Origin of the sequence: Kitasatospora sp. NRRL B-11411 (assembly GCF_000721345.1) — a bacterium.
Taxonomy (GTDB): Bacteria; Actinomycetota; Actinomycetes; order Streptomycetales; family Streptomycetaceae; genus Kitasatospora; species Kitasatospora cineracea.
This window is the reverse complement of record NZ_JOGH01000051.1, coordinates 1-41275: the sequence shown is the minus strand read 5'-3', so window position 1 is coordinate 41275 and position 41275 is coordinate 1. Positions and strand designations below refer to the sequence as shown.

Genomic DNA, 41275 nt, shown 5'->3' with positions numbered 1-41275 from the left:
GACCACCCCCATCCCGCCCCCGCCGCCCGCTACTTGGCGAGCTGCTCCGCCAGGTACTGCACCGCGACCCGCACCAGCCGCAGCCGCTCCCGCTCCGACGTGTAGTCCTGCACCACCTCGGAAGTCCGCACCTCGGCCCGCGACTTGGCGTCCCGCAGTGCCGCCTGCACCGCCCGCCCGGACGCCACCCCGTCGGTGTCCCGCTTCGCCGCGGCCAGCAGCAGCCGCGCCCCCACCGCCCCGGGGGCCTCCGCCGCCGCCCCGGTCAGCGCCTTCGCGTCGTACCGGCCGGAGACCGCCGCGGCGGCCCCGTACAGGTCGGGACGGGCCAGCCCGGCCGCCGCCGCGCAGGGCGCGCCGCCGTCCACGCCGAGCACGCTCCAGCCCGCGGGGCCGGCCGGCAGGGTGCGGAAGGCGGCGCCGACGGCCGAACGCAGCGCCGCGTCGTCGGCGACCGCCTGCGGGGCGGCGGCCACCAGGTCGCAGGGGTGGCCGGTGCCGCCGGGCGCCTCGGGGGCGACCACCACGAACGGCCGGGCCTTGCCCTGCTGCACCGCCGACGCCACCCCGTCGAACACGTCCGGCAGGTCGGCGTCGGCGGTCCGCCCGGGCGTCCCGGAGTGCAGCACGATCACCGGGAACCGGTCCGTCGCGTTCCTCCCGTACTCGGCGGGCAGCCACACCCGCACCGTCCGCGCCCGCCCGTCCGGCCCGGGCACCGCCCCCTGCATCAACTCCCCGCCCGCCGCCCGCCCCACCGCCGCGAACGCCACCGGCGAAGGCGAGGGCGACGCCGACGCCGACGCCGACGCCGAAACCGGTGCCGCCGAAACCGGCGCCGAGGCCGCCGCCCCGTCCGCACTGCCCGTGGACCGCCCCTCCTCCACCGCCGCCACCGCCTGCCGCACCCCGCCCCGCTCCCCCAGCAGCACCGCCACCCCGAGCGCACTCACGCACATCAGGCACAGCGCCGCCGCCCCCGCCCGCACCAGCGCCGGACGCGCCTCCGCCGCCAGCTCGTACGTCTGCGCGGCCCGCAGGTCCCGCCAGCGCACCATCGCCGAACGGGCCAGCCAACTGCCCGCCACCGCGGCCACCAGCAACAACAGGACGAGGAGCGAACGGGGCATGGGACGCACCACCTCGGGGAAGGACCGGCCGCCGGACGCGAGCGCGTGGTCAGTGCACAGGGTGCAAGACCACGTGCCCCCTGACCCCGGGGCGGTACGGGCGTCTCGGCACGTTCACTCGAACGAGCGACGGCCGGACGACACTCCGGACGGGCGCCCCGGAGGCACCCCGGACGGTCCCGGGAACGGCCGCTCAGCCCGCCCGCAGCGCCACCGTCATCGCCTCCACCGCCAGCAGCGGGTCCACGTTCCGGTCCAGCGCGCGGCGGCAGGCCAGCACCGCCTCGATCCGGCGCAGCGTGTTCTCCGCCGCGCCCGCCCCCGCGACCCGCTGCAGGGCCGGCCGCTGGTCCTCGTTCGCCAGCTCGCCGCCCGCGCCGAACTGCAGGGCCAGCACGTCCCGGTAGAAGCCCAGCAGGTCGCCCAGCGCCACGTTCAGCGTCTCGCGGCGGGTCCGGGTGGCCCGGCTCTTCTGCCGCTTCTCCAGCTCCTTCACCGCCCCGGCCATGCCGCGCGGCGCCCGGCTGCCCTCCGCCGCGCCGTACGCGGCCCGCAGGTCCTCGGTCTCCCGGGCGTCCTGGGTCTCGGCCAGCGCCTCGGCGTCCGCCTTCGCGGTGTCCACCAGCCGCTGCGCGGCCGCCAGGCAGCCGCCCAGGTCGGCCACCTCCAGCGGGATCCGCAGCACCTCGGCCCGCCGCGAACGGGCCTGCTCGTCCACCGCGAGCCGCCGCGCCCGGTCGATGTCGCCCTGCCCGGCCAGCGCCGCGATCCGGGCCGCCGCCGGCTCCACGCCGTCCCGCCGCACCAGCATGTCGGCGACCGCCTCCGCGGCGGGCGTCCGCAGCACCAGCAGCCGGCAGCGCGAGCGGATCGTCGGCAGGACGTCCTGCACGGACGGCGCGCACAGCAGCCACACCGTCCGCGGCGAGGGCTCCTCGACGCCCTTCAGCAGCGCGTTCGCGGCCGCCTCGGTCAGCCGGTGCGCGGCGTCCACCAGGATCACCGACCAGCGGCCACCGGTCGGGTAGCTCGCGGCCCGCAGCACCAGGTCGCGCATGTCGCCGACGCCGATCGACAGACCGTCCGTCCGGACCTGCTTCACGTCCGCGTGGCTGCCCGACAGCACCGTGTGGCACCCGTCGCAGAACCCGCAGCCCGGCACCCCGCCCAGCTCCAGGTCCGGGCTGGTGCACTGCAGCGCCGCCGCGAACGCCCGCGCCGCCGTCACCTGCCCGGCGCCCGGCGGGCCGGTGAACAGCCAGGCGTGCGTCATCAACGAGGCATTGCCCGCCGCGGCCCCGCCGCGGCCCGCCAGCACGCTCGCCCGGGCCGCCCGAGCCGCCGCCTGCAGCTGCTCGACCACCCGGTCCTGCCCGACCAGGTCGTCCCACACACTCACGCCGCGCTCCTCCTCGCCGATCCCGCCCCGCCGAGCCTAACCCCGGCCCAGGACACACCCGGCGCAGGCCGCCGACGCCCACCACGGACAGGACCGTCCCCCGCCCGCCGCCCGCCACGAGGTCGAACGGCGCGCCGCCCGGACGGCTAGTCCTTGCGCCGCCGCCAGCCGCCCTTCTTGGGCTGCTGCTCCTCCTCCGGCCCGGCCTCGGGCTCCGCCGCCTCCCAGCGCGCCCACTCCTCGCGGGAGCCGAGCAGACTGTCCGTCAGGCTGGGCAGGTCGTCGAGCGGGGTCTCCTCCGCCCACTCCGGCCGGGGCCGCAGCTCCCGGGTCTGCGCCGAGTCGGGCTCGTCCCGGAACAGCCCCTCGGGCACCCGCCGGGCGGGGTCCGCCACCGGCAGCACCGCCGTCTCCTCGACGTCCCCGACCTTCGGCAGCACCGCGGTCTCGTCCACCTCCGGCTTCCCCGAACCCGAACCAGCGCTGGCGTCCGAGTCCCCTGAACCCGGCTTCCCCGCCCCAGGCTTGGGCAGCTCCCGCGTGCTCTCCGAGTCGGCGTCGACCTTCGGCAGCACCGCCGTCTCATCCGCAGCCGGAGCCGCAGCCGGAGCGGCCGGAGCCTCCGCCGCCAGCGCCGCGGCCGCCTCCGCCTCGGCGGCCCGCCGCGCGGCCTCCGCCCGCTGCAGCGCCTCCTCGGCGCGCCGCCGCTGCTCCTCCCGCTGCAGCTCGCGCTGCCGGGCGAACTCGGCCCGGGCGGCCTCCTCGGCCGCCGCCTTGCGCGCGGCCTCCGCCGCCGCCTCGGCCCGCGCCGCCTCCTCGGCCCGCCGCACGGCGTCCTCCTCGGCGCGCCGGGCGGCCTCCGCCTCGGCGGCGATCCGGGCGGCTTCGGCGGCCTTGCGGGCGGCCTCGGCCTCGGCCCGGGCGGCTTCCTCGGCGGCGAGCCGGTCCTTCTCGGCCTGCTCGGCGCGCAGCTGCTCCAGCAGTTCGAGGCGCTTGCGCTCGGCCTCCTCGGCGGCCTTGCGGGCGGCCTCGGCCTCGGCGGCGCGCCGGGCGGCCTCCTCGCGGGCCTTGCGCTCCTGCTCGGCCTTGGCGGCCTTCTCCTGGTCGGAGAGCGGCAGTTCGCGGTCGAGCCGGTGCCGGATCGCGGTGGTGACGTTGGCGGCGGGCTGGGTGCCGTCGACGACCAGGTAGCGGGCCGGGTCGGCGGCGGCGAGCGCCAGGAAGCCGGAGCGGACCCGCTGGTGGAACTCGGTGGGCTCGGACTCCAGCCGGTCCAGCGCCTCGGTGAAGCGGTCCCGGGCGGCGGTCGGGTCGACGTCCAGGACGACGGTCAGGTCGGGCACCAGCCCGCCGGTGGCCCAGCGGGAGATCCGGGCGACCTCGGTGGCGGCCAGGTCGCGGCCGGCGCCCTGGTAGGCGATGGAGGAGTCCATGTACCGGTCGGTGAGGACGACCGCGCCGCGCTCCAGCGCCGGGCGGATGACGTTCTCGACGTGCTCGGCCCGGTCGGCGGCGTAGATCAGCGCCTCGGCGCGGTGCGACAGGCCGGTGTTGCCGACGTCCAGGACGAGGGCGCGCAGCCGCTGCCCGATCGGGGAGCCGCCGGGCTCGCGGGTGAGGACGACCTCGTGGCCCTTGGCCCGGATCCACTCGGCCAGCGCCTGCGCCTGGGTGGACTTGCCGGCCCCGTCGCCGCCCTCCAGGGCGATGAAGTAGCCCTTCCCGGCGGCCCGGTGCGGGGCGACCTCGGCCTGTCCGCGGACGGCCTGGGCCAGCTCGCGGCCGAACGGGACGACGCCGCGCTGGTCGTCGGTCTTGAGCAGCACGACGGCGGCCAGCACCAGGGTGAGCAGCCCGGCGGTGGAGACGGCGAGCGCCGCGCCGTCGTGGATGAAGGTGAAGTGGCCGCGGCCGACCTCGCCGAGGGCGACCTGCCCGTACGCGGCGGCCAGCAGCGGCATGCCGATCAGCGCGGCGCCGACCACGGCCCGCAGCACGGCGTACAGGTGCTCGGTGACCTTGCCGAGCCGGATCTCCTCGATCTCCTGGGCGAGCAGCCCGCGCCCGGTGGCGATGACCACGCCGGCGGCCAGTCCGGCCAGCACGGTGAACAGCAGCACCAGGACGAAGTCGAGGACCAGCCCGGCCAGGATCAGCGCCACCCCGGCGGTGACCAGGCCGAGCGCGAGCAGCCGGCGGCGGGACAGGCCGGGCAGGGTGGCCCGGCTGAGCCGGATGCCGACCGCGGGGGCGCCGGCCGCGGCCAGCACCAGCAGGCCGTAGCCGATCGGCCCGGCCAGGTGCTCGCCCGCGGTGAGCAGGCCGAGCGCGGCGACGCCGGCCATCGCGGCGTACGCGGCGGCGATCGAGAAGGTGAAGTACGGGGCGGAGCCGGTGCGGCCCTTCTTCAGCGAGGGGCCGGGCGTGGCATCGGTCGGGGCGCGCAGGCCCTGCAGCGGGGAGCGCGGCGCGGCGGTGGCCCCGGCCGGCAGCTCCTGGAGGTACAGCAGCGCGGCGTTGACGGCGAACAGCACGGCGGCGCCGAGCGCGGCGACGGCGAGCTGGTGCGCCCGCAGCCGGCCCAGGCCGACCGCGGCGAGCACGTTGTTGAGCAGGGTGAGGACGATCAGCCCGCCGGCGGCCAGCGGCAGCGCGGCCCAGCCGGTGCGCAGGTCGAGGGTGCGGACGGCGTCCAGCGCGGCGGCGGACGGCGGTCCGGGCTGTTCGGGGACGGCCAGCAGGCCGGGGACGGCGGCGGCCTTGCCGATCGTCCAGATCCGTTCGGCGGCGCCGGCCAGGAAGGCGGTGCCGAGCAGCAGCCAGGTCGCCGAGCCGGGCGTCCAGACGGTCCACCAGGGGGCGAGTCCGATCAGCAGGGCGCGGACCAGGTCGGCGCCGAGCAGGCTCCAGCGCCGGTCGAGCTTGCCGCCGACCAGGGCGTGCACGGGGCCGAGCAGCGCGGCGCCGAACAGGCCGGTGGCCAGCAGCCGGGCCGCGAACACCGCGGCGACGGCGAGCGGGAGCGCCCGGTAGCCGTGCCCGAGCTGGCCGCCGAGGGCGGCGGCCGCCACGGTGAGCGGCACCAGCACCAGGACGGTCAGCCGGTCGGCGGCACCGCCGAGCAGCTGGGTGGTCCACAGTTTCCGGTAGGGCCGCAGCCTCAGCAGCGCACGGGCCCGTTCGCCGGGTGTCCCGGCGGGGGCGACCTCCGGGAGGCCGGGGGCGGCGGTGCGCGCGGTGGGGGGCAGCTCCTCGCTCGTCATACGGTCAGCGTAGCGAGTGCGGGGCCCCGGTCTTAACGGGCCTGCCCGGATTCGAACAGGCCCGTTACGGAGTGTCCGTCAGCTCTCCTCGGAACCGCCGTCGGCGGCACCGGCCTCCTTGGCCGCGGTGGCCCTGGCGGCGGTCTTCTTCACCGTCGCGGCCTTCTTCGCCACCGTCTTCTTCGCGGTGGCCTTCTTCGCCGTGGTGGTCTTCTTGGCGGCGGCCGTCTTGGTGGCCGCGGCCTTCTTCGCCGGGGCCTTCTTGGCCGTCTTCTTCACCGGCCCGCGGGCGCGCTTCTCGGCGAGCAGCTCGAACGCCCGCTCGGGGGTGATGGTCTCGACCTCGTCGTCCTTGCGGAGCGTCGCGTTGGTCTCCCCGTCGGTGACGTACGGGCCGAACCGGCCGTCCTTGACCACCACCGGCTTCTCGCTGACCGGGTCGTTGCCCAGCTCCTTCAGCGGCGGCGCGGCGGCGGCCCGGCCCCGGGCCTTCGGCTGGGCGTAGATCGCCAGCGCCTCGTCCAGGGTGATGGACAGCAGCTGGTCCTCGCTGGTGAGCGAGCGCGAGTCGGTGCCCCGCTTCAGGTACGGGCCGTAGCGGCCGTTCTGCGCGGTGATCTCGTTGCCCTCGGCGTCGGTGCCGACGACGCGCGGCAGCGAGAGCAGCTTGAGCGCGTCCTCCAGCGTGACGGTGTCCAGGTCCATGGACTTGAACAGCGAGGCGGTGCGCGGCTTGACGGCGTTCTTGCCGGTCTTCGGGGTGCCCTCGGGCAGCACCTCGGTGACGTACGGGCCGAACCGGCCGCCCTTGGCGACCAGCGGGTTGCCGCTGACCGGGTCGGTGCCGAGCTCGCGCTCGCCGCTGGGCTTGTTGAACAGTTCCTCGGCGAGTTCGACGGTCAGCTCGTCCGGCGGCATCTCCTCGGGCACGTCGGCCCGCTGGCCGGGCTCGCCCTCGACGGCGGAGGGCCGCTCCACGTACGGGCCGTAGCGGCCGACCCGGAGCACGATGCCGTCGCCGACCGGGAAGGAGCTGATCTCGCGGGCGTCGATCGCGCCGAGGTCGGTGACGAGCTCCTTCAGGCCGCCGAGGTGGTCGCCGTCGCCGTTCCCGGCGTCCGCGGCCCCGCCGACCGCCGCCCCGTTCGACTCGCCCTCGCCGAAGTAGAAGCGCTTGAGCCACGGCACGGACTCGGCCTGGCCGGCCGCGATCCGGTCGAGGTCGTCCTCCATCCTCGCGGTGAAGTCGTAGTCGACCAGCCGGCCGAAGTGCTTCTCCAGCAGGTTGACCACCGCGAAGGACAAGAAGGACGGCACCAGGGCGGTGCCCTTCTTGAACACGTACTTGCGGTTGATGATCGTGTCGATGATCGAGGCGTAGGTGGACGGGCGGCCGATCTCCCGGTCCTCCAGCTCCTTGACCAGCGAGGCCTCGGTGTACCGGGCCGGCGGCTTGGTGGCGTGGCCCTCGGGGGTGAGCTTCTCGGCGGCCAGCGGGTCGCCCTCGGCGACCTGCGGCAGCCGGCGCTCGCGGTCGTCCAGCTCGGCGTTCGGGTCGTCGGCGCCCTCGACGTAGGCCTTCAGGAAGCCGTGGAAGGTGATGATCTTGCCGGAGGCGGAGAACTCGGCGTCCCGCCCGTCCGCGGACCGGCCGCCGACCTTCACGGTGACCGACTGGCCGACCGCGTCCTTCATCTGGGAGGCGACGGTGCGCATCCAGATCAGCTCGTACAGCCGGAAGTCGTCACCGCTCAGCCCGGTCTCGGCGGGCGTCCGGAAGCGGTCCCCGGACGGGCGGATCGCCTCGTGCGCCTCCTGCGCGTTCTTCACCTTGGAAGCGTAGGTGCGCGGCGCGGACGGCAGGTAGTCGGCCCCGTACAGCTGGGTGACCTGCGCGCGGGCCGCGGTGACCGCGGTCTCCGACAGCGTGGTCGAGTCGGTGCGCATGTAGGTGATGAAGCCGTTCTCGTACAGCTTCTGCGCCACCTGCATGGTCCGCTTCGCGCCGAAGCCCAGCTTGCGGCTGGCCTCCTGCTGCAGCGTGGTGGTGCGGAACGGCGCGTACGGGGAGCGGCGGTAGGGCTTGGACTCGACGCTGCGGACGCTGAACGCGGTCTGCTGCAGCGCGGCGGCCAGCGCGCGGGCGGCCTGCTCGTCCAGGTGCAGGGTGGTCGCGGCGCTCTTCAGCCGTCCGTCCGGGCCGAAGTCGCGGCCGGTGGCGACCCGCTTGCCGTCGACCGAGACCAGCCGGGCCCCGAAGGACTCCGGGTTGGCCGCGTCGGCAGAGGTGCGGCCGGTGCCGAAGGTGCCGACCAGGTCCCAGTACGAGGCCGAGGTGAAGGCGATCCGCTCGCGCTCGCGCTCGACCACCAGGCGGGTGGCCACCGACTGGACGCGGCCCGCCGAGAGCTTCGGCATGACCTTCTTCCACAGCACGGGGGAGACCTCGTAGCCGTAGAGGCGGTCCAGGATGCGGCGGGTCTCCTGGGCGTCGACCAGGCGCTTGTTCAGGTGCCGCGGGTTGCGCACGGCCTCCTGGATGGCGTCCTTGGTGATCTCGTGGAAGACCATCCGGTGCACCGGCACCTTGGGCTTCAGCACTTCCTGCAGGTGCCACGCGATGGCCTCGCCCTCGCGGTCCTCATCGGTGGCGAGGAAGAGTTCGTCGGACTCCTTCAGCAGCGACTTCAACTTGCTGACCTGGGACTTCTTGTCCGGGTTCACCACGTAGATCGGTGCGAAGTCGTGGTCCACGTCGACGCCGAGGCGGCGCACCTCGCCGGTGTACTCGTCCGGGACCTCGGCGGCCGTGCCGGGCAGGTCGCGGATGTGACCGACACTGGCCTCGACGATGTAGCCGGGCCCGAGGTAGCCCTTGATCGTCTTGGCCTTGGCCGGCGACTCGACGATGACGAGTCGCTTGCCGTGCGCGGTCTCGCTGCTCGGGGACACCTTCGCTCTTCTCTCCCGGTCGTTTACCAAAGCTCCTGGGCGTCACAACGCGACGGCCCCACCAGCGGAGTGTGACCGTACCCCGGCCACTCTTGTCAAACGGACGGAACCCGCTTTTTCACCGGCAAGGCCGACCGACGCCACTCGAACGGTAACCCGATGGCAGGCCCCGGGGCATGTCTTTCCCCGCCAACCACGCCCTCCGCCCCGTCCCGACCGGCCCGTGGACGAACGGCCGGGGCCCGCTCGGGAGCCGCCCGTCCCGCCCGTCACCGGCCGTCCGGAAGAACCCGCTCCGTGACGGCGAGGAGGTGCGGCACCGCCTTGACCGGGGCGTTCGCGGACCGGCCCGGGGGCGTCAGCGCAGCGCCACGGCCAGCAGCGTCAGCCCGCCGGCCAGCGCGGACGTGCCGAGCAGCGCCCAGAACAGGTCGGCCGGCAGCGAGGGCAGTTCCTCGTGGGCGGCCAGCACCACCCGGTCCGGGCGGCGCGGGTCGTAGGCGACCTGGACGGCCGCGCCCGGAGCCAGCCGGACCGGCCGCCGCAGCGGCGTGCTGCCCCGCGGCCGGGCCAGCACCAGGTGGTGCGACTCGTCGTCCGGCACGGAGACCGGGCGCAGTTCGTGAACGGTACCGGACCCGGCGCCGGTGTCGGCCCGGCCGCCGGACAGCTCCACCGGGTACGAGAGCAGCGGGCTGCTGTCCATCGCGCCGGCCGCGTCGGGGTCGGCGACCACCTGCGCGGTGGCGGGCACGCCACGCCGGCGCAGGTGGTGGCGAAGACGCAGTTCCACGGCGCACCACAGCAGCAGCGCGCTCCCGAAGACCGTCAGGACCGCCCCGCCCACCAGCGTCGTCGGCGTCTCCACCCCGGTCCTCCCCCGCGCTTCCACAGCCTGTGGACAGCACCATGGCACCCGGTGGACAACCGGCGGCGGACGCCCGGAGTACGCCGGGCCACGCCCGGGGAACGGCGAGGTGAACGCCCCCGGGAGCCAGCCGGCGCACCAGCTCGACGCACGGGCTCAGCGCACGGGTTCAGCGCACCGACTCGACGCACCGGCTCAACGCACCGGCTCGACGAACCCCTGCTCGGTGAGCAGCCGCAGCGACTCGGGCACCCGCTCGCGCAGCGCCGCCCGGTCCTCGCCGAGCAGTTGGGCGATCGCGTCGACGATCTCCCCGGCCGCGAGGGTGCCGTCGCAGACGCCGACGAAGCCCGCGCCGACCGTGTCCACCTTGGTGGCCCGCCGCATGCCCCGGTTGTGCCGGAGCACCACGTGCTCCGGGTCCTCCGAGCCCGGGTCGCCGATCTGCTCCTGGACCACCTCGTCGGCGAGCAGGTAGCGGGCGGCCAGCAGCCCGGCGTCGTCGTGGGCGCGCAGGAAGTCCTGCCGGGCGAACCACTCCTCGATGTGCGGGCCGAGCGGCTGCTCGACCGGGTGCGGCCACTCCTCGATCCGCACCACGGGCTCGGCCGCGCCGGAGGCCCGCAGGGTGATCCAGCCGAAGCCGATGCCCTCGACGCCGGCCGCCTCGAAGCCGTCCAGCCACTCCTCGTACCGGGCGGCGTACTCCTCGCCGCGGTGGTCGCCGCCGTCGCGCAGCCACAGCTCGGCGTACTGGGCGACGTCCTGCACCTCGCGCTGCACCACCCAGGCGTCCAGGCCGGTGCCGGCCACCCAGCCGGCCAGCCGGTCGTGCCAGTCCTCGCCCCTGACGTGCTGCCAGTTCGCCAGCAGCTGGCAGTAGCCGCCGGGCGCCAGGTGGGCGGCCGCGCCGCGGACCACGCTGCGGCACAGCTCGTCGCCGGCCATCCCGCCGTCCCGGTAGGTGAACCGGCCGGCCGGGGAGATCACGAACGGCGGGTTGGAGACGATCAGGTCGAAGCGCCGGTCGCCGACCGGCTCGTACAGGCTGCCCTCGGCCGTCTCCACCTGGTCGAAGCCGGAGAGCGCGGCGGTCAGCCGGGTGAAGTGCAGGGCCCGCGGGTTGAGGTCGGTGGCGGTGACCCGCTGGGCGTGCCGGGCCGCGTGCAGGGCCTGCACGCCGGAGCCGGAGCCCAGGTCCAGCACCTCGCGCACCGGCCGGCGCACCGTCAGGTTGGCCAGCGTGGTGGACGCCCCGCCGACCCCGAGCACCAGGTCGCGCCGCTCGACCCCGGCGGCCGTCCGGCCCGAGCCGATCCCGCCCGCGCCGCCGACCGCGCAGCCCAGGTCGGACACCACCCAGGCGTCGGCGCTGGGCAGCCCGGCGACCTCGTCGGCGTACGGCCGCACGTCCACGGTGGCGCGCAGTTCGTCGCCGTCGGCGGTCAGCCAGCCGTCGGCCAGCAGGGCGTCGACCGGCAGCGCGGCGGCGGCCGCGGCCCGGGGCACGGCCCGTTGCAGCAGGAACAGCCGCACCAGCGTCTCCAGCGGCGACCCGCCCCGGGTCGCCCGCAGCGCCGGAACGGCCTCGCTGCGGGCCAGCGCCGCGTACGCGGTCGGGCCGAGCAGGTCCAGCAGTCCGTCGGCGGTGAAGGAGGCCTTCAGCAGCGCCTCGCGGAACTCCGCCGACCGGTCGGCGTCAAGTACGGGAAGTACGGGGCTGTTCGTCACCCCGCCATTCTCCCCCGTCCCGCACCCCGGCCGCCCCGCCCGCAGGCACGCGGTGTGGGGCGGCGCAGCCCGACGGGGCGTCAGCTCTTGGCGGGCGAGGGCGAACCGGAGTCGGTGGCGGCCCCGGACGGGCTGCCGGAGGCGGCCGGGTCGGCGGAGGCGCCGGGGCTCCCGGTGCCGGCTCCGCCCGTCGCGCCCGTCCCGTCGGTCGCACCGGCCGACGGGCTCGCGGAGGCCGCGCCCGTTCCGGCGGTGCCGGCCTTGCAGCCGGGCTGCTTCTTCATCGCCTCGCCCAGGCCGCCGCTCTGCAGGGCGGCCAGCGCGGAGGTGGACACCTGGGAGAGCTGCTGCACCTGGTCGCCGACGCTGCGCAGCCCGTCCGCGAACTTGGCCTGATCCGCGCTGGCCAGCCCGTCGAGCTTCTTCTGCGCGTCCAGGTAGCCCTGCGCGACCTGCTTCAGCTCGTTGACGGCGTCCTGCTGGACCTTCGCCCCGTTGTCGATCTTCGGCGCCCCGGCCTTCTGGACCGCGTCGGCCAGCTGCTGGTTGGTGGTGGCGAGCGAGGCGAGGTCGGCCGAGAGCCGCTTCTGCAGGTCGACGGGGGCCTCGCCGTCCTTGACGTTCGCGGTGTCCGCGAGGGCCGTCCTGGACTGCGCGACCGGGTCCTTCGCGGCGTCGCAGACGCTCTTCGCCCAGCCGTCGAGTTTCGCCGACGAGTCGTCGGCGGAGCAGCCGACCGCGGCCAGCGCGAACAGCACGCCGAGCGCGGGAACGGTCACCAGTCGCTTCTTCACCGGGGCCCTTTCGGTCACTGACGCCCGGCTCCGGGCATCGCCAGCGAACCTACACGCCCGCCCGGACCGCCCCGGCGGGAAGGCCACGGCCCACGGCATCCGCCCAGCTCAACGCCCCGAGGACGCCTTGTCCGCCCACCGCACCTGCCGGCCCCCGGCCCTCCGGACACGACGAAGCACCGCCTCGTCCAACCTGCCGAGACGGTGCGACTCACAGCGCTGCCGGGGTGCCGGAGCGGCTCGTCCGACCGACCCTGCGCACGTGCCCCGGCCCGATCAGACCCACCCGACCTGACCGGCCTGGTCGGTCCGGCCGGTCAGACCGAACTGCCCGTTGGCCTGCCGGCCTGCCCGTCGGCACGCCCGGCCTGGCCCGGTCGATCAGACCGGGACGGACACCGGGGAGACCGGCCAGCTCATCCGGATCACGCCGCCGTCGGAGCCGTTGCCGACCTCGACGTCCTCGACCAGGCCGGTGATCACCGCGAGGCCGAGCGCGTCCTCGTCCTCCGGGTCCCCGCCCGCGGCGGCACCGGCGGCGTGCGCCGGCCCGGCCTCGTCGGCGACCTCGATGAGGAACCGCTTCTCCTGCTCGGTGAGGGCCACCCGGACCGCGCCGCCCACGCCGTTGCGCTGGTGCAGCGCCACGGCGCGCGAGCAGGCCTCACCGACGGCGAGGCGCAACTCGTCGAGCACCGACTCGTCCACCCCCGCGCGTCTGGCCACCGCGGCGGCCACCAGCCGGGCGGTGCGCACGTGCTCGGGAAGCGCGCTGAATCGAAGTTCGACGGTTGCCATGTCTCCCCTCCGGGGTTGCTCCCCGCCGCCGGGCACACCGGCCCGCACGGCGGAGGCGGGGACACCGACCACGCCGGCCGGGCAGGACGCTGGGCCCGGCCGACCGGCGGCGGTCGATCGAAGTGATTCGGTTGGAACAGCAGACCGGCGGGAGCCGTCAGTCGGTCGCGGCGACGGCCTCGTCCACCGAGTTGTGGATCGGGAACACCTTGGTCAGACCGGTGATCCGGAAGATCTTCAGGATGCGCTCCTGGTTGCACACCAGGCGCAGCGAACCCTCGTGCGCACGCACCCGCTTCAGGCCACCCACCAGCACGCCGAGGCCGGTGGAGTCGAGGAAGTCGACGCCCTCCATGTCCACGACCAAGTGGTAGTTGCCGTCGTTGACGAGCTCGACAAGCTGCTCGCGCAACTTGGGGGCGGTGTACACATCGATCTCGCCGCCAACCTCGACGACCGTGCGATCGCCGACAGTACGGGTCGACAGGGACAGGTCCACGGAACCTCCAGCACCTTGCCTTGCTACGTCATTGCGATCTTCAGCCCGGCGGCTGCCACCGCAGGGTCGCAGGGCCGGGGCGCGGCGAACCGGCAGGTCGGAGCCTCGGCGTTGCGGCCCTCGGCCGTGCGGCCGTCACGGGCTTCATTCAACCACCTGCGACCATGGCCGCACGATGGTTAACAGCGATTCTCCGTCACGCCGGTGACACACTGGGTCTTCATGCCGCCCCGTCACCACCAGCCCGAGGCCCTGCTCACCGCCCTTTCCACCGAGCGCGGCAGGTCGGAGCGCCTCACCCATACGGAGCACCTGCCCGCCCGTGAGGCCCGGTATGCGCCTTGGCCGGAAGGAATCCGTCAGGAGGTCGTCGCGGCGGCCTCCGGACTCGGCGTGGTGCTGCCCTGGGCGCACCAGGCGGAGGCGATGGACCTGGCCGCCGCCGGGCGGACCACGGTGATCGCCACCGGCACCGCCTCGGGCAAGTCGCTGGGCTACCTGGCCCCGCTGCTGAGCGACCTGCTGACCGGCACCGAGGCCCGCAACGGGCGGGGCGCGACCGCGCTGTACCTGGCCCCGACCAAGGCGCTGGCCGCCGACCAGCGCCGGCGCGCCGCCGAACTCGTCCCCGACCGCGTCCGGGTGGCGCTGTACGACGGCGACACCCCGCCGCAGGAACGCGAGTGGGTCCGCCAGTACGCGTCCTACGTGCTGACCAATCCCGACATGCTGCACCGCGGCATCCTCCCCGCCCACCCGCGCTGGTCCTCCTTCCTGAAGTCGCTGCGGTACGTGGTGGTCGACGAGTGCCACACCTACCGCGGCGTGTTCGGCTCGCACGTCGCCCAGGTGCTGCGCCGGCTGCGGCGGCTGTGCGCCCGCTACGGCTCCGAGCCGACCTTCCTGCTGGCCTCCGCGACCACCGCCGAACCGGCCGTCACCGCCGAGCGGCTCACCGGCCTGCCCGCCACCGCCGTGACCGAGGACTCCTCGCCGCGCGGCCCGCTGGTGTTCGCGCTCTGGGAGCCGCCGCTGACCGAGAACACCGGCGAGCACGGCGCGCCCGTCCGCCGCAGCGCCACCGCCGAGGCCGGCTACCTGCTCACCGACCTGGTGCACGGCGGCACCCGGACGGTGGCCTTCGTCCGCTCCCGGCGGGCCGCCGAACTGGTCGCGCTGCAGGCCCAGGAGCAGCTCGGCCAGCCGCTCGCCGCCCGGGTCGCCGCCTACCGCGGCGGCTACCTGGCCGAGGAGCGCCGCGCCCTGGAGCGCGACCTGCACACCGGGCGGCTGCTCGGCCTCGCCTCCACCTCCGCCCTCGAACTCGGCGTGGACGTCTCCGGCCTGGACGCCGTCCTGCTGGCCGGCTACCCCGGCACCCGGGCCTCGCTGTGGCAGCAGGCCGGGCGGGCGGGCCGGGAGGGCCAGGGCGCGCTGGCGGTGCTGATCGCCCGGGACGACCCGCTGGACACCTACCTGGTCCACCACCCCGAGGCGCTGTTCGCCACCCCGGTGGAGGCCACCGTCCTCGACCCGGACAACCCGCACGTCCTGGCCCCGCACCTGTGCGCCGCCGCGGCCGAACTCCCGCTCACCGACGCCGACCTGGAGCTGTTCGGCCCGTCCACCGCGCCGCTGCTGCCGGTGCTGGAGCGGCGCGGCCTGCTGCGGCGGCGCTCGGACGGCTCCTGGTACTGGACCCGCCGCGAGCGCGCCGCCGACGGCGTCGACCTGCGCGGCAGCGGCGGCAGCCCCGTGCAGATCGTCGAGGCCGACACCGGACGGCTGCTGGGCACGGTGGACGCCGAGGCCGCGCACACCACCGTGCACACCGGGGCCGTCCACCTGCACCAGGGCCGCACCTACCTGGTCCGCGAGTTCGACCTGGAGTCCTCGGTGGCCCTGGTCTCCCCCGCGAACCCGCCGTACACCACCTCCGCCCGGGACGTCACCTCCATCTCGATCCTGTCCACCGACACCATCGAGGAGTGGGGCGAGGCCCGGCTCGGCTACGGCTCGGTGGAGGTCACCAACCAGGTCGTCGGCTACCTGCGCAAGCGGATCTCCACCGGGGAGGTCCTCGGCGAGAGCAAGCTCGACCTGCCGCCCCGCACGCTGCGCACCCGCGCCGTCTGGTGGACCGTCACCGAGGACCAACTCCTGGACGCACTCGTCCCGTTCGACCAGCTCCCCGGCGCGGCCCACGCCGCCGAGCACGCCTCCATCGGTCTCCTCCCGCTGTTCGCCACCTGCGACCGCTGGGACATCGGCGGCGTCTCGGTGCCCCTGCACCCCGACACCGGTCTGCCGACCGTCTTCGTGTACGACGGCCACTCCGGCGGCGCGGGCTTCGCCGAGCGCGGTTTCCGGCGCGCCGTGGAGTGGCTGACCGCCACTCGGGACGCCATCGCCGCCTGCGAGTGCGAGCGCGGCTGCCCGTCGTGCGTGCAGTCCCCGAAGTGCGGCAACGGCAACGAGCCGCTCGACAAGGCCGCCGCGATCCGCCTGCTCACCACCTTGCTGGCCGGCGCCCCGGCCACAGCCGCCGGGGAAGAGCCGACCGGGTCCGGCTGACCGGCCACTGCCGCGCACGCCCGCCACGACGACGGCCTCCGGGCCCGGCTCCGGCCGGGGCGGCTCCCGTCCGCCGTGCCCGCCGGTGAGCGCGACCGCGGCGGTCTCGTCTCCCCAGGCCCAGACCGGACCCGCCCGGGCGCGGGCCCGGGCCGGGGGCAGTGGCACCGGAACACCGTGGATCGGCACCTGGGCGACCACTTCCACCGCGTCCTGGCCCGGGAGCACCTGGCAGGAGACCAGCTCGGCCCGTTCCTGGGCCCTGGTCAGTTCCTCGGCCCGCCCGCAGCCGCCGTCCTCGTCGAGCAGCAGCCGGTCGGCGGCGGCCAAGGCGGCGAGATCGGCCGCCGACTCGGCGCGGTGGCGGGCGGCCACCACCGTGCCCAGCATCAGGCAGGCCGAGAACACCACCACCCCGAGCGACCCGAGGGCCACCAGCCATACCGTCGCCGAACCGCGGTCGCCCGCCGTTCCCGACGGCACACCGCTCCCCCGCACCCGCACGGCACCACCTCTCTTCCTGACCTCCGGCCGGTCCGCACAACCGTCCGCACGGCCGTCCTCGTGTTCGTTCTCATTCGCCGTCGACCAGCACGTCCTCCCGGGCGCCCACCGCCGTGGCCGTGAGCCGGACCGACAGCAGTGCGGCGAGGCGGCCCGGCCCCGGGCAGGGGGCCTCGACGGTGGCCCGGGCGGTGGTGGCGCCCAGGTCGATGACGACCTTCGCTCCACGCGGGGCCGCGGCGGTGGCCTGGGCCAGCGCATCGGCGTCGCCCCGGGCGGCGGCCCGGGCCCCGACCCGGGCCGCGTCCACGCAGCGGATCTGGGCCCCGGCCGCCACCACGCCCCAGGTGAGCATCGCCGCCAGCAGCACCAGGGCGGGCAGCCCGACCGCGGTCTCCGCCGTGACCATCCCGCTGTCCGCCGGTCTCCGGTCAGACCGCATGCAGGGCCCGGTCGAGGATCTCGGACAGCGCCCCGGAGACCGTGCCGCTGGTCACCACCTTGTAGAGCACGGCGGCGAAGGCACAGGCCGCAACGGTGCCGATCGCGTACTCCGCCGTGCTCATCCCGGCGTCCGGCGGCCCGTCCGCCACCTTTCGGTAGCGCCGGCGGAGCCAGCCGCCGAACCTGCGGACGGCGAGCAGCACGGTGGTCGGCCGAGCAGCGCCGGTGAACTTCTTCATGGTGAAATCCCTTCTCCAGGAGTGGAATCGGCCCGCTCCTGAGGTCTGAGTGGTTGGACCGGTCGAAGTCGATCGGAAAGGCTTCGGGCCGGTGACCGGTGCTGCTCACAGGCGCTGGGAGAAGGCGGCGGTCAGTCCCGTGACCACCGGCACCACCCCGATCAGCACGAACGCGGGCAGGAAGCAGAGCCCGAGCGGTGCGGTCGCCAGCACGCCCGCCCGCCGGACCCTCGCGTGCGCCGCCCGGGCGGCGGCCGCGCGGTGGGACTGGGCCAGCCCGGCCAGCGCCGCGGCCGGCGGGGTGCCGCTGAGGCTGGTGCGGGCCAGACAGCGGGCGAGTGGCGCCAATGGCGGGCATTCGGCGGCCAGTTGCTCCCAGCAGTGTTCCGGCCCGGCGCCGAGGGAGAGCTGGGCGGCGACTGCGGACAGGCGCTCCCGCATCGGCGTCGGCACGCTGTCCGCGACGGCGGCGGCCGCCGCGGCCGGGGAGCCGTTCGACCCGAGGCAGGCCGCCAACAGCTCCGCGGTCAACGGGAGCTGACGGACCAACCAGTCCTGCTCCGCCGCCCGCCGCCGCTCGTCCGGCGCCCGCACCCGGGGCAGCAGCCGCCAGGCCGCCCCGCCCGCCAGCACACCGACCGCCGGCCCCGCCCAGCCGCCGACCAGCGCCCAGGCCGACACTCCCAGCAGCACCGCCAGCGGCCGATCGCCCGTCAGCCGCCCGAGTCCGCGCCGCCAAGCCGCCGCCGTCCGAGCGCGCCGCCCGCCCCGCACCGCGGAGCCCGCCACCGCCGGAACGCACCGCACGACCCGCCGCCGGACCACCCGCCGCCCCGCCGCCGCCAACGCCTCCCCGGCCAGCCCCGCACCCACCGTCAGCCCCAACACCGCCAGCACGTCCACCTCGCCTCCTTCGCCCTCCGACACCCGCTGCACCCGCCCGAGCTCTCCCCTCGCCGCCCGGCAGCCCGAGACCGGTGCGCCATCCGCGCCCCTCACCACCGCCCCGCCCGCTCCGGCTGATCCACCGTCAGCGGCCGCAAGGGCGCTGGCCGGAGGTCGCCCCGCCTCCGGGAGATCCCGCAGCCGGTAGCGGCCCGGCGGGGGCGGGACGGGGCGTCCTCGGCGGCGCGGACGATCCGGGCGGTCCAGAGGAGCCCGGCCGTCTCCAGGGCCGCCCCGGCCAGCAGGCCGAGCAGGCCCACGGGCGTGTGCAGCAGGATGCGGACGGGGTGCGCCCCGAGTGCCGCGCCCAGGCCGAGGCCGACGGCGGGCAGGGCCGCGAGCACCGCCATCGTGGTGCGCGGGCCCGCGAGTTCGCCCGCGATCTCCTCGGTGAGGGCCCGTTCGGCCCGCAGCGCGTCCGCGACCTGTTCCAGCCCGGCCGCCAGCCCGCTGCCGCTCTCGGTGCTGACCTGCCAGCAGGCCGCCATGGCCGCCGCGCCCGCCCCGCCCGGCAGTTCGGCCACCAGACGGAGCGCCGCGGGCAGGTCGGCCCCGTAGCGGCCCGCCGCCAGCCGGGCCGCGGGTTCGGCGCCGAGGCGACGGCCCCAGTCGGGGGCGGCCCGGGCGAGGACGGCGTGCATGGCCTGCTCGGGGGTGGCGCCGCTGCGCAGTTCGGCCGCCAGGCCGGCGGACAGGTCGATCACCGCCGTGGCCCGCCGCCGCGCTTCCCGGGCCGTGGCCCGCCCCGCCCGCCAGCGCCGGAGCGGGACCACCCCGCAGGCCGCTGCGGCCACCGGGAGCACCGAGGAAGTGCTGTGCCCGACCGCCGCCCCGAGCGGGAGCAGCAGCAGTTCGGGCACCAGCCAGCGTGGTCCCCGGCGCCGCCACAGCGCCCGGGCCCGCCCGAACCGGCTCTGCGGCCCGCCGTCGCCCCGCTGCCCGTGCAGCACCCGCCGTGCCCGGCCGCCGCCGCGTGCACGGCGGCGCACCGCGCCCAGCCAGGCCGCCCCGAGCAACCCACCGGCCGATCCCGCGACCACCCCGAGCAGGGTCGCCGCCCTGGCCGCGCCGCCGGGACGGAGCAGCCCTGGCAGGGTCCCGGGGAACCCGGGCTCCCCCGTCAGCGCAGCCGACACGGTCGACATGGCCGCCACGGCCGTCGCCGCCATCACAGCCTCCTGACCGCGGAGCGCAGCAGGCGCCACGCCACCGCCCCGATCACGCACAGCACGAGCACCCAGGCGAACTCCAGCCCGCTCACCGTCATGTCGCCTCCTCCATCGGCTCGGTGGCGGCCGCCACCGGGTCCGTCCCGGCGCCCCCGGCCGTCTCCGGGTGCGGCGGCAGGTCGAGGCCGCGTTCGGCGCACAGCTCCCGCAGCCGGGCCCAGCCGGGGCCGGGGCGGGCCCGGCCGTCGCGGTCGAAGTGGACGGCGGCGACGGTGCCGGTCAGACCGTCGGACTCGCCGACCAGCAGGTGCAGTCCGGTGACCCGGCGGCGGCCGTCGGCGCGGTCCCGGCCGAGGTGGACGACCGCGTCCAGGCCGGCCCGGAGCTGGCTGTGCAGGGAGTCCCGGTCGAGGCCGGCCAGCGAGCCGAGGGCCTCCAGCCGGGCGGGCACGTCGGCGGCGGTGTTGGCGTGAACAGTGCCGCAGCCGCCTTCGTGGCCGGTGTTCAGGGCCGCCAGCAGGTCGACCACTTCGGCGCCGCGGACCTCGCCGACCACCAGCCGGTCCGGCCGCATCCGCAGCGCCTGCCGGACCAGGTCGCGCAGGGTGAGCTCGCCCAGCGACTCCTGGTTGGGCGGGCGGGACTGCAGCCGGACCACGTGCGGGTGGTCCGGGCGCAGCTCGGCGGAGTCCTCGGCGATCACGAGGCGTTCGTTGCCGGGGACGAGGCCGAGCAGGGCGGCCAGCAGGGTGGTCTTGCCGGTGCCGGTGCCGCCGGAGATCAGCAGCGAGAGCCGGGCCCGCAGGACGGCGGCAAGCAGGTCGGCCCCGGACGGGGGCAGGGCCCCGGCGGCGACCAGTTCGGCGAGGGTGAAGGGCTCGCTGCGGCTGGTGCGCAGCGAGATGTGGGTGCAGTCGGCGGCGATCGGTGGGAGGACGGCGTGCAACCGGGTGCCGTCGGGCAACCTGGCGTCCACCCAGGGGCGGGCGTCGTCGAGGCGGCGTCCGGCGGCGGTGGCCAGCCGGTGGGCCAGTCGGCGGACGGCGTCGGTGTTCGGGAAGCGCACCTGGGGGGCGCGTTCCAGGCCGCAGCCGCGGTCCACCCAGATCTGGTCGGGGCCGTTGACCAGGACGTCGGTGACGCCGTTCTCGGCCAGCAGCGGGTCGAGCGGGCCGGCGCCGACGATCTCGGCGCGCAGGTTGCGCACCGCGTTCAGCACGTCGGCCCCGCCGAGCGGGGGCCCGGCGGCGCGCAGCGCGGCGGCGACCGACCCGGCGGTGGGCGGGGCGCCCGCCTCGGCGAGCCGGATCCGGACGGCGTCCACCAGTTCGGCGGCCCCGTCCGGGACCGGCCGTGCGGCGGGGGCGGTCGGCGGCCCGTCGTCCGGCGGGGCGGCGGGCGGCTTCCGGTGCACCAGGTAGCGCACCGGCGGGGCCTGCCGCCGGTCGGGGGCGGGCGCGCCGTCCCCGACCGGGGGGACGTCCTCCGCGGGCCCTGGCGGGGTGCTGGAGAGGCGCCGGGGGCGCGGTACGGCGATCCGGCGGTGGGCGCGGGCGATCGGCTGCCGGACGGCCCGCCGATCGCCCTGGTCCCCGTCCGTGGCCAGGACGTCCGCGGCGCGGTCGTCGGCGGTGCGGAGGTCGGTGGTGCGGTCGTCGGCGGTGCGGAGGTCGACGGCGGGCAGGCGGTTGGTCATGGTCGCTCCTCAGGCCGCCACGACGGGCGGCATCGCTTCGGTCAGGAATCGCCCGCAGAAGCGGGCGAGCGGCCCGCGCTCCCGCAGGCCGGGCGGGGTGCCGCGTTCGACGTCCAGGGCGAGGCCGGGCTCGGGGGCGAGCTCCCCGGCGAGGCGCAGGCGCAGGCCGCGGGCGACGTCGGCGGCGGTGAGGCCGGACGGGCCGGGGGTGCGGACGACGGCCCGCAGGTCGGCGAGCCGCATCCGGACGGCCGCGGCAACCCGGTCGGCGGCCGTCAGGGCGCGCAGTTCGGCAGGGACCACCAGCAGCCCGGTGTCGGTCTGTTCGAGGGCCTGGGCGGCCGCCGCGTCGAGCTGTCTGGGCAGGTCGAGGACGACCAGCCCGCCGCGTCTGCGGGCGGCCGCCAGGACGCTGTGCATGGCCTCGGCGGGGATGGCCAGGGTGTCGGACCTGTCCCAGGACAGGGCGCTGAGCCGGTGCGGCTCGGGCAGGGCCTTGGCCAGTTCGGCGCCGCTGATCCGGCCGCGGGAGGCCGCCAGGTCGGGCCAGCGCAGCCCGCCGGTCTGTTCGGCGCCGAGCAGTACGTCGAGCCCGCCGCCGAGCGGGTCGCCGTCGATCAGCATGGTGCGGTGCCCGGCCCGGGCGGCGCAGACCGCGAGGGCGCAGGCCAGCGTGGAGGCGCCGGCGCCGCCGCGCCCGCCGAGCACGGCGACGGTGAGCGCGGGTGGTCCGACGCCCTCGGTGGCGTCGGCGATCCGGTCGAGCAGCCAGGACTGCGCGTCCGGCAGGAAGAGCACGTGCTCGGCACCGAGCCGGACGGCGCGGACCCAGATCTCGCCGTCGTCGAGGTCGAGGCCGAGCAGCAGGACGCCGGGCCGGCGGGCCAGGCCGGCGCACTGGTCGGCGAGGTCGTCGCCGACCAGCACCAGCGGGGCGTCCTCCCACAGTCGGGCGGGCGGTGGGGCGCCGCTGAGCAGCCGTGGTTCGGCCCCGGCGGCGGCGCACAGGCGGGCGAGCTGTTCGGCGAGCGCGGCGTCGCCGGTGAGGATCAGCGGCCCGGGCGGGGGCTCGGGCGCGGTGGCGTGCGGGTCGGTGACGGACGCGGACATGGGGGCCTCCCGTGGCGCGGGGTCGGTCTGACGGTGCGTCGGACGCGGGTGGCCCGGTCGGGCTCCGCGGGGCGGCGCGGACACCACGGTGAAGGACGGCGCGGAATGCGTCAGCCGACTTCCGATTGCCTGTGGATAACCCGCCCCTGTGGATAACCGAGGTCACTCGGACGGGGGCTAAAGCAGTTCGGAATTGACGCATCGGGTATACCGATATGACACTCGGACAACTACGCAGAGTGACAAAAACTTGGGGTGCGAAGAACTCTCGACAGCGACTCCCGAGCCGCTGGAGCACCCCCCGAAACCACCGGCACCACCGCTCCCTGCAGGCTCAACTGCCAAGGGAAATGGGCCCGGACATGCGACGACCCCCGCCGGGGGGGAGAGCGGGGGTCGTCTATCCACGGCCCGACTCGGGGGGGAGGAGCCGGACCGGGTTAGCACGGTCGCGCGAACGATCCGTGACTTCCATGGTGTACCCGACCGGCCAGAAACACAAACCCGCACGCCCGCGGGTCCACCGAATGGCCCTCCCTTTTGCCCGCCCCTCTATCCTCGGTTCCCGTGGACACCACCGAGAACGCCGACGAGAACGCCGACTTCGCCGACCGCGGTGCCGATGCCGGGCCCGGCGCGGACAGCGGGGACGCCGCCGGGGCCGGAACCGCGGCCGGCCACCGGGCGGGCCGGGGCGGCCACGACGCGCCCCGCACCGCCGCCTTCTTCGACCTCGACAAGACGATCATCGCCAAGTCCAGCGCGCTCGCGTTCAGCCGCCCCTTCTACCAGGGCGGCCTGATCAACCGCCGCTCGGTGGTCAAGAGCGCCTACACCCAGTTCATCTTCCTGGTCGGCGGCGCGGACCACGACCAGATGGAGAAGATGCGGGCCTACCTGTCCGCACTCACCCGCGGCTGGAACGTCCAGCAGGTCCGGGAGATCGTCGCGGAGACCCTGCACGGCATGATCGACCCGCTCATCTACGACGAGGCGGCCTCGCTGATCGAGCAGCACCACGCGGCCGGGCGGGACGTGGTGATCGTCAGCAGCTCGGGCTCCGAGGTGGTCGAGCCGATCGGCCAACTGCTGGGCGCGGACCACGTGATCGCCACCCGGCTGCACGTCGAGGACGGGCGCTACACCGGCGAGATCGAGTACTACGCGTACGCCGAGAACAAGGCCGCGGCGATCCGGGAGCTGGCCGAGCGGGAGGGCTACGACCTCGCCAACTGCTACGCGTACAGCGACTCGTCGACCGACCTGCCGATGCTGGAGGCGGTCGGCCACCCGGCCGCGGTGAACCCGGACCGGGCGCTGCGCAAGGAGGCGACCGCCCGCGAGTGGCCGGTGCTGGTGTTCAGCCGGCCGGTCGAACTGACGCGCAGGCTCCCGGAGTTCCACGCGCCGAGCCGTTCGGTGGTGGCCGCGGTGGCGATCGGCGCGGCGGTGCTGACGGCCGGGGTGCTCTGGTACAGCGCGCGGCGGCGGCGCCCGGCGGCGGCCTGAGCTGGGCGGTCCCGGCCGCCATCGGGTTCGCCAAATCGGACAAACCTCTACGCAAGCCGATAAAGGCGTCGTTTTCGGGTTCCTCTTTCGGCGGATCTGAGGTAGAAATGGGGTACGGCCCGCGAGACCCGGTAAGGACCCCAAGAGGTCGAACCGACAACGCAGTTAAGGCCCCACGGACCGACGTACGGACAATCGGGCACCCACATGCAGCCGACCCGCTGACGGGCCGCCGCACCAGGCGAACGGGCGCAGGACCCCGCCTGATGGGCACAGAAACGGTGCATGCACTGGTAACCCGGTCTCCGTGCCAGCGGCGATGCCCGGAAGTCTCGGGCGTCGCCGCAACTGCGTTCCGGCCCGGGCCGGTTCGAGCCAGGCCGGTTCGATCCAGCCCGCCGGTCCGGACCCGGGCCGGACGGCTTCGAACGCCGGACCGGACGGCTTCGGACGCCCGGCCCGACGGCCTCAGACCATGCCGCGCTGCATCGCCTCGCACACCGCGGTGCTCTCCCGCACGCCCAGCCCGAGCCCGGTGGCGCAGTGCACCAGCCAGCGGGACACGCCCTCGGGGGTGCCCTCCAGGTAGCCGAGCAGGGCCCGGCGGTAGGCGGCGGTGCCGAGTTCGGCGAGGCCGACCTCGGCGGGGCAGATCGCCTTCGGGTCGAGGCCCTCGGCGGTCAGCACGATCCGCTGGGCGGCCCGGGCGACCAGGCCGTTGTGGCTGCCGAACGGGCGCAGCGCGAGGAGTTCGCCGTGCACCACGGCGGCGACCACCAGGGCGGGCGCGCCGCCGGTGGGGCGTTCGGCGCGGGCGGTGAGCAGCCCGGCGAGCTGGTCGAGGCGGGCGGCCGCCTCGGCGGGCGGGGGCGGCGGCGGGAGTTCGCCGACCGGTCCGGCCGGGGCCTCGCCCTCGGTGGCGGCGACCTCCTTCGGGAACAGCGGCGCGGCCTCCTCCCCGCCCTGGCGCGGGCGGCCGGCCGCGGGGTCGCCGTCGCCGGCGGCGAGCAGGTGGAGCCGGGCCAGCACCTGGAGCGGGGAAGTGCGCCAGACGCTGAGCAGCTGGCCGGCCTCGGCGGACAGGCGCAGCGCGGCGCCGACCGTGCGGGCCTCGGGATCGGCGCCGAAGTCGGTGCGGCGGCGGACCTCCTCCAGCGGCCAGTCGGCGCCGTCCAGGGCGGCCGAGGCGCGGGCTCCGCGCAGGGCGGATTCGGAGGTCACCTCGCCCGCCCGGCGCCGCATCACGCGGTGCCCGTAGAGGCGGTCGACGTTCTTGCGCACTTCGGCGACGGCCTCGGGGACCCCGGCGAGCTGGGCCAGCGGGGCGAGCGGGTCAGTTCCTGTGGTCACCTACCCGAGAGTAATGAATCCGCGGGGCGGCCGGGAGGCAACCCCCGGGTCACCCTTTCGTGGCAATCCGCTGTTCCCTCATGTGCAGCACCCCAAACCACCGCTAGCATGACCACTAATCGGTGACGATAACGGTTTCCAACAAGCATCGGGGCTGCCAGGGCCCCACGGACACCAGAGCCAGAGAGTCGGAGACGCAGAGATGAAGATCGCCTTCGTCGGCAAGGGCGGCAGCGGCAAGACCACCCTGTCCGCACTGTTCATCCGCCACCTGGCCGCCGTCGGCCGCCCGGTGCTCGCCGTCGACGCCGACATCAACCAACACCTCGGCCCGGCGCTCGGCCTGACGGACGGCCAGGCCGCCGCACTCCCCTCGCTCGGCGCGCACCTGCCGGAGATCAAGGAGTACCTGCGCGGCGGCAACCCGCTGATCCGCTCCGCCGAAGAGATGATCAAGACCACCCCGCCCGGCCCCGGCTCCCGGCTGCTGCGGATCGTCGAGGAGAACCCGGTGTACGCGGCCTGCGCCCGCCCGGTCGCCCTGGACGAGGGCTCGGTCCGGCTGATGGCCACCGGCGCGTTCACCGAGGAGGACCTCGGGGTGGCCTGCTACCACTCCAAGGTCGGCGCGGTGGAACTGCTGCTCAACCATCTGCTGGACGGCCCGGACGAGTACCTGGTCACCGACATGACGGCCGGTTCCGACTCCTTCGCCTCCGGCCTGTTCACCCGCTTCGACCTGACCTTCCTGGTCGCCGAGCCGACCCGCAAGGGCGTCTCGGTGTACCGCCAGTACAAGGAGTACGCCCAGGACTTCGACGTCCACCTGCGGGTGGTCGGCAACAAGGTGCAGAACCCGGACGACCTGGACTTCCTGCGCCGCGAGGTCGGCGAGGACCTGTACGCCTGCTTCGGGCAGTCCGGCTGGGTGCGCCGGCTGGAGCGCGGGGACGAGCCGCCGCTGCGCGAGCTGGAGCCCGCGAACCGGGAGGTGCTGGCCCGGCTGCGGACCGCCGCCGACGCCGCCCACGGGCTGCGCGACCCGCGCCGGTACAGCGCCCAGGCGGCCCGCTTCCACCTGCGCAACGCGGAGAGTTGGGGCAACGCCAAGGTCGGCACCGACCTGGCCGGCCAGGTCGACCCGGACTACGTGCTGGGTGCCGAGCGGGCCAGCACCGCCGGGGTCTGACCCGGAGCCCGCCCGCCGCCCCCGAGGGGCCGGTCCGCCGTGACGGCGGACCGGCCCCTCGGGCGTTCCCACCAGGAAATTCCCGCCCGGCCGGGTGCCACACGATGTGGTGAACGCCGCTATTTGTACTGGCACTCGAAGCACACGCTGTGCAAAGGTCTCATTACTCTCGGTTTACCAGCTCTTGAACCCCATGCTCGGGCCCGGCCCGCAGCCCTGGTCGTCGCAGGCCGTCGCCGCCGCACGCCCGCCCCGCCACACCCGCTGTGACCCACGACAGCCGATCCGACCCAGGCACACCCGCCGGACCTGACTGCGTTCGTTCCCCCGGAAGAAGACGGGAAGACACCCATGACCCTCGACGTCTCCAGCGCCCCCATCGCCTCCGACACCACCGACCACGCCCCGCCGCCGCCCGGCGGCGCCCCCGGCCGGGTCCGCGCCCTGCTGGCGCACGACCTGCCGGCCTCCCTCGCGGTGTTCCTCATCGCGGTGCCGTTCTCGCTCGGCATCGCGCTCGCCACCGGCGCCCCGCTGACGGCCGGTCTGGTCGCCGCCGCCACGGGCGGGCTGGTGGCCGGCTTCCTCGGCGGCACCCACCTCCAGGTCAGCGGCCCGTCCGCGGCGCTGACCGTGGTCACCGCCGGGGTGATCGCCCAGTACGGCTGGCCGACCGCCTGCCTGGTCACCGTCGCCGCCGGCCTGCTGCAGCTGCTGCTCGGCTCGCTGCGGGTGGCCCGCGCCGCGCTCGCCGTCTCGCCCGCCGTGGTGCACGGCATGCTGGCGGGCGTCGGCGTCACCATCGCCATCGCCCAACTGCACGTCATCCTCGGTGGCACGCCGCACAGTTCGGCCCTGGCCGACCTGCGCTCGCTGCCCGGCGAGCTGGCCGGGCCGCACCCGCCCGCGCTGCTGGTCGGCCTGGTCGCGCTCGCCGTCCTGTACGGCTGGCCCCGGCTGGGGCGGCTGCCCGGCAGCGCCGGCCGGGTCGGCGCCCGGCTGGGCCGGCTGCCCGCCGCGCTGGTGGCGGTGGCCGCCGCCACCGCGCTGTCGCTGCTGGCCGAACTGCGGCTGGCCCGGGTCGAGCTGCCGGTCTGGGAGCACCACCGGTTCCTCTCGCTGCCCTCCCCCGCCCTGCTGTCCGACCACTGGGCGGCGCTGCTCGGCCTGGTGCTGACCGTCACCGCGGTGGCCGGCGTGGAGTCGCTGCTGTCCTCCGTCGCGGTCGACCGGATGACCCGCCGCAGCGGCGACCTGGACCGCGAGCTGCGCGCCCAGGGCGCGTCCAACCTGGTCTCGGGGCTGCTCGGCGGCCTCCCGGTGGCCGGCGGCGCCGTCCGCTCCACCGCCAACGTGCAGGCCGGCGCGGCCACCCGGATGTCCGCGGTGCTGCACGGCTGCTGGGTGCTGGTCGCCGCGCTGGCGCTGACCGCCGGGCTGCGGCGGATCCCGCTGGCCGCACTGGCCGCGCTGGTGCTGGTGGTCGGCGTGCAGATGGTGAGCTTCGCGCACATCCGCCGGGTGCACCGGCACCGCGAGTTCCCGGTGTACCTGGCCACCGTGCTCGGGGTGGTGCTGCTCGGCGTCCCGCTCGGGGTGGTGCTCGGCGGCTCGGTCGCCGTGCTGCTCGCCCTCTACCGGTTGACCCGCGCCCACGTCGACCTGCTGGCCGGGGCGGACGGCTCGTACACCGTCCGCACCCACGGCCCGCTGACGTTCGCCGCCGTGCCCAAGCTGAGCCGGGCGCTGGGGCGGATCCCGGCCGGGGCGCGGGTGACGGTCCACCACGACGGCTCCTTCCTGGACCACGCCGCCTACGAGGCGCTGCACGCCTGGCGCACCGGCCACCAGGGCTCCGGCGGGCAGGTGGCGATGCTGACCGAGCGCCGGCCGGACGACGTGCTGGACCCGGACGGCACCGTCCGCGCGGGCAGCTCCCCCGGCCCGCACCGCTGCCGGGCCTGGACGCCCTGGGTCGGCCACCACTGCATCGAGCAGAACGAGGACGACCCGCACGTCCGCCTGCTCGACGGCGTCCGCGGCTTCCAGCAGCACACCGCCCCGCTGGTCCGCCAGGAGCTCGCCCGCCTCGCCCGGGACGGCCAGACGCCCTCGCAGCTCTTCGTGGCCTGCGCGGACTCCCGGATGGTCACCAGCATGATCACCAGTTCCGGCCCCGGAGACCTCTTCACCGTCCGCAACGTCGGCAACCTGGTCCCCGCCCCGTACGAGCCGGGCGCCGCCGACGACTCGGTGGCCGCCGCCGTCCAGTACGCGGTGGAGGTGCTGGAGGTCGCCTCGATCACGGTCTGCGGGCACTCGGGCTGCGGGGCGATGAAGGCCCTGCTGGACGGCGTCACCGAGGCGTCCGGCCCGCCCACCGCGCTGGCCCGCTGGCTGCGCAACGGCCGCAGCTCGCTGGACCGGCTGCGGCGCGCGCCCGCCGGGTTCGAGGGCCGCCCGGCGGCGGACGTGGTGGAGCAGCTGTGCGTCACCAACGTGGTGCAGCAGCTCGACCAGCTGATGGCCAACCCGGCGGTGGAGCGCCGGGTCGCGGACGGTTCGCTGCGGCTGGTCGGGATGTACTTCGACTTCGCCACCGCGCAGGCCTACGTGCTGGACGCCGGGACGGGCCGGTTCGCCCCGGTGCACGCCCGGGTGGAGCCGGAGCCGGAGCAGGACCTGGCCGCGTAGCGCGGGCGGTGCGCGGGGGCGGTCGGCCGCCCCCGCGCACCGCCGCGTCACTCCAGCAGCCGGGCCAGGTCGGCGGGGGTCACGTAGCCCGGCCAGCGGTGGTCGGTGAAGAGGTGCACGCCGGCGTCCTGGTAGCACTGGTCGACGAGCTGGGAGCAGATCATGTGCCGGGTGCTGGCGACGAAGCGCCGCAGCGGGGGGCCGGCCGGGAGGTGCAGGCGGGCGGCAGCGAGGGCGAGGTAGTCGGCGAAGCTGTAGGGGGTGCCGAGGTAGGAGCGGGCGGCCGCGGTGACCGCGGCGCGCTGTTCGTCGGTGAGCGGGACGCGGCCGGTGGACCAGCGGGCGGGGACGCCCTCGTAGTCGGAGAGCCGGCCGAGCCGGGCCCCGCCGGGCTGGGCCTCGACCAGCCGGCCGTCGCCGATGTGGACGAAGGCGTGCTCGTAGTCGGCGAACCCGTCGCCGTTGAGGAACTGGCCGATCCGGATCAGCCGGCCGGTGCGGCCGTCCATCCGGACGACCGCGAAGTCGCCGGGGAGGGGTGGGGTTGCGGTCATGGCGGTACCCCCGTCACGGATGCGTACGGTGATGGGATGCGCACCGTCAGTGGAGTACCGGTCGCCGGGGGCGTCAAGGTGCTGCGCGGGATTGACCGGCGCGGGGGGCGGGAAGACGTCGTGGGGACCGGCGGAAGCGCCGGGGCGGCGTCCACCTGGGGCGGAGCCCTGAACCGATCAAAGGTCTACACCAATTTCCCGACAGCTCTTGTCAACGGAGCCGTTGGCCTGGTGAGCTGTGCGCTGGGACACACGGGACAATCCCTCCGCACGGGGTTCCCCGGTATTTGAGACTCGATGAGGAGTGCGCGTTGAGCAACGAGAGCCTGGCCAACCTGCTCAAGGAGGAGCGGCGCTTCGCCCCGCCCGCGGAGCTCGCCGCCTCCGCCAACGTCACCGCCGACGCCTACGCGCAGGCCTCCGAGGACCGGCTGGCGTTCTGGGCCGAGCAGGCCCGCCGGCTGAGCTGGGCGGTCGAGCCCACCGAGACCCTGGACTGGTCGAACCCCCCGTTCGCCAAGTGGTTCGCCGACGGCAAGCTGAACGTGGCGTACAACTGCGTGGACCGCCACGTCGAGGCCGGCAACGGCGACCGGGTCGCCATCCACTTCGAGGGCGAGCCCGGCGACAGCCGCGCCATCACCTACGCGCAGCTCAAGGACGAGGTCTCCAAGGCCGCCAACGCCCTGCAGGAGCTCGGCGTGGCCAAGGGCGACCGGGTCGCCGTCTACCTGCCGATGATCCCCGAGGCGGTCGTCGCGATGCTCGCCTGCGCCCGGATCGGCGCGGCGCACTCGGTGGTCTTCGGCGGCTTCTCGGCCGACGCGGTGGCCTCCCGGATCAAGGACGCCGACGCCAAGGTCGTCATCACCGCCGACGGCGGCTACCGCCGCGGCAAGCCGTCCGCGCTCAAGCCCGCCATCGACGAGGCGCTGACCAAGGTCGACGGCGTGCAGAGCGTCCTGGTCGTGCGCCGCACCGGCGAGGAGGTGGCCTGGACCGAGGGCCGCGACGTCTGGTGGCACGAGCTGGTCGACGGCCAGTCCGCCGAACACACCCCCGAGGCGCACGACGCCGAGCAGCCGCTGTTCATCCTGTACACCTCGGGCACCACCGGGAAGCCCAAGGGCATCCTGCACACCTCGGGCGGCTACCTCACCCAGGCCAGCTTCACCCACAACGCGGTCTTCGACCTCAAGCCGGAGACCGACGTCTACTGGTGCACCGCCGACATCGGCTGGGTCACCGGCCACTCGTACATCGTCTACGGCCCGCTCTCCAACGGCGCCACCCAGGTGATCTACGAGGGCACCCCGGACACCCCGCACCAGGGCCGGATGTTCGAGATCGTGCAGAAGTACGGCGTGACCGTCCTCTACACCGCGCCGACCCTGATCCGCACCTGGATGAAGTGGGGCGACAGCATCCCCGCCCAGTTCGACCTGTCGAGCCTGCGGGTGCTGGGCTCGGTCGGCGAGCCGATCAACCCCGAGGCGTGGGTCTGGTACCGCGAGCACATCGGCGCGGGCAAGACCCCGATCGTCGACACCTGGTGGCAGACCGAGACCGGCGCGATCATGATCAGCCCGCTGCCGGGCGTCACCGAGACCAAGCCCGGCTCCGCCCAGCGCGCCCTGCCCGGCATCGCCGCCACCGTGGTGGACGACGAGGCCCGCGAGGTGCCCGACGGCTCCGGCGGCTACCTGGTGCTGACCGAGCCGTGGCCGTCCATGCTGCGCACCATCTGGGGCGACGACCAGCGCTACGTCGACACCTACTGGTCGCGCTTCGAGGGCCGCTACTTCGCCGGTGACGGCGCCAAGAAGGACGAGGACGGCGACATCTGGCTGCTCGGCCGGGTCGACGACGTGATGCTGGTCTCCGGCCACAACATCTCCACCACCGAGGTCGAGTCGGCGCTGGTCGGCCACCCCGCGGTCGCCGAGTCCGCGGTGGTCGGCGCCACCGACGCCACCACCGGCCAGGCGATCGTGGCCTTCGTGATCCTGCGCGGCACCGCCACCGACAGCGCGGAGCTGATCGCGGAGCTGCGCAACCACGTCGGCAAGACGCTCGGCCCGATCGCCAAGCCGAAGCAGATCAAGGTGGTCTCGGAGCTGCCGAAGACCCGCTCCGGCAAGATCATGCGCCGCCTGCTGCGCGACATCGCCGAGGGCCGCGAGGTGGGCGACACCACCACGCTGGCCGACTCCTCGGTGATGAACCTGATCCAGTCCCAGCTGCCGGCCGCCGGCTCCGAGGACTGATCACCGCAGGCCAGAAAGGACGGGCCCCGATCCGCGTGCTGCGGATCGGGGCCCGTCCCGTGCGGTGCGCGGGTCAGCGGGCCAGCGCCCGCAGCGTGTCGTACGCGGTCTGGGCGAACCGGCGCCGCCCGGTGGCCAGCGGCCCGGCGAGGGCGACCAGGCCGGTCTGCGAGGCCCGGTCGAAGCCGACGAAGGCGGTGCAGCGGCCGGTGGAGCCGTTGTGGAAGACCACCTCGGCCTCCGCGTCCGGGCGGTGGTGCCAGCTCAGGCAGATCCGCAGCCCGGACCCGCGCCGGGCGACCCGGGGGAGGCAGACCTCGCGCAGCGCGGTGCGCAGGCTGGCCGCCGCACCGGTCCGCTCGGGGATCGGCACCGCGTCCACCGCCAGGTGGGCCTGGAGGTAGCGCAGCATGTCGTCGGCGGTGGAGCGCAGGGCCGCCGCGCCGGGCAGGGCCGGGACCTTGAACGAGGGGATCCAGCGGCCGCGCCGGTAGCCGGTGGTCTCGTCCCGGCCGGTGCCGCAGGAGGTGTCGATCAGGCCGAGCGGTTCGCAGACCCGCCCGGTGAGCAGCTCCTGGTAGCGCTGCCCGGCGGCCCGTTCCAGCACCAGGCCGAGCAGCCCGGCGCCGAGGCTGGAGTACCGGACCCGGGTGCCGGGGGTGCCGCGGACCGGGGTGCGCGGCAGCGCGCGCAGCAGGTGGGCGGCGCTGAAGGTGGCGTACGGGCTGGTGAACCAGCGGGGCACCGCGGCGGGGGCGAGGCCGACCGGCAGCCGGGGCAGGCCGGAGGTGTGGGTGGCCAGGTGCAGCAGGGTGATCGGGCGCTCGTGCGGGTAGCCGGGCAGGACCTCGGCGGGCAGGTAGCGGTCGATCGGGTCGTCGTAGGACACCTCGCCGCGGGCGACCATGTCGGCGAGCAGCAGGCCGGTGAAGGTCTTGGTGACCGAGCCGAGCTCGAACCGGGTGTCGGCCCGGACCGGGCGTTCCCCGGCCCGGTCGGCGTAGCCGCGGCAGGCGACGGTGCGCTCGGTGCCGCGGATCACCGCGACGGCGAGGCCGCCCTCGGGGGCGCCGGCGGCGAACAGCGGGCGCAGCAGGTGTTCGAGGTCCGGGTCGCTTAACGGAGGCTGGGCGGTGTCGGCGCCCACGTCTCCTCCCGCTCGGGGACCCACGGCCTGGACCGGTATGGGTTCGGTTTCCTGACTGGGCATCGGTTCCTCCATGACGGAGCGGGCCGCCGGGGTGGCGACCCGCTTCTGCCGCCGACCCTAGGAACCCGGCGGGTCGTCCGCATCCGGCCGAACCCATCCGGGTCAGCGTGCCGGGGCCCGCCCCGGAACCCCCATAAAGTGGGACGAACCGATTGCCCGCTTGTCACGCGCCGTAGGATGTCAAGGAATCATCAAGAACCTGAGGCGCGCCGGGAAGTCTGGTCGGCACTGCACCACCCGTGTGTCCGCATGCCGCCCGCCCCAGGAGGTCCCCGCCGTGGCCAGCCCGTCGTCCGACAACCGCCGTCCCTTCCTCGGCCTGCTGTCGCTGCCCGAGCGCCGCTACCTCACCGACGCGCTGCGCACCGAGACGGTCGGCGGCGTGCTGCTGCTGGTGGCCGCGGCCTGCGCGCTGATCTGGGCGAACGTCTGGCCGCACGCGTACGAGGCGGTGCTGGAGTACACGGTCGGGCCGAGCGGGCTGCACCTGGACCTGCCGCTGGAGGCGTGGGCGCAGGACGGGCTGCTGACGGTCTTCTTCTTCGTGGCGGGCATCGAGCTGAAGCGCGAGTTCGTGGCCGGGGAGCTGCGCACGCCGAGCGCGGCGCTGCTGCCGGTGGTGGCGGCGGTGTGCGGGGTGCTGCTGCCGGCGGTGCTGTTCACCGCGGTCAACCTGGCCGCGCCGAACGGGCACCCGGCGGGCTGGGCGATCCCGACGGCCACCGACATCGCGTTCGCGCTGGGGGTGCTGGCGGTGGTGGGCAGTCACCTGCCGTCCGCGCTGCGGGCGTTCCTGCTGACCCTGGCGGTGGTGGACGACCTGATCGCCATCCTGATCATCGCGGTCTTCTACTCGTCCGGGATCAGGTTCTGGGCGCTGGGGGCGGCGCTGGCGGGGCTGGTGCTGTTCTGGTTCCTGCACCGGCGCGGGGTGCGCGGCTGGTGGCTGTTCGTGCCGCTGGCGGTGGTGATCTGGGCGCTGATGCACGAGAGCGGGGTGCACGCGACGGTGGCGGGCGTGGCGATGGGCCTGCTGCTGCGCTGCCACCGCGAGGAGGGCGAGGAGCAGTCCCCCGGCGAGCGGATCGAGCACCTGGTGCGGCCGCTGTCGGCGGGGCTGGCGGTGCCGGTGTTCGCGCTGTTCGCGGCGGGCGTGCCGGTGTCGGCCGAGTCGCTGGGGAAGGTGTTCACCGAGGCGGCGCCGCTGGGCATCGTGCTGGGCCTGCTGGTCGGCAAGTCGGTGGGCATCTTCGGCGGCACCTGGCTGGCCGCCCGCTACACCCGGGCCACCTTGAACCCGCAGCTGACCTGGTCCGACATGGTGGCGCTGGCCACCGTCGCGGGCATCGGCTTCACCGTGTCGCTGCTGATCAGCGACCTGGCCTTCCCGGACGACGCGGCGCTGGCCGAGCTGTGCAAGGAGGCCGTCCTGGTCGGCTCGCTGACCTGCGCGGTGGTCGGCACCCTGCTGCTGAAGCGGCGCAACCGGCACTACCGGGAGCTGTACGACGAGGAGAACCGGGACGAGGACGGCGACGGCATCCCCGATGTGTACCAACGGCAGGGGTGACACGCCGTCGGGCGGGTACCCGGAGTGGTGCCCGACTCGCCGGTAGGGGCATGATCTGAGCTGACACACCCGCGTGTGACACCCTCTCAGGACGCCTCACCCAGCCCCTCGAACGGAGACCTCCCGATGGCCGCAGGAGCCGCACCCTCGAACGGCCGCACCCCGCACGAGGGCGAGCGGACCGTCGGCGAGCTGTTCGCCGACGCCACCGCCGAGCTGTCCAGCCTGGTGCACGACGAGATCGCGCTGGCCAAGGCCGAGATCAAGGCCGACGTGGTGCGCGGCGGGATCGGCACCGCGGCGGGCGTGGTGGCGGGCGTGGTCGCGCTGGCGTCGATCCCGATGTTCTCCTTCGCCTTCGCCTGGGGCCTGCAGGCGCTGGGCATCACCACCGGCTGGTCGTTCGCCATCGTCGGCGGGGCGTACGTGCTGATCGCGCTGCTGCTGGCGTTCCTGATGGTCCGGTACTTCAAGAAGGTCCGGAAGCCGGAGCGGACCATCGCCGGTGCCCAGGCCACCGCCCAGGTGCTGAAGAACGCCAAGCCCCGGCCGGCCACCAAGGAGGAGATCGACCGGGCGCTGGGCCGGATCCAGTGAGCACCGGCCGGTAACGGTTGCGCGCGGGCGTGAGCGCCGGGCGGGTGCGAGGGGTGCGGATGTGACAGGCTGCGGGTATGTCGTTGGACCAGAAGCCAGTGGATGAGACCGCGCCCGGGCCCGTGCCGCCCCTGCCCGGTGAGCCGTGGAGCGTCCGCTCGGCCGGGCCGTGGACGCACCGGGACCTGGCGGCGAACGGCGCGCGCTTCCACATCGCCGAGCTCGGCGAGGGGCCGCTGGTCCTGCTGGTGCACGGCTGGCCCGAGTACTGGTGGGCGTGGCGGCACCAGCTGACGGCGCTGGCCGAGGCGGGCTTCCGGGCGGTCGCGCTGGACCTGCGCGGGATGGGCGGTTCGGACCGCACCCCGCGCGGCTACGACCCGGGCAACCTGGCGCTGGACGTCACCGGCGTGATCCGCTCGCTGGGCGAGCAGCAGGCGCACCTGGTCGGGCACGCCACCGGCGGCACGCTGGCCTGGGTGGCGGCGGTGATGCGCCCCTCGGTGATCCGCAGCCTGACGGTGGTCTCGGCGGCGCACCCGCGGCACCTGCGCCGGGCGCTGCTGACCGACCGCAAGCAGATCGCCGCGTTCGAGCACGTGCTGGGCTTCCAGCGGCCGTGGATCCCGGAGCGCCGGCTGGTCGCGGACGACGGGGCGCTGGTCGGCGAGTACCTGCGGGCCTGGACCGGGCCGAACCTGCTGTCCGCGGAGGCGGTGGCGGCGTACCGCGCGGCGATCCGGGTGCCGAGCACCGCGCACTGCTCGATCGAGCCGTACCGCTGGCTGATGCGGTCGATGGCGCGGCCGGACGGCATCCAGTTCGCGCGCCGGATGAAGAAGCAGATCACCGCGCCGGTGCTGCACGTGCAGGGCGCCTCCGATCCGGTGCTGCTGTCGCGGACGGCGCTGGGGGCGGGCGAGTACGTGTCCGCGCCGTACCGGTGGCGGCTGCTGCCGGGGGTCGGGCACTTCCCGCACGAGGAGGTTCCGGAGGAGTTCACCGCGGAGCTGATCGAGTGGGTCCGGCGGCACGAGGGGCGTTGAGCGGGGGCGGTCCAACCGGCCGCCGCTCCGGCCCAGTTGGCCGCGTTCATATGACAAACGCATAGGCCGGGAGGAGGGCCCGGCGGCGGTTACTCCGGCCGGGCCGGGGGAATCCCTCCGGTATGACCTGGATGCCCGATCGAGAAGCCCAGCCGCGCCGACGCCGCCGTGGCAGCAGCAGCTCGCAGCAGCACGTGCCGCAGCCGGAGTGGCCCTACGAGCCCGCCGAGCGGACGCCACGCAGCGCGGGGTACCGGCTGGGCATTCCGAAGATCATCGGACGGCGCGCCCGCTGGGTCGGCGCCCGGCTCCGCCGGGAGGGGTGAACCCGCCCGACGGGTGCGAACGGCCGGGGCCCGGGCGGAGATCCTCCGCCCGGGCCCCGGCCGTTCGTCCGGCGGGCCGGCTCAGCTCAGCACGGTCGGCGAGATCGCGGTCGACCAGAGCAGCAGCCCGAACGTCGCCACCGTCATCACCGGGACCAGGATCTTGGTCTCCATGTCGTTGCCGGTGCGCTTGATCAGCACGATCTCGTAGCGCTCCTTGTGTGGCCACAGCAGCGGGGAGCCCTGCTTGGTCAGGCAGTCGCCGAGCAGGTGCGCCAGGGTGCCCAGGGCCACCGCGTAGGGCAGCCAGCCCGGGGCGTTCGGCAGCCAGGTGAGCATGCCGAAGGTGCCGAGCGCGGCCAGGCCGACCACGGTGGCCCAGGACGCCGCGCCGTGGCCCGGCGGGTGCAGGCGCAGCGCCTTGATCGCCATGGCGAGCAGGAAGAACGTCAGGCCGATGGTGAAGTACCGGCCCAGGAAGGTGATCCCGGCCCAGCTGCCGCCGCCCATCAGCGCCACGAACAGCAGCGAGTGGGTGGCGTGCCGGTGGCCGCCGGAGGCCCAGGCGACGAAGCGGCACAGCAGCTTGGAGACCGGGCCGAGGAAGTTGGCGATGGTGCCGTCGTGGTGGTCCAGGTCCGGCAGCAGGGCCGCGCCCGCGCACAGCACGGTGCCCATCAGCACGTCGGCCGGGTGCAGGTGCATGCCCATCAGCGGTGGGACGAACGGCGCGGTGGCCGCGAACAGCAGAGCGCCGCTGACCGCGTGCGAGTGACCCATCATGACGTGTGTCCGACCTCCCGTGGGGCTCCTGTCCATGGCGGCCCGGCTGGGCCGTTCGGGTGAGCTCGGCCGACGCTACCAGGCCCGGCGGACGGACCGTCAGAGTGTGTTCGCCGAGCGGGCGGTCACAGCGCGCAGCCCTCGGTGCTGACCTTCCCGCTCGCGGTGGCACCCTGCGTGACGTCGTCCTTCACCTCGGCGGAGGTCAGCACGTAACCGGTGTCGGAGCTGTCCAGCGACTTGGCGAACACCACCCCGTACACCTGTCCCTCCGGGGTGAGCAGCGGGCCGCCGCTGTTGCCCTGGCGGACCAGCGAGCGCACCGAGTAGACGTCCCGGACGACCTGGCCGCGGTGGTAGATGTCCGGGCCGTTGGCCTGGATCCGGCCGCGGATGCGGGCGGGCTGGACGTTGAACGAGCCGTTCTCGGGGAAGCCCGCGACGATCGCCGAGTCGTTGGAGCGGGCCTCGCCCGCGAAGGACAGCGGCGGGGCGTTCAGCTTCGGGACGTCCAGCACCGCGATGTCGCGCTGCCAGTCGTAGCGGACCACCGTCGCGTCGTAGAGCTGGCCGGCACCGCCGATCTGCACGGTCGGCTCGTCGACGCCGCCCACCACGTGGGCGTTGGTCATCACCCGGTGCGGGGCGAACACGAAGCCGGAGCCCTCCAGGGTCTTGCCGCAGGAGGCGGCGGTGCCCAGCACCTTCACCAGCGAGCCCTTGGCCCGCAGCACGCCCGGGCTGTTGGCCAGCTCCGGGTCGGGCGGCTCCACCTCGGTGATCGGCTCCTGCTCGAACGGGTTGAACACCTGCGGGAAGCCGTTGCGGGCCAGGTCCTGGCTGAGGTCGGAGAACCAGTTCGGGGCGTCGGCGGGCAGCGCGCCCTGCACCGTGCTGAGCACCTTCGAACTGCGGACCTGCTTGGAGACGGTGGGCAGCGAGGTGCCCGCCAGCGCCGAACCGATCAGCCAGGCCACCAGCAGCATCGACAGCACGTTGACCAGCGCGCCGCCGACCGCGTCCAGGGTCTTCACCTTGGCCCGGCCGATCCGGCCGCGCAGCTTCCACCCGAAGTGCGTGGTGACCGCCTGCCCGACCGCGGCCAGCACGATCACCACCACCACGGCCACCACCGAGGCGGTGGTGCCCGGCGAGAGGTGGCGCAGCAGCAGCGGCAGCAACTGGACGGCGACCAGGCCGCCGCCCAGGAAACCCAGCACCGACAGCGCGCCGACCACGAACCCCTGCCGATAGCCGGAGACGGCGAAGCCGAGCGCGGCGGCGATCAACAGCAGATCCAGGACGTTCACCCGAACACCCTCCCATGTCCCGCCGGGCGGGGGACAGCGCTCCCCGGCCGTCGCCCGATCGGGTCAGTCCGGCGGGCAGCGCGGCCGGGGCGGTTGGGACGGTCTGACCATCCGACCTTCCGCTCAGCCGACCGGGGAACAGGGAGCCGAACCATGGAACAACCCAGGTGGGACGTACCGGTCGTGGACCGCACCGAGTTCCAGCCCGCCCTGGACATCCCGCCGCCCGGCCCGCAGAACCGGCTCACCGTGCTGCTGCGCCTGCTGCTGCTGGTCCCGCAGTACGTGGTGCTGTGGCTGCTGTCGATCGTCGCCTTCGTGGTCGTGGTGATCGGCTGGTTCGGCGCGCTGTTCGCCGGCCGGCTGCCCCGGTTCGCGGCCGGCTGGCTGAGCGGGTACCTGGCGTACGACACCCGGGTCTACGCCTCCCTGCTGCTCGTCACCGACCGCTACCCGCCGTTCCGGTTCGACGCCGCCGACCACCCCGTCCGGATCGAGCTGCGGGCCGGCGGGCCGCTGAACCGGCTCGCGGTGTTCTTCCGGCTGCTGCTGGCGATCCCCGCCGCGATCGTCCAGGGGCTGCTGCAGACCGGCTGGTGGGCGGTGTCCTTCATCAGCTGGCTGGTGGTGCTGGTGCTCGGGCGGATGCCGCAGGCGCTGTTCGAGGCCACCGCCGCGGTGCTGCGCTACCGGATGCGGTTCCAGGCGTACCTGATGATGCTCACCGCGGCCTACCCCAAGGCCGTGTTCGGCGACCCGGCCGACTCCGAGCCGGTGCGCTCCGCGACCCGGCCGCTGGTGCTGACCGGGGCCGCGAAGGCGCTGCTGGTGATCTACCTGGTGCTCGGGGTGATCGGGTCGGCGGCGAGCTCGGTGACCACCGACTGGGACTCGTACGAGAACGGCGACACCGTGTCGACCATGGCGCCGCTCGGGCGGTGAGCGGTGCGCGGGGTTCAGGAGCCGTGGCGCTGGGCCAGCGTCACGGCCTCCTCGGACAGCTCGACGGTGCGGCGGGTGTCCCAGGGGCGCTCCAGGCCGCTGAAGTGCAGCACCCGGTCGATCACCCCGGCGGTGAAGCCCCACACCAGGCGGCCGGCCACCTGGAACGCGGGACCGGTGAAGCCCGACGGGTGGCGCAGCTTCGCCCGGTTCGCCGGATCGGTCAGCTCGGCCAGCGGCACCCGGAACACCGCGCCGGTCTCCGCCGGGTCGACCACCGCGACCGGCGACTCCTCCCGCCACCAGCCCAGCACCGGCGTCACCACGAACCCGCTGACCGGGATGTACAGGGCCGGCAGCCGGGCGAACAGCTGCACGCCCGCCGCGTCCAGGCCGGTCTCCTCGACCGCCTCGCGCAGCGCCGCCGCCAGCGGGCCGCTGCCCGCCGGGTCGCCGTCCTCCGGGTCCAGCGCGCCGCCCGGGAAGGACGGCTGGCCCGCGTGCGAGCGCAGGCTGCGGGCCCGCTCGATCAGCAGCAGGTCCGGCCCCGCCGGGCCCTCGCCGAACAGCATCAGCACCGCCGACGGGCGGCCGCCCTCGGCGGGCGGCAGGAACCGGCTCAGCTGCTCGGGCACCGCCCGCTCGGCGGCCTCCCGCACCGGCAGCAGCCACTGCGGCAGGCCGTCCCGGTGCAGCACCGGCGGGGTCGGGAACGTCGTCACGAAGCCTCCTCCGCGGTCGGCAGGGCCTGCGGATCGGTGTCCGGCAGCGGGTGGCCGGCGGCCAGTTCGGCGCGGGCCGCGGCCTCGCCCGGGAAGTCCGCCGGGGGGCGCAGGCGCTGGCCGGGCTGCCCGGCCAGCTCGTACTTGAGCAGCTTGCGGGCCTGCTCCGGGTCGGTCTCGCCGACCCCGTACGACGGGCAGAGCGGCGCGATCGGGCACGCCCCGCAGGCGGGGCGGCGGGCGTGGCAGACCCGGCGGCCGTGGAACACCACCCGGTGCGAGAGCATCGTCCACTCCGACTTCGGGAAGATCGCCATCACGTCGGCCTCGACCTTCTCCGGGTCCTCCTCGGCCGTCCAGCCGAAGCGGCGGGCCAGCCGTCCGAAGTGGGTGTCGACGGTGATGCCCGCCCCTCCGAACGCGTTCCCGATCACCACGTTGGCGGTCTTGCGGCCCACGCCCGGCAGCGTGACCAGGTCCTCCAGCTTGCGCGGCACCTCGCCGCCGAAACGGTCGCGCAGCGCGATCGACAGGCCGATCAGCGACTTCGCCTTGGCCCGGAAGAAACCCGTCGGCCGGATGATCTGCTCCAGCTCCTCGGGAACCGCCGCCGCGAGGTCCTCCGGCGCCGGGTACTTCGCGAACAGCGCCGGCGTGGTCTGGTTCACCCGCAGGTCGGTGGTCTGCGCCGACAGCACGGTCGCCACCAGCAGCTGGAACGGCCCGTCGAAGTCCAACTCCGGGTGCGCGTACGGGTACAGCTCCGCCAGCTCGCGGTTGATCCGCCGGGCCCGCCGCACCATCCCCAGATGCGTCTCGGGCTTCTTCCGCCCGACCTTCGCCACCTTGCTCTCTGCCATGCACGAAGGCTACGCCGCAGCGGGCGGGCCATGGCCGGGAATCGGCCGGGGCTGCTACTGCGGGTGGTCGAGGGGAGGAGAGGACGGGGACGGCCGGAGGCTATGCCGGAGCGGGCGGGCTGTGGCTGGGGTCGGCTTGCTGCAGGGCGGGCAGTGAGGGAGGGGTGCGGGGAGGTCGGACCGTGGTTCCCTCCGGGGGGAATGCCGGAGCGGCCGGGCCGCGGCCGGGGT

The 41275-nt window shown here is 75.0% G+C and carries 32 protein-coding genes and 1 pseudogene; 10 read left to right on the top strand and 23 right to left on the bottom strand.

The window, feature by feature from the left end:
• Positions 1 to 29: 29 nt before the first annotated feature.
• The 9 genes from IH44_RS49435 to bldG all read right to left on the bottom strand — a co-directional run bounded on the left by IH44_RS49435 (position 30) and on the right by bldG (position 13434).
• The gene (locus tag IH44_RS49435; RefSeq protein ID WP_030461463.1) at positions 30 to 1130 is read right to left on the bottom strand and encodes a hypothetical protein; all 1101 of its coding nucleotides are present in this window, start codon (positions 1128 to 1130) and stop codon (positions 30 to 32) included.
• A gap of 193 nt (positions 1131 to 1323) precedes the next feature.
• Complete coding sequence (locus tag IH44_RS0122370) at positions 1324 to 2529, bottom strand: DNA polymerase III subunit delta' (RefSeq protein ID WP_030461462.1); 1206 nt, start codon at positions 2527 to 2529, stop codon at positions 1324 to 1326.
• A gap of 146 nt (positions 2530 to 2675) precedes the next feature.
• Positions 2676 to 5792: a dTMP kinase gene (gene tmk, locus IH44_RS0122365; RefSeq protein ID WP_030461461.1), complete on the bottom strand. Its 3117-nt coding sequence runs from the start codon at positions 5790 to 5792 to the stop codon at positions 2676 to 2678.
• A 78-nt stretch (positions 5793 to 5870) separates the two neighbouring features.
• On the bottom strand, positions 5871 to 8744 hold the full coding sequence (topA, locus tag IH44_RS0122360) for a type I DNA topoisomerase (protein WP_030461460.1): 2874 nt from the start codon (positions 8742 to 8744) through the stop codon (positions 5871 to 5873).
• 358 nt (positions 8745 to 9102) lie between these two features.
• Positions 9103 to 9612 (bottom strand): DUF3592 domain-containing protein, encoded by a 510-nt coding sequence (locus IH44_RS0122355; RefSeq protein WP_030461459.1) that lies wholly within the window; start codon positions 9610 to 9612, stop codon positions 9103 to 9105.
• Positions 9613 to 9807: 195 nt separating this feature from the next.
• Entirely contained in the window at positions 9808 to 11343 is a 1536-nt protein-coding gene (locus tag IH44_RS0122350; protein ID WP_030461458.1) for a methyltransferase, read from the bottom strand.
• Between the two features lie 80 nt (positions 11344 to 11423).
• Positions 11424 to 12122: a small secreted protein gene (locus tag IH44_RS0122345; RefSeq protein WP_157852419.1), complete on the bottom strand. Its 699-nt coding sequence runs from the start codon at positions 12120 to 12122 to the stop codon at positions 11424 to 11426.
• Positions 12123 to 12518: 396 nt separating this feature from the next.
• Positions 12519 to 12935 (bottom strand): ATP-binding protein, encoded by a 417-nt coding sequence (locus tag IH44_RS0122340; RefSeq protein WP_030461456.1) that lies wholly within the window; start codon positions 12933 to 12935, stop codon positions 12519 to 12521.
• A 157-nt stretch (positions 12936 to 13092) separates the two neighbouring features.
• Positions 13093 to 13434, bottom strand: a complete 342-nt coding sequence (gene bldG / locus IH44_RS0122335; protein ID WP_014136695.1) for an anti-sigma factor antagonist BldG — start codon at positions 13432 to 13434, stop codon at positions 13093 to 13095.
• A 222-nt stretch (positions 13435 to 13656) separates the two neighbouring features.
• Between bldG and IH44_RS0122330 the strand changes: the two genes are divergently transcribed.
• Positions 13657 to 16008 carry a DEAD/DEAH box helicase gene (locus IH44_RS0122330; RefSeq protein WP_030461455.1) on the top strand — a complete coding sequence of 784 codons (2352 nt, stop codon included), beginning with the start codon at positions 13657 to 13659 and terminating at the stop codon, positions 16006 to 16008.
• A 138-nt stretch (positions 16009 to 16146) separates the two neighbouring features.
• On the opposite strand, the pseudogene IH44_RS49755 reads toward IH44_RS0122330, so the two are convergent.
• The 7 genes and pseudogenes from IH44_RS49755 to ssd all read right to left on the bottom strand — a co-directional run.
• Positions 16147 to 16491, bottom strand: a pseudogene (locus tag IH44_RS49755) (Rv3654c family TadE-like protein); the annotation flags it as partial.
• A gap of 91 nt (positions 16492 to 16582) precedes the next feature.
• Positions 16583 to 16921, bottom strand: a complete 339-nt coding sequence (locus tag IH44_RS0122325) for a TadE family type IV pilus minor pilin (protein WP_232795048.1) — start codon at positions 16919 to 16921, stop codon at positions 16583 to 16585.
• 22 nt (positions 16922 to 16943) lie between these two features.
• The gene (locus IH44_RS42980; protein ID WP_030461453.1) at positions 16944 to 17195 is read right to left on the bottom strand and encodes a DUF4244 domain-containing protein; all 252 of its coding nucleotides are present in this window, start codon (positions 17193 to 17195) and stop codon (positions 16944 to 16946) included.
• Between the two features lie 105 nt (positions 17196 to 17300).
• Positions 17301 to 18131: a type II secretion system F family protein gene (locus IH44_RS0122315; protein WP_232795047.1), complete on the bottom strand. Its 831-nt coding sequence runs from the start codon at positions 18129 to 18131 to the stop codon at positions 17301 to 17303.
• Positions 18132 to 18190: 59 nt separating this feature from the next.
• Complete coding sequence (locus IH44_RS43695; RefSeq protein ID WP_063759663.1) at positions 18191 to 19309, bottom strand: type II secretion system F family protein; 1119 nt, start codon at positions 19307 to 19309, stop codon at positions 18191 to 18193.
• Between the two features lie 94 nt (positions 19310 to 19403).
• A complete protein-coding gene (locus tag IH44_RS0122300) occupies positions 19404 to 21005 on the bottom strand; it encodes a TadA family conjugal transfer-associated ATPase (protein ID WP_369794978.1) in 1602 nt (533 codons plus the stop codon).
• Positions 21006 to 21014: 9 nt separating this feature from the next.
• Entirely contained in the window at positions 21015 to 22115 is a 1101-nt protein-coding gene (gene ssd, locus IH44_RS0122295; protein WP_030461449.1) for a septum site-determining protein Ssd, read from the bottom strand.
• A gap of 567 nt (positions 22116 to 22682) precedes the next feature.
• Here ssd and IH44_RS0122290 point away from each other — a divergent pair.
• Complete coding sequence (locus IH44_RS0122290) at positions 22683 to 23624, top strand: HAD family phosphatase (RefSeq protein WP_255358103.1); 942 nt, start codon at positions 22683 to 22685, stop codon at positions 23622 to 23624.
• Positions 23625 to 24092: 468 nt separating this feature from the next.
• Here the strand turns inward: IH44_RS0122290 and IH44_RS0122285 are convergent, their stop codons facing one another.
• A complete protein-coding gene (locus tag IH44_RS0122285; protein ID WP_030461447.1) occupies positions 24093 to 24974 on the bottom strand; it encodes a hypothetical protein in 882 nt (293 codons plus the stop codon).
• A 202-nt stretch (positions 24975 to 25176) separates the two neighbouring features.
• On the opposite strand from IH44_RS0122285, the gene IH44_RS0122280 reads away from it, so the two are divergent.
• Positions 25177 to 26163: an ATP-binding protein gene (locus tag IH44_RS0122280; protein ID WP_030461446.1), complete on the top strand. Its 987-nt coding sequence runs from the start codon at positions 25177 to 25179 to the stop codon at positions 26161 to 26163.
• 351 nt (positions 26164 to 26514) lie between these two features.
• Positions 26515 to 28857, top strand: coding sequence for a SulP family inorganic anion transporter (locus tag IH44_RS0122275; protein ID WP_051817178.1), 2343 nt, complete (start codon positions 26515 to 26517; stop codon positions 28855 to 28857).
• Positions 28858 to 28904: 47 nt separating this feature from the next.
• Here the strand turns inward: IH44_RS0122275 and IH44_RS0122270 are convergent, their stop codons facing one another.
• Positions 28905 to 29411 (bottom strand): hypothetical protein, encoded by a 507-nt coding sequence (locus tag IH44_RS0122270; RefSeq protein WP_030461444.1) that lies wholly within the window; start codon positions 29409 to 29411, stop codon positions 28905 to 28907.
• A gap of 311 nt (positions 29412 to 29722) precedes the next feature.
• Between IH44_RS0122270 and acs the strand changes: the two genes are divergently transcribed.
• On the top strand, positions 29723 to 31678 hold the full coding sequence (acs, locus tag IH44_RS0122265; RefSeq protein ID WP_051817177.1) for an acetate--CoA ligase: 1956 nt from the start codon (positions 29723 to 29725) through the stop codon (positions 31676 to 31678).
• A 73-nt stretch (positions 31679 to 31751) separates the two neighbouring features.
• On the opposite strand, the gene IH44_RS0122260 is transcribed toward acs, so the two are convergent.
• Positions 31752 to 32825 carry a serine hydrolase gene (locus IH44_RS0122260; RefSeq protein ID WP_232795046.1) on the bottom strand — a complete coding sequence of 358 codons (1074 nt, stop codon included), beginning with the start codon at positions 32823 to 32825 and terminating at the stop codon, positions 31752 to 31754.
• 340 nt (positions 32826 to 33165) lie between these two features.
• Between IH44_RS0122260 and nhaA the strand changes: the two genes are divergently transcribed.
• From nhaA to IH44_RS45535, 4 genes are all read left to right on the top strand, one after another.
• Positions 33166 to 34458 carry a Na+/H+ antiporter NhaA gene (gene nhaA, locus IH44_RS0122255; RefSeq protein WP_030461441.1) on the top strand — a complete coding sequence of 431 codons (1293 nt, stop codon included), beginning with the start codon at positions 33166 to 33168 and terminating at the stop codon, positions 34456 to 34458.
• Positions 34459 to 34584: 126 nt separating this feature from the next.
• Complete coding sequence (locus IH44_RS0122250) at positions 34585 to 35055, top strand: phage holin family protein (RefSeq protein WP_030461440.1); 471 nt, start codon at positions 34585 to 34587, stop codon at positions 35053 to 35055.
• Between the two features lie 77 nt (positions 35056 to 35132).
• Entirely contained in the window at positions 35133 to 36101 is a 969-nt protein-coding gene (locus IH44_RS0122245) for an alpha/beta fold hydrolase (RefSeq protein ID WP_232795045.1), read from the top strand.
• A 131-nt stretch (positions 36102 to 36232) separates the two neighbouring features.
• Entirely contained in the window at positions 36233 to 36427 is a 195-nt protein-coding gene (locus tag IH44_RS45535) for a hypothetical protein (RefSeq protein WP_227480321.1), read from the top strand.
• Positions 36428 to 36508: 81 nt separating this feature from the next.
• On the opposite strand, the gene IH44_RS0122240 is transcribed toward IH44_RS45535, so the two are convergent.
• Positions 36509 to 37207 carry a metal-dependent hydrolase gene (locus IH44_RS0122240; RefSeq protein ID WP_081967046.1) on the bottom strand — a complete coding sequence of 233 codons (699 nt, stop codon included), beginning with the start codon at positions 37205 to 37207 and terminating at the stop codon, positions 36509 to 36511.
• Between the two features lie 128 nt (positions 37208 to 37335).
• On the bottom strand, positions 37336 to 38520 hold the full coding sequence (locus tag IH44_RS0122235) for a MarP family serine protease (protein ID WP_030461437.1): 1185 nt from the start codon (positions 38518 to 38520) through the stop codon (positions 37336 to 37338).
• A gap of 153 nt (positions 38521 to 38673) precedes the next feature.
• On the opposite strand from IH44_RS0122235, the gene IH44_RS0122230 reads away from it, so the two are divergent.
• Positions 38674 to 39462 (top strand): DUF4389 domain-containing protein, encoded by a 789-nt coding sequence (locus IH44_RS0122230; protein ID WP_030461436.1) that lies wholly within the window; start codon positions 38674 to 38676, stop codon positions 39460 to 39462.
• Between the two features lie 14 nt (positions 39463 to 39476).
• On the opposite strand, the gene IH44_RS0122225 is transcribed toward IH44_RS0122230, so the two are convergent.
• A complete protein-coding gene (locus tag IH44_RS0122225) occupies positions 39477 to 40184 on the bottom strand; it encodes a CoA pyrophosphatase (protein WP_035956017.1) in 708 nt (235 codons plus the stop codon).
• The gene (gene nth, locus IH44_RS0122220; protein WP_051817176.1) at positions 40181 to 41044 is read right to left on the bottom strand and encodes an endonuclease III; all 864 of its coding nucleotides are present in this window, start codon (positions 41042 to 41044) and stop codon (positions 40181 to 40183) included. The genes IH44_RS0122225 and nth overlap by 4 nt, the downstream gene beginning before the upstream one ends.
• Positions 41045 to 41275: the final 231 nt, after the last annotated feature.

Bases quoted from the DNA above. Each gene is read 5' to 3' on its own strand.
- IH44_RS0122340 (WP_030461456.1), bottom strand. From the start codon at position 12,935: ATGGCAACCGTCGAACTTCGATTCAGCGCGCTTCCCGAGCACGTGCGC.
- IH44_RS49435 (WP_030461463.1), bottom strand. From the start codon at position 1,130: ATGCCCCGTTCGCTCCTCGTCCTGTTGTTGCTGGTGGCCGCGGTGGCG.
- IH44_RS0122280 (WP_030461446.1), top strand. From the start codon at position 25,177: ATGAAGATCGCCTTCGTCGGCAAGGGCGGCAGCGGCAAGACCACCCTG.
- IH44_RS0122325 (WP_232795048.1), bottom strand. From the start codon at position 16,921: ATGGTCACGGCGGAGACCGCGGTCGGGCTGCCCGCCCTGGTGCTGCTG.
- IH44_RS0122240 (WP_081967046.1), bottom strand. From the start codon at position 37,207: ATGGGTCACTCGCACGCGGTCAGCGGCGCTCTGCTGTTCGCGGCCACC.
- IH44_RS0122270 (WP_030461444.1), bottom strand. From the start codon at position 29,411: ATGACCGCAACCCCACCCCTCCCCGGCGACTTCGCGGTCGTCCGGATG.
- nth (WP_051817176.1), bottom strand. From the start codon at position 41,044: ATGGCAGAGAGCAAGGTGGCGAAGGTCGGGCGGAAGAAGCCCGAGACG.
- IH44_RS43695 (WP_063759663.1), bottom strand. From the start codon at position 19,309: ATGGCGGCGACGGCCGTGGCGGCCATGTCGACCGTGTCGGCTGCGCTG.
- ssd (WP_030461449.1), bottom strand. From the start codon at position 22,115: ATGTCCGCGTCCGTCACCGACCCGCACGCCACCGCGCCCGAGCCCCCG.
- IH44_RS45535 (WP_227480321.1), top strand. From the start codon at position 36,233: ATGCCCGATCGAGAAGCCCAGCCGCGCCGACGCCGCCGTGGCAGCAGC.
- IH44_RS0122250 (WP_030461440.1), top strand. From the start codon at position 34,585: ATGGCCGCAGGAGCCGCACCCTCGAACGGCCGCACCCCGCACGAGGGC.
- IH44_RS42980 (WP_030461453.1), bottom strand. From the start codon at position 17,195: ATGAAGAAGTTCACCGGCGCTGCTCGGCCGACCACCGTGCTGCTCGCC.
- IH44_RS0122330 (WP_030461455.1), top strand. From the start codon at position 13,657: ATGCCGCCCCGTCACCACCAGCCCGAGGCCCTGCTCACCGCCCTTTCC.
- IH44_RS0122275 (WP_051817178.1), top strand. From the start codon at position 26,515: ATGACCCTCGACGTCTCCAGCGCCCCCATCGCCTCCGACACCACCGAC.
- IH44_RS0122300 (WP_369794978.1), bottom strand. From the start codon at position 21,005: ATGACCAACCGCCTGCCCGCCGTCGACCTCCGCACCGCCGACGACCGC.
- tmk (WP_030461461.1), bottom strand. From the start codon at position 5,792: ATGACGAGCGAGGAGCTGCCCCCCACCGCGCGCACCGCCGCCCCCGGC.
- IH44_RS0122245 (WP_232795045.1), top strand. From the start codon at position 35,133: ATGTCGTTGGACCAGAAGCCAGTGGATGAGACCGCGCCCGGGCCCGTG.
- IH44_RS0122230 (WP_030461436.1), top strand. From the start codon at position 38,674: ATGGAACAACCCAGGTGGGACGTACCGGTCGTGGACCGCACCGAGTTC.